This is a genomic window from Alloprevotella tannerae ATCC 51259, from assembly GCF_000159995.1.
GTDB lineage: Bacteria > Bacteroidota > Bacteroidia > Bacteroidales > Bacteroidaceae > Alloprevotella > Alloprevotella tannerae.
On the sequence record NZ_GG700643.1, the window covers coordinates 648338 to 706008 of the forward strand.

The window sequence follows — 57671 nt, forward strand, 5'->3', positions numbered from 1 at the left end:
CTTGACATAGCGTTCTGCGCCCTGTTCGCTGCTTATGCGGAGGATTTCGGACTTGTTCAACAATTTTATGATCTGAGAATAGAGCGGCTGTCCGCTAAAATGTGTACTTTTACCCATGGTTAAATGTTTTTTTGTCGAATACAAATTAACCATTAAGGGCTGACTTTACAAAACGAAATCAGCCCTTTACTTTTTGCCCTCTCCAAAAGAACGGCATATCAATCAAAAAACTTTTATCGGACAGCAATAATATCTTTAATGGAACTACCCAGCTTACAGGAAATATAACTACGCACATCTTCTTGCGTGACAATGCGATTTCTACTTAGCAATCCATAACGCAGACTATTAATTAAGTCCTGCTCATTCTTATGAATAGTACCTTGTTTGGTAGTTGTTTGGAAACAAAGCCCCGAATTCATAAACTTAATCTTAGATTCTTGGGTTAAAAGAGCCCTTGAATCCAAACCGTTAGCAAGAGCCCCATCTGTAACCCAATATTTCAGCTCAGCATTCTCCGCATCTTTCTCAGGATAGGTCAGTAGAAATACCTTTGGTTTATTTTCTTGTTTAATGGTATCGTGTGCACTCTTACCCATATCCTCTATCTTCTTATAGAGTTCACCTAATTGGTCGTCAAGAGCATCAGAGTCAAGAGAAAAGAAGGCATTCCCTTCTTCTCGTAACAACTGCATTAGTCTGATAATAAGACTCCGGGCATTATCTGAATCGAACTTTTCAAGATTGCCGAAGTACATGCTGAAAGCTCCTATGGGATATTCTTCAAAATGATTTCTTATATCCGTGTAATCTCTCCCTTTACTATCTTGTAAGCTTTCTATATGCAGAAAATGGGTATCATCATTACACGGAAGAGAAATGATAGACCCTTCTTTTGAAAAATCATGTTTTTGAGAAAACAACGCTCTGTTGACAACAGGAAAGGTATTCATTAGAAATCTTATTTCCTCAAAATTCACATCAAACTGTATACTCGGGAACTGAAGTTTGAACCAACAGAGATTATCTTGTTGTTTTTCTGTCTCATTATCTTTCCAAACTCTTGGGACTGCTGTACAGCATAAACTTTCTCTGTGAGGATGTTCTGCTAAGTCTATCGTTATGTAGTTGTCAGCGTAATAATCATTGATATCATCAAAATAATGATATTTTTCCTTATCAGACAAAGAGAAATGCGGAGTATGTGTATGTATAGAATGATTATCCGTGTCGTAAACTTTTGTATCTTTAATAAAGGGGTTCAACCGTTCATCCTCTGGTAAGATACACAGCATTAAAGCCTCTGTACTTAACAAGGTTTCTTCGGAAATGGCGATTCCTAACCAAATAACATGTTCATCCTCGTCATCTTTATCTTTAGAAAGGACTGACACCATTTTTCGCCCATCACCAAAATAGGTGTACATCTTATCGTCAAAGGTAATACATTTGACCTGTGCCTGTACCAATGGATAAGCAGCAAGCGGTGTGAAAGAAATCGGAACCAATCCCTTGCTGAAAATCATTCTGTTTGTTTGAAAACGATCTTCTATAGAAAGCGCGTGCACCTCACTTGAAGCAGGATTGACTGTCATCAAGGCATGGGCAGGAAAAGGCAAAGACCATTTATGAGGAACAAGTAGCCGAGCTAACCGATGCAGTATTGCAGAATCAGACGATTCCATGTCTTGGTATAATCGGTTACTGTTATAGGCAAACACGTCTAGCAGAAGATCTATGACAGGGTCCATCTGAGTCGGATCGGAAATGCCCCACATGTCCATTGCATAGCGTGAAATGCGCTCTTTTATATCTTGTTGCCGTTTGTCTATCATAACAGAATGTTTTTTATTATTGAGAAAGAGGGCTGATGTAAAGATAAGTGCTGAAATGAAAAGGTTTGTCATTCGAAATCAGCACCCCCTTCACACCAATTCTTACACGACGACGCGCATTGGGATATTTATTTCTGACCTCTTCCTCGACTTCCGTCAGTTCAACGTGCACTTCGATGTTTTTCAATCGATGTTCGTACTTAGCAATGGTCATTTCCAATGATTTCCTTACATTCTCCTCCCAATCCTGATTAAAAACAGTTTGATTGTATTCCAAATTCCATATCACAGACCCATAATCGTCTTTACTCTCTACTTCTCCATACCGCGAAACAACCAGCATCATAATGTGTTGAGCGATGGACTCTTCATAAGAACATCGCTCCATTTGTCCTCCCAACGCGGCAGGTAAGTCTAACGGTAATTTCAAATAATCCATAATTTTATCTGAACATTAACGAAAAAAATATAACTTTTTACCGAGATGCAAAAAGTTTTCACGATAAAATTGTAGTATTTGCCTTTTTTTACTCGTGGAAGAATAATGAATGTACATAAAAAACACTTTTCAATGTATTTGTAGATTCAGATTCCAAATTTTACGATGTCTTAATTTTTGAAGAAACAAAGGAAATGAAACGGTGAATGTTCATTACTTTTCCTCATTGTTCCCGCAAATTCTCCTACTCTCAATTCATTAATAATGTTACTATAACTTAGCTGCTTGATAACAGTATTCATCATTAAAATTATTAAGCAATGGAATCAAACAGCAATGACAATTACGTGCTGGTCTTGGAAGACCGCACGGAAGTGAAGAATGAGCAGGAAGCGGGCAAGCTGTCCGTCGTGTCTGGTGTTGACGACAAGGGAAACCTTAAAACAACTGAGGCTGTCGCTGCCAATCAAGCAGCGTTCTTGAAGTTCAACAACAAGGATGGACTTCTGAAGAACTTCATGACCAACTTCCTCAAACAGTTCAATGACCCGACTCACTTTGGACTGTACAAGGTATTGGCAGACAATGTGGAGCAGGGCGTGGACAACCTGCGTACCATGTTACAAAGCCGTGAAAAGCCCGAAAGCAAACAGCAACTGGCAGAGATTGGCATTCCCTTTGGGGACTATCTGCCCCAGCAGAAGAATGCTACCGCCATTAACCCCGAAAAGGTGGATTGGAAGATGCTCGACAGTCTTGGCCTTTCCCGTGAACGGTTGGAACAAGGCGGAGAATTAGAGAAAATGCTTAATTGGCAGAAGAGTAATCTCGTGACGATTGCCGTACCTATTGGAGACACTACTATCTACACTGAAGCACGTCTAGCGTTCCGTACGGACGATAGTGGCAATATTGGTTTGGCAATTCATCCTTTGAGAAAGGAACCGCAACTCGATTTTCCCTATATGGGCTACAAGTTCTCTCCCGAAGAAAAGGAGCAGCTCCTCACTACGGGTAATCTCGGCAAGACCATTGAGGTAACCCCCAAGAACGGGGAACCGTTTGCCGCCTACGTCTCCATCGACCGGCAGACCAACGAGATTGTAGCCCTGCGTGCCGACCGTGTGAACATCCCCAAGGAGATCAAGGGCGTAACGCTCTCTGATGCCCAGTACAAAGACCTTGTGGAAGGCAAAGCCGTGAAGGTGGAAGGCATGACCGCCAAGAGCGGCAAGTCCTTCGATGCTTTATTGCAAGTCAATGCAGAGAAGAAAGGCATTGAGTTCATCTTTGACAATAACCGTGGATTTAAGGAACGGCAGCAGCAGACACAGCAGCAAGGTATCCCACATAAGCTTTGCGGCTTGGAGTTATCAGAAAAACAGCGTGAAGCCTTGGATAGCGGTCGTACACTATATCTAAAGAATATGGTGGATAAACAGGGACAACCTTTCAACGCATACGTTCGCATGGACAAGGAACAGAACCGCCCACGTTTCTACAAGTGGAACCCCGACAAGAAGCAGGAAACCGGCAAAGAAAAGGTGGTTGCCGTAGCCGAAGAACACAAAACGCAGGTAGCCGTGAACAACCACGGCAAGACCAATGAAGCCACCAAGAATGTGAAAGAGCCCTTGAAGACGGGACAGACACAACCTACTTCCGAGCAGAAGCAAAAGCAGGACGAGAACAAACAGAAGAAGTCCCGTGGACGTAAGATGTAACTCTTAATTCTATTATCGACTATGACAACTTGTATTATTGCCGAGAAACCCTCGGTAGCCGGAGATATAGCCCGCATTGTTAGGGCAACGAGCAAGCAGGACGGATATTTAGAAGGAAGTGGGTATCTCGTCACTTGGGCAATGGGACACCTCATCGCCCTTGCCATGCCCGAAGCCTACGGTTTTTCCGCTTATAAGCGTGAGGACTTGCCCATCCGTCCCAATCCCTTTCAGTTAGTGGTACGACAAGTACGTAAGGACAAGGAGTATATATCCGATCCAGCAGCACTAAAACAGCTCAAGGTGATACGCTCATGTTTTGACAAGGCTGACCGTATCATCGTAGCCACCGATGCAGGCCGGGATTATCCAAAGTAAAAGATTATCCAAAGTAACAATAATTATGAGTTACTAATAAATTGATTATCAATATTACTTTTGATAATGTTGTTTGGATAATATAATGGTAATTTCGTCACGGGGTTGGAACAAACCACCCGTTAAAATTAAAAGACATGTCCAACAACAAGAAAAAAAACATCCATGTCCTGATGCAAGAATGCACGGAACATTTGCGGTTTCTTGGGTATTCGGAAGCCTGCATTACCTTACACCAAAAGAAATGGTCGGAATACCTGTTGCCTTATCTTCAAGAGAAAGGCATCGTGTTTTACTCCACTGAAGTCGGAGAATGCTACCTGAAATCAGTCCTTCCAGATTTAACTCCATTTCCCAAGCGGGTACTTACCCGTAGTGTACATATTCTTTCCTCTTATTTGGACACCGGTGTTATTCCCAAAAAGATTGTACAAGTAGAAGAACATCCCTTACCGGGAGAAATTGGAGAGGCTGCACGTCTTTTTTTTGAAAGAACAGATTAACAGACGGCGCTGTGAGACAACGGTCTTAAAACACCGTCGCAACCTAAGTTACTTTATTGCGTTCTTAGAAACCAGATCAAAATCAAAATTTTCTGATATTGGGGAGGATGATGTAGTATCTTTTCTGAGTACGAGCAGAAATGCCATTGACCGGTATTTTTCCCTACGGTTGTTCCTTCGCTTCCTATCAGTCCAAGAATATATTCAGACGGATTTTGAATATGTCCTTTCCCGCAACCGCTATCCTAAACGGGAAAAACTGCCTTCCATATATGGTGCCGAAGAAATCCAACAAATAGAATTGTCGGTTGAACAATCCGGTCCGGTAGGAAAACGCGACTATGCAATATTACTTCTTGCCACCCGGCTTGGTTTGCGTGCTTCGGATATTTGCAGATTGAAATTTGAGCATTTGGATTGGGATCACAATATCATTGCGTTTACCCAATACAAAACAAGAAAAGCGATAGAGTTGCCATTACTCACAGAAGTCGGTGAAGCTATTGTCAATTATTTGCGTTATAGCAGACCGATTTCCAGACATCCAGAAATATTCTTATCGGCACGTCCTCCTTATCGCCCCATGTTCCGTTGGGGAATAAACAATGCTATATCAAGAATCATGAGAGAATCGGGGATTGATATCTCCGGACGTAAGTTCGGGCCTCATGCCATGCGCCATTCCCTCGCCAGCCGATTGCTTGCCAACGGAGTTTCTCTGCCTGTCATCTCAGAATCGTTGGGTCATGATAGTTCCTTGAGTACAATGGAATATTTAAGAGTGGATTTGTCAAGCCTGATGGGATGTGCCCTCGATGTGCCGCTTGTCAATCCCGCTTTTTACGAACAGAAAGGAGGTCTCTTTTATGAACAAGTATAAATTCATAAGCGTGTTCGCCCCGTATATGCAAAGGTTTGTGGATGCCAAAGAAGCCGTGGGCTTTTCAAGGAAATATTTTGAAAGCAACTTGGGATTGCTTGACCGGTTCTTCATCGAAGAAAAGGTACAGACCCCTTTCATTACCAGCGCATTGATAGACAAATGGGGACAAACCCTGACAAATAACAGCTATAAGACGATTTGCAGCAAATATTCCATATTGGCACAGTTTACCAAGTACATGAACAACATTGGTTTTCCTTGTTATGTACCTCGGATTCCCAAGAACAAGGCTAACACATACGTACCGTACATTTTTACACACGAGCAAGTACGCTCCATTTTTACCGTATGCGATTCTCTTGTGGCCAGCGACCACGGGAATATGGACAGCCGCCTTTTCTCCATCCCGGCCATTCTCCGCCTACTGTATGGAACGGGGATGCGTGTAAGTGAGGCCACATCATTGTTGAATCAGGATATAAATCTTGAAAAAAGGGTAATCACGATAAGGAAAACCAAAAACCAGTGCCAACGCCTGATACCTGTCTGCTCGTCATTGTACCGGGTGTTGAGCCAATATGTGGAAGCGAGGGACAGGCTGCCTTTGCCCCATGCGGACAATATGGAGTCCCCGTTTTTTATTTCTCCGTCCGGATTGCCTTTAAGCCAAAGCAGGATTTATGCGTGGTTCAGGATTATATTAAGAAAGTGCGGTATTCCGCATTGCGCTAAAAAAGGTCCCAGAGTGCACGACCTAAGACATACTTTCGCCGTACATTCGTTGATGCACCAAGTTAAAAACGGTGCGGATGTATATTGCACGCTTCCTATTCTTGCCGTTTTTCTCGGACACAAGAAGTTGTCCGATACGGAAACCTATGTGCGGCTGACACAAGAAATGTACTCGGACATACTGAAACAGGAAATTTCCATTACAAGGTTTTTATATCCCTCTTTACCCAATAATCCCATAGCCTATGAAAAATGATTTTGCTAAACACCTGACACGCTTTTTTACAAGCTACCTGTCCGGAGAGTGTGGCCTAAGCCATAATACCATAAGGGCATATGGAAATACTTTCTTGTCATTCATTGATTTTATGGAGAAAACAAGACGTGTTAAGGCAGACAGGCTATCGTTGGAACATCTGACACGTGACAATGTATCGGATTTCTTGCGATGGACGGAAGAAAACAAAGGATGTGGCATATCAACACGTAACCAAAGGCTTGCCGCATTCCATACTTTCAGCAAGTATATGCTGTACGGTGATATCTTCCATTTGGAACAATGGCAATCCATATTGTCCATCAAATCGAAACGCTCTGAAAAACAGTCAGTGAGCTACCTGTCTGTTGATGGAATAAAGCTATTGCTGTCCTTAATACCCGTAAATACGAGAAACGGGCTTCGTGACCTTGCTTTAATAGCATTGCTATATGATAGCGGAGCCAGAGTTCAAGAACTTATAGACTTGACACCAATGGACTTGCATTTGGTCAAGCCGTATTATGTATCATTATTCGGCAAAGGTCGGAAGAGAAGGCTCGTTCCACTGCAAGAACAGCAAGTGGAATTGCTCAAGAAGTATATGGAAGCTGAAGGTTTATTAAAACAGTCGTTGAACCAACATCCTTTGTTTGCAAACAACAGAGGGGAAAAACTCACGAATGCGGGAGTAACTTTCATCTTGATGAGATACGTGAGGAATGCACATGTTGCAGATCCGGATCTCGTCCCGGCCAAAGTCAGCCCTCATAGCCTACGGCACAGCAAGGCCATGCATCTGCTGCAAGCCGGAGTGAATTTAGTTTATATCCGGGATATACTCGGACATGTATCTATACAAACTACAGAAATATATGCACGGGCTGATTCCAAACAGAAAAGAGAAGCCCTCGAAGCCGCCTATATTGATGTTATACCAACAATGGATAAAAAGATTGGATCTTGGGAAAAAGATTCAAAATTAAAGTATTGGCTAAAAGGACTTGGGAAATAGAAGCATTTACTATCCAAAGTAGTTTTCACAGGTATATAAATAATTTGTAATACAAGAAACTACTTTGGATAATCTAAAGCGATATAGTTAAACTAATTTTCAGTTATATTTTTATGATAAAATTTATTCCCTTCTGAGGTGTTTTTTAAGTTATATAGAAATGCTTTAGAATGGAATTGTATATCAGTTGGTAAAGAATATAATAATCTCTTAATTTAAAAAATAACTACTTTTTACAATATTTCTTTCTCCATTAGGAAAAATGAGAACAAAAGCATTGTAACTATTATTGAAAAAATGGTATGTAAATTGAGTTAAACCATTAGAGGTAAATAATGAAAATGTTCCATTTTTAATATGGTTTTGTCTTCGAATATAATCTTGTTGTAGTGTACTGAATAAGTTGACACTTTCTCAATCACAAAGGAGTAAAAATTTATGTCTCATTACAATGAATCAGAGAAAATACTGTTATTACATCAGTATGTAACAAGTGGCTTAACCTTGCATGAGTTCTCTTCTCGTCACGGTATCCCTTTAAGTACATTCCATCGTATTTATACCGAATATGGCTCACCCGACGTCTCGTCAGTAGCATATCTTATGAAAAAAGAAGATATCCCCGATACACTCGAAGCACTCCAAGCGCAGCTATTACGCGAGCGCAAGGCTCATGAAAAAGAGATCAAACGTCTTGAAAAAGAATTGGCCGTTGAAAAACTTTATGGTTTGGCCAACAAGACGATGATCGACCTTGCCGAGAAGAAATACAACATCCGTATACGAAAAAACTCCGCTGCCAAGTAATCAAGACCTTGTCGCAGGGAAAAGAAAGACAGGAGCCGGTAAGTCATCCTGTCAGTTTACTCTGCGGTTATCTTGGCATAAGCAGACAAGGATATTATCGCCATGTGGATCGCTCTTTGGAGTTAGACGTCCTGCGCAGCAGCATCGTGTTCTATGCGCAGGAGCTTCGCAGCTCTTTACCCAAGGCCGGCATACGCATCCTTTACGAGCTATGCCGTCGCAAATATGCAGATAAGTTTACCATCGGGCGCGACCAATGCTATGAGCTCTTCCGCTCTAATGGTCTGTGCCTTCGCCGTCGCAAACGCCCAAGGACGACCAACTCCAATCACCACTACCACATCTATGAAGACCTTCTCAACACAAGGCCCAAGCTACATCCCGCCCGCTTCGGTGAGCTGTGCGTTACGGATATCACCTACGTGGCAACCTCTTCAGGTTGGGCCTATCTCTCCTTGGTAACCGATGCCGCTTCACGTCTGATCGTGGGCTGGTGCCTACATCCGACTCTTGAGAGACAAGGTCCGATGAAAGCCCTCTCTATGGCCATCGATTTCTACAGAAAGTATAATGTCGAACTCTCGCAACTCATACACCACTCCGACCGCGGCGTACAATACTGCTGCAATGAGTACGTCGACAAACTCAAATCTCTTGGAATACAAATAAGTATGACGCAAAGCGGAGACCCATTGCACAACGCCCTGGCCGAGAGGATGAACAATACGCTCAAGAACGGATGGCTCTTCAGTACAGAAGACAAAAGTCTGCAGCAGGTCAGGCGCCTCACAAAGAAAGCCATCGACCTGTACAACACGTTCAGACCGCATCAGAGCCTGCAGATGAGAACGCCAATGGAAGAAGTCGGAAGGTTGACGGCATAACTTCCTTGGCACACATTATTAAGTCGAACAATAAAAGAAGGAGGCAGAAACAACCGCAACAAGAAAATAAAGATTAATTTTGCAATTGGAAGACAACTGTCAACTAATTATGTACTTAAGAAAAGACGGCGACAAGCGTATTTGAACTTAACAAATAAACTTGTCAAAGAAGAATGAAATTAAGAAACCAAAGTTGTCAACTAATTCTAGGACATTACACCTCGAAGCACCATCAAATAGTAAACGCCACTTATAAAGTCATCAATTCCAAAGCTTGGAATTTTATTTCCAAGGCTTGGAGTTTTTTTCTCAACGTATAGGAAAAAAAGTCCCAAGCTTAGAAAAAGACAGGAATAAGTCTACAATTTGAAGAATAAACGAATTTGAAGTACCGAGATTACTCATACTAAAATAAAAATTTAGTTCTTGCCTAACATAGAAGAAATAAAAATACTTGAGATTTCAGAACGTATTGCAGCAAAACAATACAAGGATGGTAATCACCCCCACATCGCCCATTCTCCCCCTTCTCTTACCACGCTTTGAGCTATTGGGAAAGGAAGTTGAAAGAGGGTTTTTATTCCATTCCAACGCATATTCTTTGCAGTAATCGTCTGAAATACAAAACATTTCTGTAACTTTGTTCTCGGTGATCATAGCAATTTTTGTTTGTATTTACTTGTATATCAACACCTTAATGTTACAATAAGTTTTGCTAATCACCAAATTTATAGACACTTATAATTCATCGAGCCCACGTTATAATTAAGCAATTAATTGATATAAGGATTATTATAAATGAGAGAAAAGCAGAAATACAAAATATAAATACATTCAGTATTCCAAAATGTTTCGTAATGATCGAATATTGCTTTATATCTGTCGAACAATGAACTGCAACTTATCATGTTCTTTTTGCATTGAGGCTGGGAATAAAAATAAATCCACAGGAAATATCATAAAAGAAAGTATATCACCGGAAAGGTTGTCTTCTTATTTTTTCAAGACCAATCATCTTGAAAATTCTGATTGTATTGACTGTCCCGTCTTACCGGTTTGTGGAGGAGCCTGTCCTCTTGATAGAGGAATTGGCCAAAGTGTCAATAAGGTTGCCTGCTCTTTTTATTAAACACATATTGACATGATTTTATCTCAAATGAAATTATGAAGAAAGAACTTTTCCTGATAATCCTAAGTTTATTATTGAACTTGCCTCTCAACGCACAGGAGATACGAGGACAAATATTTAATGAGCGTGGCGAGACGGTTGCTTATGCCAATGTTATCTTGCTGACAAAATCAGACAGTACTTTTATTTCAGGAACAGTAACAACTGATGATGGGCATTTTTTGCTGCCGAATCCGACAAAATTGTTTTTGGATGACTGTCTTATCAGGATAAGCAGTATTGGCTACAAAAACATATATTTGACTCCTCGTGTGGATATGGGAACCATTATGATCATTGAAGAGACACAAAAGCTGAATGAAGTGATCGTGTCCGGGAAACGTCCTGTCATTCAAATGAATCGAGGGAAAATGCAAGTCAATGTGCAGCACACCTTGTTGGCACGAACAGGCGATGCCATTCAGGTTCTGTCCATGATGCCTTTTGTCAGCCGTACGACGGAAGGTATCTCCGTCTTTGGCAGAGGAACACCTCTGATTTATATAGACAACATAAAGATTAACGATGTAAATGAGTTGCAAAAACTTTCCAGCGATGAGGTGAAAAATGTTGAAATCAATCTTCATCCAGGTACGAACTATGGAAACAACGTAAAAGCAGTCATCAACATAAAGACTATCCGGAAAGGTGAAGGCTTGAGCGTCAATCTTACAGCATGCGAAACTCTGGTAAAACATTTCAATCATTTAAAGTTTGGAAAGTTGAACTATCGTTTGAGAAAGTGGGATTTTTTCGGTGGTATGGAGTTCAGATATGATCGCAATGAAAGTTCGAGAAAAAATTTGATTGATTTTGACCATAACAGTAACGCCATCAATGTAGACCAATCGTTCAACAATAATATTAAAAACAAGTCATTCAATATAAACTCGGGGTTCAACTTTTCCAACAATGGGAAAAATGACTTTGGCATGAAATACAACTTTTCCCGGTCACCATCCAACAGAGATGAAATGAGCGGAACCAGCATATATTCAGTGGATAATGCCACAAAACATTCAGAAGATGTCTTGCTGCTGGGAAAAAATGAAAAAACAAATCATGCACTGAATGCATATTATATCACCTCCTGGGGGAAAGGTAATAGATTGACTATGAATGTTGATTATATGCAAGGGAAAGCACTTTCTCAATACGAAACCTCCTGGGCACAGAAAAAAGATGTGGATTCTAAAAATAAATCCGATTATCACCTATATACAGGCAAGACAGAAATCCTTAATCCATTGTGGGGTGGAGAGCTACATTATGGTTTGGAATTTTCTTTCACGAAAAACAAATATTCATATCATGCAAACAAAACGAGCAATACAGCTTTAAATGAAAGCGAAGATGAAAACTGCCAAAGATTGTGGGGGCTCTTTTCTTCACTGTCGAAGACTTTCGGGCATTTTTCCATAGAAGCGGGAGGGCGCATAGAAATTGCCAATTATCAATACTTTCATAATGAAAAGCTCAATGAGGAGGTTAGTAAAGACTATAAGAAAATTTTACCCTACTTGCAGATTGATTATGACAAGAATGCTGTCTCCATGTCATTTAGTTACACGAACTCCATTCATCGCCCCTCTTATGGGCAATTAAACAGCAGCACTGTATATGTGGACAAATATACCTATCAACGAGGCAACCCACTGCTGCTGTCGGCCTATGACTATATTCTGGATTACGTGTTTTCGTGGAAAGGTCTGATGATTGATATAACACATACTTGGTATAAGAACAGTCTCATGCGAACAACCAAGAAGTTAGAGAGTACTTCAGCGATGTTGTTTACGACAGAAAACATTCCACATTATCGGGAATGGAGCGCGACGGTGAGTTATTCATCAACGATAAAATTCTGGCGTCCTAAAATTGAAATGAGTGTATTCAAGCAAACTTTTACGTATCATGGCAGAAACTACAATAAACCCTATTTCAGTTATGAACTTGATAATCTCTTCCATCTCACGAAGCACGTCAATCTTTCGTTCGACATATGGGGAACAGCAGCAGGCAATCTCTATTTGTCTGATTTCAAACCCTCTTTCCGTACCGACATCGGTCTGAATGCCTCTTTGCTAAAAAACAAGTTGGCGGTGTGGATTAAGGTTTCAGATTTATTCAATACCGACAAGGAGCGATGGAGCAGCCACATCAATGATGTCTATTACTCAAAAAACAGAAAACTTGATACACGGGGTGTAATGCTACAGTTGCGCTATTCATTTAATCCACAACGCAGTAAATATAAAGGAAGAGCAACAAGTAGCGAAATCATACGATTATAAAAGTAACAAGTTATTATTGTATTCATCATTATGATATATATTAACGTGAGTTCGACGAATTCAGAACAAAGCAAGCTGTGTATCAATGGTCCTTTGTATATTGATGCACGGCTTCTTTGGAAACAGGCAATAGGCAGCAATAGCCCCTAATAAGTTGACGATGAAATTGTCAAAGCATCTATGTCTGGAGTGTTCCACTTGTGCAATGTTCTTAAGTTCATCATTCACCGTTTCTATAATGGCTCTTTTTCTGAGTAAAAGTCTGTCTGAAACACTCATTAAAAGCTCCTTTCATGTTACTTTTCAATTTGGTAATAAGTTGTATTCCGTCAACGAAAAGCCTTTGAAAGAGGTTCTTGCTGATGTACCCCTTGTCACCGACCAGCTTACCTTGTATGAACTCTATAAAAGCTTTGTATTCCAAAGGCTTACGGTCATCAACATCTCCCGGCGTTATCATAAAGTTGAGAAGTTCTCCTTTCTCATTGCAAATCAAATGCAATTTGAAACCGAAGAACCAACCCATAGAGCATTTTCCTCTTTGGGCTATGCCTTTGAAAACTTTGTGAATATGTATTCTCTGGTTTTTGCAGACACGCAATGGTGTACTGTCAACAAAGCTTATACTCGTGCATTTGCCCAAGAGGACCTTCTTGGTAAACAAGCTTAAGGGTACGGCTATCTCCCTTTCCAATTCTACTAAACGGTTATAAGAAACAACTTTTGGAAACAGATGGCGAAGATGCTTGCATACTTTTTCAAGATAGAAATGTTTAAAGCATTGATAACCGGAGTCGTGGAAAAGAATCATTATCAGCATGACTTCGGCCTTTGACATCGTGGAACTTCGATGATATTTTCTTTTTCCGGTAGGTTTTAGCGCATATTTTGCCGTCATAGCATCAAAAAACTTGCAGAAGTCGTCTGCCATACAAAATATTTCAGTAACTTTGTTCTCGGTGACCATAGCAATTTTTGTTTGTGTTTATTTGTATATCAACACCTTAATGTTACAATAAGTTTTGCTAATCACCAAATTTATAGACACTTATAATTCATCGAACCCACGTTATTATAAGAAAATATGATACAAAACATTGGGATTATCCTGACTTAAATTGTCCAAAGTACCTATGAAAAAGTATTTATACATTCTTTCGTTTTGTTTTTTGCAATATACACTCTCGGGCTTTGCACAGAACAAACAAACCTCAATGTCAGACACAATAAAACTTCCCGAAGCAACTGTATTGGCAGAAAGACCATTTGTCCAACGTAAGGCTGACAGAATTATAGTCAGTATAGAACATAGCAAATTATTAAAGGCACGTTCTCTTTCTAATATTTTGAGTTTGATTCCCGGTGTAAGTTATGATGGTGAAGGTAGTGTTACTATTATGGGGAATGGCATTAGGATATATGAAAATGGAAGAATGGTAAAACTAAGTGGTACGCAACTTAAAAGATATTTGTCTTCTTTACGCGGCAATGATATTAAGAGTTTAGAGATACTGCCTCAAGCAACAGCTGAGTATGATGCGGAAGGAGGAACGGGGATTCTTGTTATCAATCGGCAGAAGAAGCATGATTATGGACTTTCCGGTTATGGGGTAGCGAATACGAACGAAAAAGTAAAAATTCATTCTCAGAATTTACGGGATTAACTTATTCGTGGGGAAACTTTGCGCTTTATGCCAATATGATGTTAGGCCGGTCGGAAAGTCTAAGTAAAATAGCCGAAAGTGACTATGGACGAAATATAACAGTTAATAGTATATCTGAAAGTACAGATAAAAGTCTTTACTATATGCCTAAGTTGGGCTTTGACTTTTATATATCCCCAAAGCAATATTTAGGTATTGAATGGTCTGGTAATTACGCAAAAGATTATGCCAATGACTGTTGGGTTCATTCTACTATTACCGACAATAGTCCTTATCCAACAAGCATTAAGAGTTATGCTCCATATACCTTAAGGCCTAATACCAATGATGTTACATTAAATTATGAATGGAAGACAGATACACTGGGAAGTAAACTAAATATCATTGCTGATTATGCCCGCAAAAGAGAACATGATTTGTATGAATATGAAAATAAATATACTTTAGGCATAAGTTCGGATAGTATTATATCTAAATCGCAACCCTCATTTGAGCGCATAGATGTATATAGTGCACAAGTAGACTTTGAAAAATATTTCAACCATCATCAGTTTACTCTTGGTGCCAAGTATGTCTATGCCGGTATTGATTATATCAGTAAGTTATACCTCGGAAATACGACCTTAGGTGGAATATTATCAGAAGAGATTGACCAACGAGACGATTTCAATTATTTTGAGCAACGATATGCGATATATGGAATGTATAGGTACACATCACGATCTTGGGGTGTTCAAATGGGACTGCGTAACGAATATACGGAATGGAATACCCAACAAAGAGTAAAGACTCAATTACATAACAGTAGAAGCGACAATAACATCTTCCCATCATTCTTTGTGAAAAAAAACATGGGACAAGGAAATGCTTTGTCGCTTAGTTATACGCAATCGATAAATCGTCCGTCGTACCAAATGGTAAATCCATTTGTTTTTCATCTGTCTGAAACATCCTATAAGGAAGGTAATCCTTATTTAAAAGGTGAATTGCTATACAATGCAGCATTACAATTCGTTCTGAAATCAAGATATATTTTCTCGTTATCTGCGCTTTTTATCGATAGGAAAATTAATGAGGTATACGAACAGGTTGGAGAGAAACAAACACGCTACACATTAAAAAATGATGGAAATTCAAAGAGATTGGCTTTGTATATGGAAATACCCTTTACGTGGGGTATGTGGAATTGTAGAAATAATGCCGAACTAAGTCAGAGTTTATATCAGAATAGTGCTAAACGTATTCATGATTTTGGGGTTGTTCTATCGAGTTTTAATCGTTTTAGGTTGTCAAAACAACTTACTGCGATGGCAAATTTACGCTATATCAGGCATTATAAACAACTTTATCTTGTTCAAAAGACAGATTACTTTGGTGTAGATATTGAGGGGGATTATAGTTGTTTGAAGGACAAACTGAATATCAATTTTGGTGTAAAAGACTTGTTAAATAGCAGAGGAAAGAATCAACAAATATTCCGAAATAATAATTTTGAACACCATTCAGACTTTGATTTTGTTTCACGAAAGTTCTTTGTTAGTGTAACGTTTAATTTCTCGGCCGGGTTAAAACAAGCAAGCCAACATGATAAGACGCATTCTAATGGAGAAGAAAAAGAAAGAATGTAATGAGTAGCTTTCCTTCGATTAAGCAACATGATTGATACGCGAGTCTGGGTTAAGAAAGTCCTTTTAAAAGTTAGTAATCTCGTTAGTTTTTTATAACTTTTCAAAAGTTCGGCGGACGCTATATAATTTAAGTCTCATTTCGCGCGCTAATCAAGTCCTAAGCGCTCCATATCCTTGCCATAAAGGCGGTTGAACTCTCTTGACGACAACCCGTGGGCAAGATAAAGCTCTACGAAAGTCTTGTAGATATCTAGTTTTATAGTGTAAAAATCCTCCATTCCACCTAAAGAGTGAGGATAGGAAAGTACACGCTTAAAGAAGATCGGGACAGGATTATCCTTCGTTCCGTAGGTTGGGTCATTCCATTGCCGGCGGTTCACATAGGCTGAAAAACTATAGATGTTAGTGATAAAACTCCATCACTGAACTTCTAAGTCTTCATACCAAGTTTTTTCGCCACTGCCTCTTGGAACGACATTATAGCCGCCTTTAAAGGAAACAACACCTACATACTTCTTATATTCAGGTGCATAAAAGTAGATGAGGTTATAAACAGCCGTTCGCGTTTGTGCTACACCCATAAACCACCCGCTTGTGGTAAAGACATCATCATACCTGTCTAAATCACGATAGTCTTTGGGCACTTTTACGACGATCGTGTCGGAGTTCTTTATATATGTGTCTGCATAAGGAATAGCCGACTTATTCCCGCCAATGGTAAATCTGGTTATGATAAAGATAAGCAGCGGCGCACCTATGAACATCGCCAAAATCGTCCCCGACGTTGAAGCAATGTAGGGAAATACTTTACGAAAGAAATTCGCTATTATCTGCAATAAAATACTATAGTTTCGCAAGCCCGCTGCGCGGAGTCTCATCTACTTCTCGTGCGCAGCAGGCTGAATTTAGTCTTATTTTACCGTGATCAGATAGTAGTTTTTCTTGCCACGTTGTACGAGCAGATATTTGCCATCTAAGAGGTCCTCTTCCGTAATGGTTTTATCAAAGGCGGAGAGCTTCTCTTTGTTTAGACTAACGCCACCGCCCTGCACCAACTTACGCATCTCGCCCTTTGAGGCAAAGCATTGCGTTTTTTCGGCAAACAGGTCAACGGCTTTAGCGCCCACGGCCTCGGCGCGCGCCACCTCAAAATGAGGCACACCGCTAAAGACGGCGAGCAAGGTCTTCTCATCAAGCTTCAGCAAACTCTCTTTTGTTGCTTTGCCAAAGAGGATTTCCGTAGCAGCCAGAGCTTTTTCGTATTCCTCGCGGCCGTGAACCATCACCGTCACCTCCTCGCCAAGACGGCGCTGCAATTGGCGGCGGCCGGGGTCAAGGCTGTGCTCGGCGATCAGGGCTTCAACTTCTTCGCGCCCCAGCAAGGTAAAGATCTTAATGTAGCGCGCAGCTTCTTCGTCGGAGACGTTAAGCCAGAACTGATAGAACTCGTAGGGCGTTGTACGCTCTGCATCTAACCAAATATTACCGCTTTCTGTTTTGCCAAACTTTCGGCCATCGGCCTTCGTAATGAGGGGGCAAGTCAAAGCATACACCTCATTGTCGGGCCCTAACGTGCGGCGAATAAGTTCTGAGCCTGTCGTAATATTTCCCCACTGGTCGGAACCGCCCATCTGCAACTTACAATTCTTCGTCTTATACAGATAAAGGAAGTCGTAACCTTGCAGCAATTGGTAAGAAAACTCGGTAAACGAAAGGCCGTCGCGCGCTTCTCCGTTCAAGCGCTTCTGCACACTGTCTTTCGCCATCATATAATTGACCGTAATATGCTTACCAATGTCTCTCACAAACTCCAAGAAGGAATAATTCTTCATCCAATCGTAGTTGTTGACGAGCTCCGCAGCGTTGGGGGCATCTGAGTTGAAGTCGAGAAAGCGCTCTAATTGTTTCTTAATTCCATTGATATTGTGCGCAAGGGTTTCCTCATTCAAAAGGTTACGCTCCTGACTTTTTCCCGAGGGATCGCCGATCATACCGGTTGCCCCACCAATAAGCGCCAACGGCTTATGGCCACAATGCTGAAAAAGACGGAGCATCATCACACCGCACAAGTGGCCAATGTGCAAAGAGTCAGCTGTCGGATCAATGCCAACGTAAGCCGTGACTCTTTCTTTTTGAATCAATTCTTCTGTTCCCGGCATGAGCTGATGCAACATCCCACGCCATCTTAATTCTTCTACGAAATTCATCGAGCTGCTTGTTTTACAATTTGCCGACAAAGTTAGTACAAACCACGAAAAAGGCAAAACGAAGGCCCTCACTCTTGCTGCTGAAGATGCAGTCCCCACCAAGCAGTGCCCACGCTTCATTTTAAGTTGACTTGTCATTGTTTACAAAGGCATTGATCACGCTTTCATCGCTTTCCTTTCCGAATAAACGGCCACCCAGACGCACCTTTCATTTAGAAAGATAAGGCTGTGAAGACCCCGAGACGATGAAGTACGGACAAACGCCCCTTATAAATTGCGTCAGACTAAAAACATAAAACGCGAAAATCATACATGACACATAAAATACTGAACGGCAAGCGACTAAAAGCAGATAAAAAAAGAACGACAAACGACTGACAACTCATCAGTCCGCCATTTTATATGGCTCACCCGCCTTATGCCACCGGCTACGCTTGAGCAGCAAACGACGACACGCCTGTCCCGCACCTTTCCGACAAAGACTTTGGACACAAAATGCAAGAGGAACGGCAATAAAAGACGGTGATCCAAACGGCGCTCAACTGATTTGTTTTTCGTTTGGTGCCGCCAAACTATGGTTTGGTACGAGCAAACGATGGTTTGGCGCCGGCAAACGATAAAAAGGCGACATCCAAATAAGCAAACAAAAAGATGCGGCGACTCGATATCGTCGCATAAATAATTTGATTATCAATATCTTATCTACGAATCGACAGATAAAAACAGTCGGTATGGCGACGGCACAATTGCAGGGTTGGCTTTAGGGAGGTAAAACCGAGCTTAACTGTAAGTCTCCTCTTATTGCCGACTATCTTTTCCCATTCCACCAAACAGCAATTTTAAGATTTCAAGGCCATTATCTTACGATTAAACCGCCGATTTTTTATCTGTAAGAAAAAAAGACAGGCAGTAAAAACTGCCATTTCTCTACATCGTCTATCGTATCACCTGCATAGCCGCTGCATTTTCGCTGCTACGGCTCCGCAAATGCGACTAAAACAGGCCAAATCCATCCGGCTTGTCCAAAAAGTCTTTATGCGCCAAAAATCATCGATTTCAACGAAGTTTATAGCCCTTACTATGTCTTCTAAAAAGCTCGTTTTCTTGCGGTTTCATCGGAGCAAAGACTGTTGCACTGCAATAGCCCTGAAGGCTTCTAAATATAAGGCGTCCGACAGGTCGGAAGTAACAGACTGCTGCTTGAAGTCTGCAAGATTAGATACAGTCATTTAGAAAAAATTTGGTAACTTTGTTCGCTTTAATTGAAAGTAATGCTGTATGACTCCTGATTTCTCCTACGACGTTTTGGTTATTGGGGCCGGCCACGCCGGCTGCGAAGCGGCGTATGCTGCGGCAACGATGGGCGCAAACACGTGCCTCATCACGATTGATATGAATAAGATCGCGCAGATGAGTTGCAATCCGGCTATAGGTGGGATTGCCAAAGGACAAATCGTACGCGAGATCGATGCTCTCGGCGGATTGATGGGGGAAATCACAGACTTGGCAACGATACAGTTTCGTATTCTTAACCGCTCTAAGGGGCCGGCTATGTGGAGCCCGCGTGCACAGTGCGACCGAATGCAATATAGTTTGGCAATGCGCGAACGCTTGGAGCAAACGCCCAATCTTCACATTTGGCAAGATGAGGTGACGGAGCTTTTAGTGGAGCACGAACGAGTCGTAGGTGTACGCACGATTTGGGATATTGTATTTCAAGCAAAAGCAGTTATTATTACGGCCGGTACATTCCTCAACGGCCTGATGCACATTGGGCGCAAAATGGTTGAAGGCGGGCGCTGCGCTGAGCCGGCAGCGAAGTTTTTAACCGATTCCATCGCGAAAAACGGCATTTCCTACGCTCGGATGAAAACAGGAACACCCGTTCGCATCGACGCCCGCTCGGTTCATCTTGACGAAATGGAGATTGAGCCGGGCGAGATGGACTTTCATCGTTTCAGCTACATCGGTACTGAGCGAAAACTGAAGCAGATGGTCTGCTGGACTTGCTATACGAATCCGGAAGTCCACGCTGTTTTGGAAAAGGCACTCCCGGATTCTCCATTATATAATGGTCAAATCGACAGCATCGGTCCGCGTTACTGCCCAAGCATAGAAACAAAACTCGTAACCTTTCCGGATCGAGAGCAGCACCCGCTCTTCTTGGAACCGGAAGGAACTTCGACAAACGAACTCTACCTCAACGGCTTCTCTTCGAGCCTTCCGCTCCACGCGCAGTTGGAGGCGCTAAGAAAGATTCCGTGCTTCCGAGATGTGGCGTTGTTCCGGCCGGGCTACGCAATAGAATATGACTTCTTCGACCCAACGCAACTCAAGCATACGCTGGAATCGAAAGTTATCAATGGTCTCTTCCTCGCCGGACAAGTAAATGGCACGACCGGCTATGAAGAAGCGGCTGGCCAAGGCCTTGTTGCAGGCATCAATGCTGTGCTCCTCCTCAGCGGCCGTCCGGCATTCACGCTACGAAGAGACGAAGCCTATATTGGCGTGCTCATCGATGATTTAGTCACGAAAGGCGTGGACGAACCATATCGTATGTTTACGTCACGCGCGGAGTATCGCATTTTGCTCCGACAAGACAATGCGGACATTCGTCTCACACCCTATGCGATTCAATTTGGTTTAGCTTCTTCTGAACGGATTCACCGGTTTGAATCTAAGAAAGCACAACTCGAAAACATTATAACTACAGCGCAGTATACATCGATTAAACCGGACAATATCAATACTTACCTAGAAGAAATCGGAAGCACACTACTCCGCCGCGGATGCAAAGCTTACGATCTTGTAACTAGGCCGGAAATTACTTTGTCCGAACTCGCCAAACATACGCCGGCGCTTTCCAAAACATTAGACGCGGTTTCATCAGATCGCGAAGAAACAATCGAAGCAGCAGAAATAGAAATAAAATACAGCGGTTACATCGCCCGTGAGCGCCAATTGGCCGACAAAATACAACGCTTAGAAAATATAAAAATACGCGGAGTCTTCGATTATTCGACATTACACCAACTATCGACAGAAGCGCGCCAAAAACTTTCAAAGATCGACCCGGAAACATTAGCACAAGCGAGTCGCATTCCTGGCATTTCACCATCCGACATTAGTGTGCTATTACTTTTGAGCGGGCGCTAAATAACGCAAAAAGAAAGCATCGAAAACAAGATAAAATTACGATGGAATCGCACAAAACAAAGAAAGATAAAAACGAGTTTCACGTGAAACAAAGCAAAGAGAATACCACTAAATACAACGTTTTATGAACGAAAAACTGTTACTCGAAAATCTGAGGAACGTACCTGATTATCCCAAAAAAGGCATCCAGTTTCAAGATGTCTCCACGCTCTTCAAAAACTCCGCATGCCTCCAAGAGATGAAGCAAGAGCTACTCCGCCTCTATCAAGATAAAGGGATCACAAAAGTGATCGGCATAGAGTCGCGCGGTTTTGTGATGGGTTCCATCTTAGCCGCCGAATTGGGCGCAGGTTTTGTAATGGCGCGCAAGCCGGGAAAGTTACCAGCGCAGACACTGAAAGAAACTTACAAGAAAGAGTATGGGTACGATGAAATCGAAATCCACTCGGACGCAATCACATCCGATGACACCGTACTCATACACGACGATCTTTTAGCTACAGGCGGAAGTATGGAGGCTGTATATAAATTGTGTCAGCGCTTTAATCCGCGCCACATCTACGTAAACTTCCTCATCGAACTTGCGATGGAAGGACTGAACGGCCGCGAAGCGCTTGGAGCAAATAAAGATATCACGACGCTGATTACCGTCAGTCGTTAATTGAACGGCAGCTGTGTCGGACAGCGCAAAGATTTAATAGAATGACGAAAGAAGAAACGGCGGCGATAAAAGAATATCTAAAAGGCATTGTCAGTAATTTGCCCGAAAAGCCCGGCTGCTATCAATATTTGAACGCAGACGGGAAGATTATATATGTGGGCAAGGCAAAGAACCTTAAGCGCCGCGTTTCGTCCTATTTCACAAATCCGAAGCAAAGTTTTAAGACGCAACATCTCGTCCCGAAGATTCGCGACATTCGCTACGTTGTCGTCAACACGGAAGAGGACGCGCTGCTTTTGGAAAACAATCTGATCAAGCGCTACAAGCCCCACTACAACGTGTTGCTGAAGGACGACAAAACCTACCCGTCCATCGCCATCAGCAACGAGTATTTGCCGCGCGTTTTCAAAGTGAGAAAGCGCGCAGGCAAGGGCGCGACATTCTTTGGCCCGTATAGTCACGTCCCAACAATGTATGCGCTGCTCGAACTCTGCCACAAACTTTATCGGCCTCGGCCTTGCCGCACGCCGATGACAAAAGAAGGCGTTGAAAGCGGAAAATACGATCTATGCCTCGAATACCACATTGGCAATTGTGCAGCGCCGTGCGTCGGGAAGCAGACTTGGGACGACTACAACAAGAATATTGCTGCCTGCAAAGAGATTTTGCGCGGCAACACCGCAGAATTGGAGCGCAACATCAAGGCCCGAATGCTCGAAGAAGCCGAACATTTACGCTTTGAAGCCGCCGAAGCACTCAAACAACAATACTTGTTGCTCTCCAATTACCGCGCCAAAAGCGAAATTGTCTCCAGCGTAATCCATAACCTCGATGTTTTCAACATTGAGAGTGAGGAAAAAGTGGCCTACATCAACTATCTGCACGTCACGAACGGCAACATCACACAGGCCTTCACATTTGAATATAAGAAGCGTTTGGGCGAGAGCGACGAAGAACTGCTTTCACTCGGCATTGTCGAAATGCGCGCGCGCTACCACAGTCAATCAGCTGAGATTGTCGTGCCTTTCGCTTTAGACTTACCGGAAAGTTACGCCACGCAAACCATTCCTCAAAAAGGAGATAAGAAAAAACTCCTCGAACTGTCCAAACTCAACGTCAAGCAATACAAGTTTGACCGCCTCAAGCAAGCCGACAAACTCAATCCGGAGCAAAAATCCGTGCGCTTGATGCAAGAAATACAGCGCGAATTAGGCCTTTCGCAACTCCCCTACCGCATAGAATTGTTCGACAATTCAAATCTGCAAGGAAGCGATGCCGTAGCCGCCTGCGTAGTCTTCGAAAAATTGCGCCCGGCAAAGAAAGCATACCGCAAGTACAATATAAAAACCGTCAGCGGGCCCGACGATTACGCCTCGATGCAAGAAGTCGTCCGCAGGCGTTACACCCGCTTGATCGAAGAAGGACAACCACTGCCCAACCTCATCATAGCCGACGGCGGAAAAGGACAAATGGAAGTCATACGTCAAGTTGTGGAGGACGAACTCAAGCTCTCCATCCCCATTGCCGGTTTAGCGAAAGACGACCATCACCGCACGCGCGAACTCCTCTTTGGTTTCCCGCCTTTGAGCATAGGAATGAAAGCCGACAGTTATCTTTTTCGCCTCCTAACGAGCATGCAAGACGAAGTACATCGCTTCGCCATCACCTTCCATCGCCAGAAGCGCAGCAAGCGTCAGACCGCCTCGCGCTTAGATCAAATAGCCGGCGTAGGCGAGAAGACAAAATCCCTACTCCTGCAAAAATTTGGCAGTCTGAAGCGCATTGAAGAAGCCACTTGCCCCCAGCTGCAAGCCGTATTAGGCACAAAAAGAGGGGCCAAACTCTTCGAAAACCTCCACCAAATGGCCGCTAATCAGGAATAAAAGCTTACTTTTGTTCGACGTGAGCGCTCTCCCGCTCTATCAAAGCAACGATAGCAAGAATGAAGACAGTAATCCAGCGCGTCAAATACGCCTCCGTCACCATCGATGGTAAAGTTACGGCCCACATTGATCAAGGCCTGCTTATCCTCCTCGGCATCGCGACCGATGACGACCGCACCGCAGCCGATTGGCTCGCCCGCAAGGCCGCCGCACTCCGCATTTTCGATGACGAAAACGGCGTAATGAATAAGGACATACAAGAGATCAACGGCCAAATATTGGTCGTGAGCCAGTTTACCCTGCTCGCGAGTTACAAGAAAGGCAACCGCCCCTCTTATATCCACGCCGCCGGCCACGAAACGGCCATACCGCTTTACGAGCACTTCATCGCCCAACTCGCCGCCTTGACCGGCCAGCCCATTGTCACGGGCACATTTGGCGCAGATATGAAAATCGAACTCCTCAATGATGGCCCGGTCACCATCTGTATGGACACCAAGCATAAAGAGTAAACACGGCCACCCTAAAGTATCACCCTATGCAGGAAAAGCCTCTACCCGCCCCCAACGAGAGTCCGACGCTACACGAGGCGCAAGCCCTTGTGGACACGTGGATCAAGACCTACGGCGTTCGCTACTTTAGCGAACTCACCAATATGGCCTGCCTGACCGAGGAAGTCGGCGAATTGGCCCGCATCATCGCCCGCCGCTACGGCGACCAATCGTTTAAGGCCGGCGAAGTGCAAGATCCGGCCGACGAGATGGCCGATATTCTTTGGGTGCTTCTCTGTTTGGCCAACCAAACCGGCACAGACCTCAGCGAAGCCTTTCGCCGCAACCTTGAGAAAAAGACCAAGCGCGACGGCACACGCCATTTGAACAATCCAAAACTAAAAAACAATACACAACAATAACATGACACTACACGAACACCATCATGATCACGCGCACGAAAAAGGCGCAGACAAGTACGAACAAGCATTCAGCAAGTACAACCTCCATCTGCACGACGAAAACGTCGCAGAACGCGTAAAAAACCTATTAGCGAGCGCACGGGAGCAGTATAATACGCCCGAAGTATTGGAATTTCTCCTCAGCACCGTGGAATTGACGACGCTGAAGGTGACTGATAGCGACGAAAGCGTACTCCGAATGGTCGAGAAATACAACCGCGTGGCCGAGGACTATCCCACACTCCCCCACTTCGCCTCTATTTGCGTCTACCCGCGCTTTGCGCAGATCGTAGCGCAGTCGCTCGAGGTAGAAGGCACGGAAGTAGCCTCCGTTGTGGGCGCATTCCCCTCATCGCAGTCTTTTATCGAAATCAAAACAGCTGAAACGGCACTGGCCGTGCACGATGGTGCGACGGAGTGCGATATGGTTCTGAGCGTTGGCGCCTTTCTTTCCGGCGACTATGAAACGTGTGCCGACGAGATCAGCGAGATTAAGGCGGCTTGCGGCGAAGCGCAACTCAAAGTAATCTTGGAAACGGGGGCACTACAAACGGCTGAAAACATCAAACGGGCAAGCATTTTGGCGATGTATGCCGGTGCAGATTTCATCAAGACGTCTACAGGAAAAATCGAGCCTTGCGCTACGCCTGAGGCGGCTTACGTAATGTGCGAAGCGATCAAGGAATATCACGCTCAAACGGGGCGTATGGTCGGCTTCAAGGCAGCCGGCGGCGTCAGCACTCCGGAAGATGCGCTCAACTACTATACCATCGTCCGCGAACTCTTGGGCGAGGATTGGTTGAAGGCGAATTTGTTCCGCATCGGCACGAGTTCACTCGCTCCGCGCTTGATCAAAGCCGTCACGGGCGAGGATGTAGGCAAGTTTTAAGCCCGCTCGCCGCCTTACGGCGCACGCATAGAGCTACATACCCGATTAGGCGTTTCGACGCGTCTGATCGGGTATTTTTGTATACTAAAACGCAACCGGAATATCTTTTATGGTGGCGTAAACCTGCAATCCTATAATGCGGACGAAGCCGAACGCAGTAAACGTTTATGGGTAAATGGGCTACGCAAACTTGCTTTATACCTCCCGGAGTGTATTATTAGACGCCTAAGCGGCGTTTTGAATTGCCTGGCGCGGTATAGATGAGTTTGCGCTCACGATAAAAAAGGTGTACGCTCACGAGAGTAAGGGTGTACACTCGTGATAAAAAGGGTCTACACTCGTGAGCGTACACGCCATAAACAATTCGTCATCGCAGGTAAGTGGGTTATTGTGGGCGTAAAGCCTTATCATTATTAGTAGAGAGATTGTATTATCTAATTGATTATGTGACGTTTATCATTTCATACTTGGATTCGGACGTTTTGAAAGACCAACCCTAAGGGGTTGCTCAAATGCGACGCGTCGTAGACAGGGTTAAAGTGAAAAGCACTTTAACCCTGCCCTGCCAAGAGACTAACCCCAATGGGGTTATTTGTGGGTGGTAAATGCGGGGAACAAAATAGAGGCATAAGTAATTGGTAATTGAAGAATAAAAGAAAAAAACAGAGGAAAATAAGTGAGGCAGTAAGAGCAAGAAAAGGGGGTATAAAATCAAAAAAAATAAACCTAATAAAGTTATTTACAAGCGTCGAGCACAGGACATCCGAGCTGAATTCGATAAAGTAAAACAACAACCCCTTAGGGTTGGTCTTTTGGTAGGCCGGGGTTAAGTTGCGTAGCGGCTTAACCCTGGATAAGCAGGCACACATCGTGCTCAACCCCATAGGGTTGGTCTTTTATCGTGGCAGGGTTGAGGAGCGGAGCGGCAACCCAGCCACTAACGACGCATGTCGTTGATCTTGTCGATTGTTATTTGGAGGGTGTCCGTTGCGTTTGGACGAGTGGATGTTTTTGAAAGACCAACCCTAAGGAGTTGTCAACGTTGGGGCGCGTTAGGCAGGGTTAAGCCGCTTCGCACCTTAACCCTGCCCTGCCAAAAGACTAACCCCGATGGGGTTATTTGCGGCGAAGGGCGTGGGCGAGCGGAGTTGCGTATTAACAACCGAAGCTATGGTATTGTAATCGTGAGGTTTGATGGGAGGCTTTGTAGATAGAAGGATGTCGGCATTGTTTGAAATGATTAGTAGGTCAAATCTAATGTGCATTTATACAACAATGGGGCGTGCATAATTCGACCCCGATGCCACAAATTGCAACAACAACCCCTTAGGGTTGGTCTTTTGGCAGGCCAGGGTTAAGTGGCGAAGCTACTTAACCCTGGATAATTCGATGGAAAACAGTGCAACCCCATCAGGAGTTGGTCTTTTGCAGTGGCAGGGTTGAGGAGAGAAGCGGCAACCCGGCCACTAACGACGTGAGTCGTTGTTGAAGTGATGGGAGGGTAATGATTTATGCATTGCGTTTGGATTGCTGATGTTTTTTGAAAGACCAACCCTAAGGGGTTGCCAATGCTTGTGTGCGTTAGGCAGGGTTAAGCCGCTTCGCACTTAACCCTGCCCTACCTAAAGACTAACCCCGATGGGGTTATTTAAGACGGGGTTTGTGTGGGATAGGATGTGTGTGTATGTACGTTTGAAAGTTCGGCGAGTGATAGCAGAAAAAGCAAGCATTTGGAAAGGCTAAAAACAAAAAGAAATAGGCCTCATAGCCTCAAAAAAAAAGAACCTTAATGGGGTTAAAGTAGGAGAAAAGATACAGGTAAGAAGATGGTCGGATAAGAAATTGGTTCATAGTCGAGTAAAAGAAAAAGAGCGATCGATCGGAGAAGGTGGGAAGCATTAGAAAATGGGCCTTGTAGCCTCAAAAGATCAATTAAAATGAGGAGATAGGCGAACGGAGAGGGAAGGAAAATGGGACTTGTCCGACAAAAAGAGGCATTGCAATGGAGAGGTTAGGGGTGACGATGGCGCTAAGTAGCAAGGAGTGTGGGCAATCTACACGGGTGAGAACAAAAATAGGACTTTCTCGAATGAAAGTCCTACACTTAAATTTTTCAACAAGGTCCGAGCGGTTGAAAGCCCAATGGTTGTTTATAATTTGCGATCAATCGTATACTCCAAATAAGCAGCTAATGAACGCCTTACGGCTTCGTCTGGGAAGGCATTGAGCACTTGGGCGGCTTCTTTCCGAAGCTCCTCCATGCGCTGATGAGCATAGTCGATTCCGCCTGAACCTTTCGTGAAATCAACCAAACTTTTAATCTCTTCAGGCGTTGCCGTAGAATCTTTAACGTGCGCTACCCACGTTTGCACGTCGGTGCGGTTTGTATGGTTAAGCGCATAGATGGCCGGCAGGGTAAGTTTGCCCTCCATCAAGTCGTTGCCGGTAGGTTTACCAATGGTTTCGTCGTCGTAATAATCAAAAATATCGTCGCGTATCTGGAAGCAAAGTCCTATGATCTCGCCGAACGTGGCCGCCTGCTCTACCGTAGCCGGCGCGCAGTCGGCACTGATCGCTCCCAAGCGGGTACAAGCCGCAAAAAGGGCAGCCGTCTTGTGACGAATGACGTCGAAATACGCCTCTTCCGTGGCTACAGATTGGCGAATGTTGGCCAGTTGCTTCACCTCGCCTTCGGCTAATGTGCCGCCCAAACGCGCTACGATTTCTACGATACGCAGGTCGTCAGTGAGATAAGCTTGATGCAAGGATTTGGAAAGGAGATAATCGCCTACGAGCACGGCTACCTTATTGCCAAACAAGGCATTGACGCTGGCTTGTCCGCGTCGCTCGCCGCTGTCGTCGACTACATCGTCGTGGATCAAACTGGCCGTATGCAGGAGTTCGAGCGTGACGGCCGAGCGCAAGGTTTTCTCGCTAATGGGCGCGAAAGCCTTGGCCGCGAGGAGTACTAAGATGGGGCGCATCATCTTGCCGTTGCGCCGACGCATATGGCTGAGCGCCTGACCCAAAAAATCATCCTCGTGGGTAAGGGATTCGGCAAAAAGACGGGCGTACTCGTTAAGTTCTGCCTCGATGGGGCGACGTATTTCAGCAAGTTTGTCCACTTTCATTCGCTGGTTTAGGTGACAAAAGTACGAATAAAAAGCCAACAGACGGATTCTTTTCCGTAAATTTACCGATAATTTGACCACGAAACTGCCCTGCGCAGCACTGAATCATGAAGAGACTTTTCTTATTGGACGCTTATGCGCTCATTTATCGGGCTTATTATGCCCTCATACGTAGTCCGCGTATCAACTCGAAAGGAGAAAATACGTCGGCCATCTATGGTTTTGTAAATACACTGGAGGATATTCGACGCAAAGAGGCGCCCGATATGCTCGCCATCGCATTTGACCCTTCAGGACCGACATTTCGCCACGAGGCTTACCCTGATTATAAGGCGCAGCGGGAAGCGACGCCGGAGGATATTAAGCGCTCCGTGCCCATCATTAAAGACATTATCCGCGCGTACAACATTCCCATTATCGAGGTGAAGGGTTTCGAAGCTGACGACGTGATCGGAACGGTGGCTAAACGGGCTGCGGCAGAGGGCATTGAGGTTAGAATGGTCACGCCGGACAAAGATTATGCGCAATTGGTAGGACCGAACGTGCTGATGCAGCGACCGGGTCACGGCAATGCGCCTTGGGAGATTTTGGGTGTGGAAGAGGTTTGCCAAAAATATGGGCTGACGGATCCGAAACAGGTCATCGACTACTTGGCTTTGATGGGTGATGCGGCCGATAACATACCGGGGTGTCCGGGCGTGGGACCTAAAACGGCCACTACTTTGATTCAGCGCTTCGGAAGTATAGAAAACTTGCTCGAACATACGGACGAATTGAAAGGGGCGCAACGGCAAAAGGTGGAAGACAACGTGGACAAAATTCGTTTCTCGAAATTCTTGACGACAATCAAGACGGACGTGCCGCTCGACGTAAATTGGGAAACGTGGAAATTGACAGAGCCGGACTTCGACCAACTGCAACCGATTTTTGAAGCGCTCGAATTTCGCACGTTTTTGAGCCGCTGGCAGAAAAGTCAAAATTTGCAAAAAAATCAAGCCATCCAAGGCGATCTCTTTGCGATGCTTGCGGACGAAGATGCGGGCGACGCAAAAGAATCCAGTATTTCGACCTTAGAAAACACGGAGCACGAATATCATCTGCTTGATAACGAGGATGAAATACGAGATTTTTGTGCACAATTATTGACATTTGAAAAAGTTGCGTTAGATACGGAAACGACAGATAAGGAGGCGATCAAGGCAAAATTGGTTGGTATGAGTTTTTCTACGGCTCCGGGGCGCGCATGGTACATTCCGGTTTCACGTGAAACGGATACGGTCAAAGCGCGCTTGGAACTCCTTCGCCCATTTTGGGAAAAGGCGGACGTTTTGATTGTTGGGCAGAATCTGAAATACGATCTCACGGTGCTGGCTTCTTATGGTGTGAAACCTAAGGGCCGACTTTTCGACACGATGTTGTCCCATTATGTTGTGCAACCGGAACTGGCGCACAACATGGACTACTTGGCGAGCGTCTATCTCAACTATCGTCCGATTCCGATCGAACAGTTGATCGGGCCGAAGGGACGTGGGCAACGCAATATGGGAGATTTGGACCCGAAAGACGTATTTGAGTATGCCTGCGAAGACGCTGACGTCACGCTGCGGCTGATGGCGCCGCTCGAAAAGGCGATGCGCGAGAACGGGGTCGAACAAATCTTCTATGATATTGAGATGCCTTTGATGCCGGTCTTGGCGCGGATGGAGCGCAACGGCGTTTGCCTCGACACCAATGCCCTGCAAGAGATCAGCAGCGAGTTTACGGCGCGTATGGTCAAGCTGGAAGCGGAAATATATCAGTTGGCGGGCCACCCGTTTATGATTACCTCGCCGAAACAAGTGGGCGAGGTGCTTTTCGGCGAACTTAAAATCGACGAGAAGGCGAAAAAGACGAAGAGCGGCCAATACTCGACCTCGGAAGAAGTGCTCGTGCGCCTCTCTCACAAGCATGAAATTGTCGGGAAGATACTGGCGCATCGCGGACTCAAGAAGCTGTTGAGCACGTATGTGGAAGCCTTGCCCAAACTTGTGAATCCGCAGACGGGACACTTGCACACGACGTTTAATCAAGCGGTTACGTCGACGGGGCGCTTATCTTCGAGCAACCCGAACTTGCAAAATATTCCGGTGCGTGGGGAAGACGGACGCGAGATTCGGAAAGCGTTTATTCCGGAAGCGGGCGACGTATTTTTCAGTGCGGACTACTCGCAGATAGAGTTGAGAATAATGGCCCATCTCAGTAAAGACCCGCACTTAATCGAGGCTTTCAAAAAGGGGGAGGACATTCACGCCGCCACGGCCGCACGCATTTTCAAGAAGGACTTGTCGGAGGTGAGCCGCGACGAGCGCCGGAAGGCGAAAACCGCGAACTTCGGCATCATTTACGGGATCTCGGCCTTCGGGCTCGCAGAGCGGATGGATGTAAGTCGGACGGAGGCGCGCGAACTCATAGATAATTATTTCTCTACCTACCCTAAAGTAAAGGAATATATGGATAGCAGCATCGAAAAAGCGCGTCGGCGCGGCTATATCGAAACTGCCTTTGGCCGGCGTCAATATTTGGCCGACATCAATTCGCACAACGCCGTCGTGCGTGGCTATGCGGAGCGCGTAGCTGTGAATGCGCCTATCCAAGGGACGGCGGCCGACATTATCAAGCTGGCTATGATTCGCATAGATCAAAGGTTGCGCGCAGAGGGGTTGAAAACCAAGATGATCCTGCAAGTACACGACGAATTAAACTTCAGCATTCCGCCCGCAGAATTGGAATGCGCGAAAGCCATCATCGTTTCTGAAATGGAAAGCGCTTATCAAATGAGCGTCCCCTTAGAAGCCGACTGCGGCACGGGCAAGAACTGGCTCGAGGCGCACTGATTTTACGCGCCCTACCCTACGCGCTGCATCAACAATAGATAGAAATCGCACACTGAAAATTAACGTCAGTGTGCGATTCCATTATTATGAAAAAACACTACTCAACTTATGAAAACTCATAAGTAAGAACAGTCCAATTATTACGCGGGATTCTTCACCGCCTCTCCGAGTTGGCGGCCCAATTCACGCGCTTTTTCGAGCACTTCAGCCTTAGCGCCTTGTTTCCATTCAAGGCCTGTGCCCACTTCCTCCATTTTCATGGTCTCATTGTAAGCGCGCAGGATCTTTACAGCTTGTCCTGCCCACGAGAAACCGCCAAAAATAGCCAACTTGTGGTGACTTACTTCGCGTTCGGCCAAATGTTTTACAAACTCATCCACACAAGAAAAGAGTCCGGTGTTGTACGTAGGTCCGCCAATCGCCACGCCGCGATATCTAAACACATCGCGCAAGACGCCGGACGGCTGCGAAACGCTCAAGTTGTGAACAATAATATTGCGGATACCGGCTTCAGCCACGCCCTCTGCGATAGCCTCCGCCACGAGTTGCGTATTGCCATACATCGACCCATAGCAGATCACTACACCCTCGCTCGTTTCGCCCGCACTCAAGCGGTGATACGTCTCGATGATGCGCGGAATATTCTCCGTCCAAACCGGGCCGTGCGTCGAGCAGATCATATTCATCTCCAACCCGCCCAATTTCTTCAACGCCGCCTGTACGGGTTTCGCGTATTTGCCAAGAATCGCCGCGTAATAGCGCTCCATCTCCGGAATATAGCGTTCGATGTCCATCGTCGTATCGAGCACGTGGCCGTTCAAAGCGCCGAAACAGCCGAACGCATCGCCCGAGAAGAGCACCTTTTGCTCCACGCAGTACGTCACCATCGTCTCCGGCCAATGCAGCATCGGGACGAGATGGAAGCGCAGCGTCGTGTTGCCAAGCGAAAGTTCTGAGCCCTCTTTAACCTCTACATCATCTTCTGTGGTCAATCCATAGAAGCCACCAATCATATCAAACGTCTTCTTGTTGCCCACAAGCTTCACTTCAGGGTAGTATTTGCGGATATAAGCTATACTACTGGAGTGATCAGGCTCCATATGGTTCACGACGAGGTAATCTATGGGCCGCTCGCCCAAGATTTCGCGAATTTTATCCAAGAAAATTGGGAAGAAATCAGCCTCTACCGTGTCGATAAGCGCCACTTTTTCGTCAACAACAAGGTAAGAGTTGTAAGAGACGCCGTGAGGCAAGAGCCAGAGTCCTTCAAAACGATGCTTCACGCGGTCGTTTACACCGACGTAATGGATATTGTTTGTTAGTTTCATATTATTATACGATTGTCATTGCGCAAAGATAAGTCAAAAACACACAACATGCACGGATTCAGCGAGGCAAAATCTCGCCAAATGCAAAAAAACGCGCAAACCGACAAGCCGCTGCCGCCTGCCGGTTTGTATTTTCAGTTATCGCCCCCTTAACCCCGCCGGCGTTCAGCGCAGCATCGAGCATCCAAGGCGCTTTTCACCGATCCGGCTCCGCCTTCAAGTCCCCCATCTGCCGCCGCTGCACTTCGTTTGCTCCCACCAAACGATCGTATGCTGCCGCCAAACCATAGTTTGCTCCCACCAAACGATGGTTTGCTGCCGGCAAACAACAAAAAGGCTTGATGACGGTAAGCGAAAGCGGGGCGGCAGCGCGCCCGATACAGTCTGTCGCGCAGCCAACTTTACGCTACTTTTCCGCAAGGCCATCAAAGGCACAAAGCGGCGAGAACTTAACGCAAGGCAAAGGAGCGAGAAGCATCCTAAAGGGCACGATAAGACAAATGGTTTTTATACTTTATGCTGCTCTAACGCAATATTTTAAGGCCAAGACGGGGCCACCTCGAAAAATTGTAAGACCTTTGCAAAAACGGGCCGACGAAAGATCGCGCCGGCCACTTCTTTGTATCCTCAAAAATCAACAACGATGAAACGAATCAGACCATTTCGCCTCGCCGTGTGCCTCCTGATGGGCGCCGGCGCCATCCTGAGCAGTTGTACGAGCGACGAGCCCACCCCCCTACCCAAGCCAAACTTGCCGGGGCGGCAGGGCGTTGTCATCATCAACCAAGGCAATGCTTACACGAACCTTCCGGGAAGTTTGGATTACGTAGATTTTCAGCACGACACCAAACAGCAGGGCGTCTTTGCGCAAGCCAACGGCGGCAATAGCTTGGGCATGTCGCCGCAAAACGGCATTGCCTATGGCTCAAATATATACCTCGCCGTCTATGGCGACAACCTTGTGCGCGTGATTGACCGCACGACGTTTCGCCAGAAAGCCACGATCAGCATCAGTCAGCCCGAAGCCGTCTACGCCGGCGCCGGAAGCGTTTACGTGGCCGACAATACGGGCTACGTAACGCGCTTTGATACGCTCTCATGGAGCAAGCAGGCTTCCGTAGCGGTAGGGCCGAATCCGGCAGCTTTGGCGGGGGCTAACGGCTTACTATATGTGAGCATTTCCGACGGATATAATTCGTCGGGGGGCTATGCCAACGGCTTCCGCGTGGTGCGTTTAGATCCGCGGACCTTGCAGAAGCGCGACGAAATCAAGGTGGGTATGAATCCCGGCGAACTCTGCGCCGACGCCAATGGGACGGTCTACGTCGTCTGTCGAGGCGACTATGGCGCAACGCCGTCGCGCATCTGGTGGATTAGGAGTGACGGCGCCGCACGCGACTACTGCGATGGCACACACATAGCCACACACGGCTACGACCTTGTCGTTGTCAACTCCGTGACCGACTGGACGACGTATCAGACAAAGATCAATTCGGCGCTGTACCACAACCGAATGATGATCTCCGCTCAGCCGGCGCGCAAAGATTATTTTTCGGCTTATCCGGGAAGCGTGACGCGGGTGCAAATCAATCCGGCTTCGGGTGAAATCTTTATGTGTGGCGATACAAGTGCGACGGGCTATACGCAAAACGGCTACGTCTTTCGCTATGATTGGATCGGCCGCGTGAAGGAGCAGATCAATACGGGCATTCATCCGTTCGGCCTCATTTTTATTTGAGCATCGGCCGACAAACGGCAGCCTTTTCCGCCTCTTTTTTCAATGCGCATCAAGCCCATTCGGCAGGCGGGTGCACGAGATGGAGACGCTCGCCACACCGCACAAACGCTTCTCCCCCATCGCCGGCTTTGACGATTGGCATGTTCAGTCCTGATCCGCGCGAAGTCATAAGAAAGCGGAAATAGAGACGCGCAAATGGGCGCATCTCCCGAAAAAAGCGTAAATTTGCCCTACATCAGGCGGCGGCCGCGCTTCCTTCGCAAGGCAGCGTGGGGCGTCGGCCACCATTATTATAAGCATATTCTCCCCCAACCCATCTTTCCGGACCGCCCACGCGGCCTGACGCCGGCGCGGGGAAACTTCAAAGATAAGAGATAAGATTCATGAGTTTACAATGCGGCATCGTAGGCCTGCCCAATGTGGGCAAATCCACACTATTCAATTGTTTGAGCAACGCTAAGGCGCAGTCGGCAAATTTTCCCTTTTGCACGATCGAACCAAATGTAGGCGTCATCACCGTCCCCGACGAGCGTCTGAATCGCTTGGCCGAACTTGTTCACCCGGGGCGCATCGTGCCGACCACGGTTGAGATCGTCGACATCGCCGGTTTGGTGAAAGGCGCCTCGAAAGGTGAAGGATTGGGCAATCAATTCTTAGGCAATATTCGCGAGACGGATGCCATTATTCACGTCCTGCGCTGCTTTGACGACGATAACGTAGTTCACGTAGACGGTAGTGTGGACCCGATTCGCGATAAAACGATTATCGACACCGAACTCCAACTCAAAGACTTGGAAAGCATTGAGAGCCGACTGCCGAAGGTGGAGAAAATTGCGCAAATGGGCAATAATAAGGACGCCAAGGTAGAGTATGAAGTGCTGAAGGCGTATAAAGAAGCGCTGGATCAAGGCAAGAGTGCGCGCACGGTGAGTTTTGAGACCAAGGAAGCGCAAAAAGCGGCCCACGATCTCTTCCTGCTGACGGCAAAACCCGTGCTTTATGTCTGCAATGTCGATGAGGCGAGTGCGGCAACGGGCAATGCTTACGTAGAACAGGTGCGCGAGGCGGTGAAAGACGAAGGGGCAGAGATCTTAGTCGTAGCTGCGCAAACGGAAGCCGACATCGCCGAACTGGAAACCTACGAGGAGCGCCGCGAATTTCTGAACGACGTGGGACTGGATGAGAGCGGCGTCAACCGTCTTATAAAGGCGGCTTACAAGATGTTGCAACTCGAAACGTTTATCACGGCCGGCGAAATGGAAGTGAAGGCCTGGACGTACCGCAAAGGCTGGAAAGCGCCGCAATGTGCGGGCGTGATCCACACCGACTTTGAGCGCGGCTTTATTCGTGCAGAAGTTATCAAGTATGATGACTATCTGAAATACGGCAGTGAAACCGCCGTGAGAGAAGCCGGCTTGCTCCACATCGAGGGCAAAGAATACGTCGTGCAAGATGGCGACATTATGCACTTCCGCTTCAACGTTTAAACGCACAAACTATGGTTTGGGATCCTGATATATACGCCTTTCACATCTTCGGATACGGTGTGCGCTGGTACGGCCTTTGGTGGGTGATCGGACTAATGATCGCTTATCTCGTCGTACAAAGACTCTATAAGCGCCAAGGGCTTGGCGATGAGAAGTTCGATAGCCTTTTTATCTACGCCTTCGTAGGTATTATCCTCGGCGCACGATTGGGTCACTGCCTGCTCTATGATCCGGCTTATTTTCTCACACATCCGCTCGAAATCTTCTTGCCTGCTGTGAAGGTCGACGGACATTGGCAGTTTACGGGCTTTACGGGTTTGGCCAGTCACGGCGGTACGCTCGGCCTAATGATAGCTTTGTGGCTCTACGTCAGAAAGACGAAGGTCAACTTGATGCGTGTGCTCGACAATATCGCAATTGCTACGCCGATAGCGGCGGCCTGCATACGTATGGGCAACTTCTGGAACTCAGAAATCGTAGGCAAGCCGACGACGTCGGCGCTTGGGGTGATTTTTGTGCAAAACCACGAAAATTTTGCCCGCTATCCGGGACAGCTGTTTGAGGCAGCGTTCTATTTTATATTGTTCCCCATCGGCCTTTTATTGTATCGCCAATACAAAGATAAGATCGCGACGGGCTGGTTCTTTGGTTGGGTGCTCACGTGCATCTTCTCTTTCCGCTTTTTCATTGAGTTTCTCAAAGAAGTGCAAGAGCCGTGGGAGCGCACGATGGTCTCTTACATCGGGATTAACCAAGGTCAGCTGTTGAGTTTGCCGTTTATTATTTTGGGCGTCTACTGTTGGACCGGCGGAAAGCGTTGCCGGCGCCTCGGCGAAAAGCCCCAATCGACTCAAAAGGCTTAAGCAGCGGGCCGACATCAAACATTTGCAATCAAACTTCTTTATTAGAATATCACTATGCGAAACAAATTATCCTTTCCCTTAGTCTTAGCTGCGACGCTTACGCTCACAGCCTGTAGCAAACTGGGCAATCTTACGGCAGATCGCTTTACTGTGACGCCGCAACCGCTCGAAGCGACCAACGGAAAAGTACCGGCAACGATTGCAGCGCGCTTTCCGGCAAAATATATGAAGAAGAAAGCCGTCATAACCATAACGCCGGTATTGCGTTATGCGAACGGCGAAACCACAGGTATGGCTGCGACGTTCAGAGGCGAGAATGTCTTGACCAATGATCAAATGGTGAGCTACGCAAATGGCGGCAATTATATGATGAAAACAAGTTTCGCTTATCGGCCGGAAATGGCTTCGAGCGAGCTGTTCCTGACTTTTGACGCGCATTTGGGTAAAAAAAGAGTGCGAATACCGGAAGTAAAAGTCGGATATGGCGTTTTGGCTACGGCAACCTTGCTGGAGCGCACCGCCGCTGAGACGCAGATGGCCCTTGGTGAGGATGCGTTCCAATATACTAAGGAACAGAAGCAAGAAGCGCAAATCCGCTATCTTATCCAACAAGCCAAAATTCGCAATTCGGAACTTAAAACGACGTCGATCCAAGACTTTATCCGCACGCTGAAAGACATTAAAGCCGACGGAAAAAGCTTAGAACTGAGCAACATTGAAGTTTCGGCCTACGCATCACCGGATGGCGGCATGAAACTCAATACTGACTTGGCTAAAAACCGCGAATCGTCGTCGTCAAACTACGTGAAGCAAGAGCTGAAGCGGCTCAAAATGGCCGGCAATGTTGAGGCAAAATATACGGCAGAAGACTGGGAGGGCTTCCAGCAACTCGTTTCGCAGAGCAATATCCAAGATAAGGACATCATTCTCCGCGTTCTGAGTCTTTATCCCGACCCTGAAGAGCGCGAAAGGCAGATTCGCAATCTCTCAGCAGGCTTCCGCGAGTTGGCAGATGAGATTTTGCCGGAACTACGCCGCGCCCGCTTGACGATAAATTACTTGCTAATCGGTCGCAGCGACGATGAAATACAAGCGCAATACGCTGCCGATCCCGCCAAACTTTCTATCGAAGAACTCCTTTACTATGCTACGCTGACGGAGTCAAAGGCGGAGCAGGAAAATATCTACCGCACGGCGACGCGTCTCTATCCTAACGACTACAGAGCCTACAATAATTTGGCCATTGCCGCTTATGAGCGCGCCGATTTCAATGCTGCCGAAGATTGGCTCCGACAAGCAGCGATGCGAAAAGGCAATGCGGCAGAAGTTAACGCCAACTGCGCCCTCCTTTCCTTGGCTAAAGGCGACATCGAAGGTGCTGAAAATTATTTAGGAAGCGCTGCCACAGCTAAAAATTATAACGCCGTGGCCGGCAATCTTAATATTGCACGCGGCAATTACGCGCAGGCAACAGCCGATTTGAAGGGCGTCAGATCCAACTCGGCCGCCTTGGCGCAAATCCTCAATAAGGATTACGTCGCAGCGCAAGAGACGCTCGACAAAGTAGTCCGCCCGACGGCAACGACCGACTATCTCAAAGCCATTCTCGCGATGCGGATGCGCCAATCTTCGACGGCGCTCACGCATCTCCGGAAAGCGATCGACAAAGATCCAGCTTTGCGCAGTCGCGCTGCCAACGATTTAGAATTTTCCGCCTTGTTTAACGACCCACAGTTTAAGCAAGCTGTAAAATAAACAAATGCAGCCTCTCGCCATCCGCGGTTTAGTTGATTCGGGTGTGTAGAGAGGCTGCATTTTTCCCATTGTGCACTTATGCGGATCAGCTTTTCATTACTCTTCATCTTGGTTCTCTTCACCGCCTGCGGGCCGGGGAAGGGCCGCATCCGAATTGAGGGAAAATTAAAACACCTCGACAAGGCCGAATGCTATCTTTACGCCGAAGGAGGCGACTTTTCAAAGCCCGATACCATTACGATCAGCGGCGGAAAGTTTAAGTTGGAGAAAGAATTGCCTGAAGCCTGCCTGCTAACAATCCTCTACCCTAACGCTACGACCACGACCTTCATCGGCGAACCCGGCGCCACGATCAAAATCGACGGAGATGCAGGACGCTTAGACGAAGTTGACATCAGTGGAAGCGAACTCAACGAGCGCCTGACCAAGTTTCGGCAGCGGCAAGTCAAGAAAACGAAAAGCGACCAACTGATGGCCGCCACGCAATATATTAGAGATCACGCCAAAAGTTTGGACGGACTCGCACTCTACTACAAATATTACGTAGACAACGACGCGACCGACGCCACCGTGGCCCTCGAATTGCTCAACTTATTGCGTAAAGGCCTCCCACAAAGTAAAGCTTTGGTCACGCTGGATGCCGCCTTACGCCCACTCAAGTCCTACGCCGTGGGGCGTACATTCCCTGATTTTTCTGTGCAGACGCTCGCCGGAAAAACTCTCTCGCGTGCCTCGCTCACCGGAAAGCCCACCTTGCTTTTCTGGTGCGGCTTATGGAGCAGCGAGAGTTCGACCGCGCTCAGCGAAGCGCAACGCTTGCAGGCGACATACGCCAATCGGCTAAACATCGTCGCCATCAGTCTTGATCCGGATCCTGAAAACACGCGCAAATATGTTGCATCTTTAGGCTATACCGGCCCATTCGTCTGCGACGGCAAGGTCTTTCAAACGCCGTTGGCCCGACTGCTGGGCGTGCGCAGCGTGCCTTCGGGCTTCATCATCAATACAGACGGCCGCATCGTCGCACGCGACCTCCCCGTCAGTCAATGGGACGCTCGATTGCAGTCTGTCGTCCACTAAAACCCACGCATTTTTTCAGCCTGAAATCTTAAGAAAAACCTCATGTTTGCCAAAATCAACAGTGCTGCGCTCAACGGACTAAAAGCCATCTCCGTAACGCTCGAAGTGAATGCCTTTTTGACGAAAGGCGGCGACGGAACGGAATCAACCTTCTTTATGGTCGGACTCCCCGACAACGCTGTGCGCGAAAGCAAGCAGCGCGTACTGAGCGCACTGGCCAATTCGGCTTTCCGACTGCCGCGGATGAACGTGACGGTCAACTTAGCACCGGCCGACATACGCAAGGAGGGAAGCGGCTTCGACTTGCCGCTGGCTGTGGGCCTCTTGAAGACGACCGACATTGTCAAGGCCGACCGCCTCGATGAGGTGGCTTTTGTCGGCGAACTCGGGCTCGACGGCACGATCCGCTCCGTTCGCGGCGCCCTGCCCATAGCCATCGAGGCGCGCAAGCAGGGTTTTAAGGCGCTCTTCGTGCCTAAGGCCAACGAGCGTGAAGCCGGCGTCGTCAATCACTTGAAAGTTTACGGCGTGAAGACGCTTAAAGAAGTGGTCGACGCGCTCAACGGCAACCTGAGTTTAACGCCCGTAGCGGTCAATACGCGCGCCGATTTCTATGCCGCACAAACGGCCTATCCGCTCGACTTTGCCGACGTCAAGGGCCAAGTTGCAGCCAAGCGGGCCTTTGAAGTGGCCGCCGCAGGTGGACATAATCTGATGATCGTAGGCTCGCCCGGATGCGGCAAGAGCATGATGGCAAAACGCCTCCCCTCTATCCTACCCCAACTGACTTTGGCGGAGAGCTTGGAGACTACGCAGATTTACTCCATTGCGGGCGAACTGCCGGCAGAGACGTCGCTCATAGCGCGCCGGCCTTTTCGCAGTCCGCACCACACCATATCCGACGTCGCACTGATTGGCGGCGGTATGACGCTGCGCCCCGGCGAGATTTCGCTGGCCCACAACGGCGTTCTTTTCCTTGACGAACTCCCCGAGTTTAGCCGGTCGGCGCTCGAGACGCTCCGCCAACCGCTCGAGGATCGTGAGATTACGATACGCCGCACGCGCTATGCCGCCACGCTACCTTGCTCTTTTATGCTCGTAGCAGCCATGAATCCCTGCCCTTGTGGCTACTACAACGACCCGGCCCACCAATGCACGTGCCCGCCCGGCAAGATTCAGCATTATATGGACAAGATTTCGGGGCCGCTATTAGACCGTATCGACCTACAACTTGAGGTTACGCCCGTCGGGCTTGAAGAATTGCAGCGCGCACCTTCGGGCGAACGAAGCGAAAGTATCCGCGCCCGCGTCATCAAGGCGCGCGACGTGCAGACGGAGCGCTACAAAGACATTCCGGGACTCCACTGCAATGCGCAACTCTCTGCGGCGCAGATTCAGCAGTTTGCACAACCCGACGCGGCCGGTGCAAACGCATTGGCGGGAGCTATGAAAAAACTCAACCTTTCGGCCCGCGCCTATGAGCGCATCTTGAAAATGGCGCGCACAATCGCCGATTTGGCCGGCAGGGATCAGATCGGTTTCGACGACGTTGCGGAAGCCGTCAGCTATCGCAACCTTGACCGCGCCGATTGGGGCGAAAGTTTTTAAGCCTGTCGCCATCGCCCACCCTTCACCTGCATTTTCCATCGCCCATATTCGACCTCAGCGGGCCGCATCGCGTGTTTTTGCATCCCGCCCCTTCGTTGCCAAAAGGCGAAGTAGCCTCCATAGCGCTGCAGCGTCCGTAAGCACACCCCACCCCTTCGTTACCCATTGTCAAAATTGGAATAAGGTTCTTTATTCCTCCCGTTATCCCACACATTTTCACCCGATATTCCACGCTCATTTCCCACCTCCGACGTTTTTTATCGTGAGGTGAAGCTCTTTTTATCACGAGCGCAAACCTTTGTTCTCGTGAGCGCAAACCTTTATCATCGTGAGCGCAAACGCCCCGCGCTGAATGTGGAGCGTTTATTCCCCAATATTTCAGCGCTAAAAACCCCATTTGCGGATGTTTTTGAAAGACCAACCCTAAGGGGTTGTCAATGCGGCGGTGCGTTAGGCAGGGTTAAGCCGCTTTGCACCTTAACCCTGCCCTGCCAAAAGACTAACCCCGATGGGGTTATTTGCAGGCGTGTGGTTGTGGAGGTGGATTGGCGGGGTTAACGTTTGGGCGTAAGCGTGCGTAGGGGTGGATTTTGAGGGGTTATTTGTAATTGTGTGGTGGCGAAAATGGGTTGGCAGGATTAACGTTTGGGCGTAAGCGTGGGCAAGGTTGGATTTTGCGGGGTTATTTGTAATTGTGTGATCGTGGAAATAGGGCGGCAGGGTTAGTTTTAAGTTGCATGCGAAGAGTATGTTGGCTTCGATAGATCGTTTGCGGCAAGGCCGCGTTAAAAAATGGATTGGAATGACTCATAAGCTTAGTTTGGGCGAGTCTGTTTTGTAAAGAATTGCGCACGAGATCCGACATCGATTCAATAAAGAGCGACAACAACCCCGTTAGAATGGTCGTCGGTAAGTTCTCTCTTAGACGATAATGTTTGTTATCAACAATAAAGGGTGGCCAATAGCGATAACAACCCCTTAGGGTTGGTCTTTTGGCAGGCCGGGGTTAAGGCACGATGTGGCTTAACCCCGGATAAAGCGATGGAAACGAGTGCAACCCCATCAGGGGTTGGTCTTTCACCGTGGCAGGGTTGAGGAGCGGAGCGGCAACCCGGGCACTAACGACGTGAGTCGTTGCTCATGCGAATTATAATTGGGTTTGTTTCCGTTGCGATTCGACTTGCGGATGTTTTTGAAAGACCAACCCTAAGGGGTTGCCAATGCAGGTGCGTGATAGGCAGGGTTAAAACGCTGCACATTTTAACCCTGCCCTGCCAAATGACTAACCCCGATGGGGTTATTTAAGACGGAGGGCGCGAGAGCAGGGGAGGGGATACAAAAAAGCCTGCCCCAAAAGGCAGGCTTATGGATTAGCATGAGGCGAAGCGTTAACGCGTGATCGATATTTTCTGCGTTAATTCTTCATCACCGCTCTTTATCTTCACAACATAAACACCCGGTTGGAGCGTCTTGCGATCCAGCGTGCGGAATGTGCCGTATGACATAGTGCGAACGAGTTTACCGTCAAGACTGGTCAACACGACTTGTGCGTCGTCGGCCACTTCTACGACGCGAACACCTACGGTACTGCAATTCTTCAACAGGAAGTGCGTGACATACATTTCGCCGGTGTAGCGATCTTGCTTGATGCGCTTCGTTTTGCCGTCGGCGCCTACTTCATCTAAGCGGAAGTAGCCGGCTGATATGCCGTCTTTGCCTTTATCGTAGAACTCCAAAGAGTAGCAGTCGTCGCGCTCGAGCTTCAACATTGTCCTGTAATTTTTCTGCTTTTCCGTCATCGGCTCACTTTCTTGAACAAGGTCGCCGGAAGAGTTGAAGAGCTTCCAAGAAGATTCCTCGGGCTTGTTGTCAGTCACGAAATTGAGGCGCACAGCATTGTTGGCCGTGGGTGCAGACTTGAAAATGAGTTCATATTTAGGCGTTACTTCCGATGAACCATTGAGATCGCTAAGCCAAATCGCCACCTTGTTTTCGTAAGTCTTTTCGTTGAGTTCGAAATCAGTGAAGGCGGGCGTTGTAATGGTCGTCTGCTGCGAAACATCTAAGTCGCCCGTCCACGGTGTCTGTTGCGTCTTACCGTTAACACTAACATTGATGGTAGCCGATTTGAGGTGGCTCTTGCCTTGGTTGCAGAAGCTGACCGTAGCCGTGAGGTTGGGCGTACAGATGTCGTCGGGAAGGCCTTTTACTTCGAGGATGCGAGCTGCATCTGCCTCGTTGTGGGGGTAGGGGAAGTATGTACAACCCACAACTTTTTTATTGGTGTCGTCTTGTACAAATACTACGACGCCCAACTGCTGCTCATTGGCGTAATTTTTGATGGCCCAGTCGACCTCATACGTGTAAGGCTGGCCCTTAAAGAGCTTTCCGGAGAGGGAAGCGCCTTGTCCGTCGGGGAGAATCTTACGTGCGCAGAAATAGAATTCCTTCTCGCCGTTGCGGGCGGGCGTCGTCCAGTTGACTTCTTCTTCGATGGGCACGACGAAGAGGTGCATCTTTTCGTCGTTGATCTCTTCGAGGGCCGTAAGGTTGACACTGACGGTGAGTTTGTGGTCTTTGATGTTGATTAAACCATCGATCTTGACGGGCCTGTTTTCTTTGTAGCCGTAGTTGATGTAACTCGTGAGCTTAGCTTCGTCCCGTTCCGCGTTGCGCTTGACGCCGTTGACGTACCAGCTGGGCACGCCGTTGACGTTGTAGTAGAAACGGCGAGCATTGAAGTTTTGCGGGTCGCAACGATAAAACTTATCGGCGGGATCGGGGAAACTTACGTGGTATTTAATGGCCACGCATTTGCCGACAGTCTTACGAAGGGCGGCATCTAAGTAAGGCGCGAAACCGGCACAAGGACCACAACTCGTGTTGGTGAACTCTTCGACGAGCGCGAGCTGCTTTTGTTCTTGAGCAAACAGACTGCTCAGGCCCATAAATAGGGCGAAAATAAGAAGTAAACTTTTCCTACTCATAAAAATTTAGGTTAAGGTAAACCAATGTTATCTACTAAGAACGGGCAATTGGCTTATGATCGCTGCGACGGCAATGTTTTCCGGACAACAATGCGAAGTCGACATGCCTTTTCTGTACGCAAATATACAAACTTGAAGAAGATTCTCACAATTTTTAGCAACTAAAATGTGAGCTGTGGAATAGTTTGGGCGAGAAGCAGAACTCATTCCATGCGAAAAAGGACTTGCGCCGCTGTAAAGCAACAGCAGAATAGCACCAAATAAAAGGGAAACGCTCCAAAAGAAGAGGCTAAAACGCATCTTTCAAAGCGCACACGATGGCGTAAAGCTGTCGTAGGCGCGCCTTTTTTATTCGTTAGCGCTTGCTCTGTTGAAAAAAGACCGTATATTTGCATGCTATTTGCAACATTTCGGAAAACCAAAGCAAAAATCAAATCAATAAATAAAATCGACAAATGCAAAACAAAGGATTTGTTAAAGCAATTGCTATTCTGCTAACGTTGATTTGCCTCTTCTATTTCTCTTTTTCCTTCGTAACCAATCATTACGAGAGAAAAGCTGAAGCTATGGGCCCTGTGGCCGGCAAGGCTTACCTCGACTCGATGATGAACGAGAAGGTTTATTTGAACTGGAAGACGCTGAAAGAATGTCAGTCGTTGCAGATCGGATTGGGCTTGGACCTTAAAGGAGGTATGAACGTCATCCTCGAGGTTTCGGTGCCTGATGTAGTGAAGAACTTGGCCGGCGACAACGCCAAAGCACCTGCTTTCCAAAAAGCAGTGGACCAAGCACGCGAAGGTTATAAAAAAGGCGACGGAGATTTTGTTGAGCTCTTCGTAAAGGATTACGCCGAAGCCAACGGTGCGGGCAAACTTGGCGCGCTCTTCGCCGCACGACTCAAGGAAAAGAACATTACGTTCAACTCCTCGGACGCGCAAGTGCAAAAGGCGCTCGAAGAAGAAGTAGACGCAGCCGTGGCCAACTCAAACGAAGTCGTTCGTTCTCGTATCGACCGCTTCGGTGTTGCGCAGCCTAACATCCAAATCCTTCGCGGTAAAGGTCAGATCGGTCAGATTATGGTCGAAATGCCCGGTATCAAGGAACCGGAACGTGTGCGCAAGTTGCTGCAAGGTAGTGCCAACCTCGAATTTTGGGAGACTTATACACTGGATAAGATCAACGCCGCACTACAAAGCATCAACGAAATCGGAACTGCGTCCGACTCTACACAGCAACAAAAGCAGAGCGGCAAGCCTCTCTTCCAGATGCTCAGCCAACAAAACACCAACCCGCAAGGTTGCATCGTAGGCTACGCAGCTCCCAAAGACACGGCAGCTATAGATAATATTATATATAGCGAAGCTGCGAAGAGCAAATTGCCGGCCGACCTTGTACTCCACTGGAGCGTAAAGCCGGAGATGGGGCAAGCATTTGCGCTCTACGCGCTCCGCTCTAACGGCGGACAACCTGCGCTTCAAGGCGACGTAATCGCTGATGCAAAGGACGACTTCGACCAATATCACCGTCCGATTGTCTCTATGACAATGACCAATGATGGATCGCGCGAATGGGCAAACATAACTAAGAAGAACCTGCACCAGCCGGTAGCCATCGTGCTTGACGGTTACGTTTACAGTGCACCGGTTATTCAGAACGAGATTAACGGCGGCACGTCGCAAATCTCAGGCCACTTCACGACCGACGACACGCGCGACTTGGCCAACGTGCTCAAGAGCGGTAAAATGCCTGCACCGACCAACATCGTCCAAGAAGAAACCGTCGGTCCCTCATTAGGTTCAGCCTCCATTCAAGCCGGACTCTACTCTTGTATTGTAGCGTTCATCTTGTTGATGATTTTCATGTGCTGCTACTACGGTATCATCCCCGGTATGGTGGCCAACATCGCTTTGGTCCTCAACTTCTTCTTCACGTTCGGCGTCTTGGTTTCCTTCCAAGCAGCTTTGACGATGAGCGGTATAGCCGGTCTCGTCCTCTCCTTAGGTATGGCCGTCGACGCCAACGTATTGATCTACGAGCGTACGAAAGAAGAGTTGCGCAACGGTAAAAACATCAAGTCAGCCCTTGCTGCCGGTTACGGAAACGCTTTCTCGGCCATCTTCGACTCCAACCTCACCTCAATCATCACCGCGATTATCCTCTACAATTTCGGTACAGGTCCTATCCGCGGTTTCGCTTTGACGCTCGGTATCGGTATCTGCGCCAGCTTCTTCACAGCCGTGTGGATCTCACGTATGATTTACGAACGTCAGATGAACCACGAGCGCTGGTTAGGCCTCACTTTCTCAACCCCCTTGACGCGCAATTTCCTCACCAACGCCCATTTCCGTTTGATGAAGAACGCGCCCAAGGCCATGATCGTCTTCGGTTTGATCGTTCTCGTCTGCATCGGCTCGCTTGCTACGCGCGGCCTGTCGAAGGGTATCGACTTTACGGGCGGTCGCAACTTCGTCATCGAGTTTGAAGACAGAGCCATCACGCCTGAGAAAGTAGATGCAGCCGTAGAGCGTGTGATTAAAGCCAAAGACCCCAACGCTACGATTAGCGCCATCGAGGTCGTAACGGCTCAGAAACGCGCTGTGCGCCTCACGACCAACTACATGATCGACAGCGACGCAGCAGACGCCGACGAAGTAGTAGAGAAAACCGTCTACGAAGCATTAAAGCAAGGCAAACTCATCACTGCCGACTACAAGACATTTAAAGATCGCGAAAACCGCACCGGCGGATCGATCGTAAGTGCCCAGAAAGTAGGCCCCGCAGTAGCAGCCGATATGGCCAAGGGTGCGATTATCTCCGTCATCCTCTCGCTGATCGCCATCTTCGTCTACATCCTCGCCCGCTTCCGCAATGTAGCCTTCTCCATAGGCTCAGTATTGGCCCTCACAGTCGACACTTTGATCATCGTAGGTATGTATTCTATCTGCTGGGGATGGATGCCGTTCTCCCTCGAAGTGGATCAGACGTTCATCGGAGCGGTCTTGACAGCCATCGGTTACTCTATCAACGACAAAGTGGTTGTATTCGACCGCATTCGTGAAAACTTAGGACTCTATCCGAAGCGAGAAACGGAGCGCCTCTTCAACGATTCGCTCAACGAGACTTTGGCCCGCACGATTATGACCTCAGCTACGACGTTGCTCGTCCTCCTTTGCATCTTCTTCTTAGGTGGCGACAGCATCCGCAGCTTTGCTTTCGCAATGATTCTGGGTGTAATCTTCGGCACACTGTCTTCCATCTTCCTCGCAGCGCCCATCGCTTTCCGCACATTAGGCAAGAAGCGCGTTGTTGAGGCCGCAGTAGCCAAGGCGTAAGTCCCCCTTTTCGCTCCCGCTGTTCGAGGTGCGATAAAGAAACAACCAACATATCATTCGCCTGCTCTTCATTGAGCAGGCGAATTTCTTTTATCCCCAAGCGAAAGTCTCTCTCGGTCGGGCATCGTGTCCCAAGCCCTCCTCGCAACGTGCGGCCTTGAATGTTTTTGTTTCAAACGATTCGTCTCTGATCATTGATAATACCTCATCAAATTCAATCCGATTTTCACATAATCCGCGCCGCCCACGCCTCCCGCCGCAAATAACCCCATTGGAGTTAGTCTTTTGGCAGGGCAGGGTTAAAATGTGCAGCGTTTTAACCCTGCCTAACGCGTCCCCGCATTGACAACCCCTTAGGGTTGGTCTTTCAAAAATATCCAATGATTGACATGCAACGCAAACAAACCCAATTATAATTCGCATGAGCAACGACTTATGTCGTTAGTGGCCGGGTTGCCGCTTCGCTCCTCAACCCTGCCACGGTGAAAGACCAACCCTAAGGGGTTGCACACTATGTATGCTTGCTTATCCAGGGTTAAGCCACGCTGTGCCTTAACCCCGGCCTGCCAAAAGACCAACCCTAAGGGGTTGTTGTCGCTATCTGTGGCATCGGGGTCGAATTATGCCTGCCCTGTCATTGTGTGTATGCACCTTTTATTTGACCTACTAATCAATCATATTGAATGCCTACGTCTTCCGCCTCAAATAACCCCATCGGGGTTAGTCTTTTGGCAGGGCAGGGTTAAAGCGCTCGCGTTTTAACCCTGACTAACGCGTCTCCGCATTGACAACCCCTTAGGGTTGGTCTTTCAAAAACGTCCGCGAATCGGTACGCAATGGATACCCTCCAAATAATAATGGACGAGATCAACGACTTGCGTCGTTAGTGGCCGGGTTGCCGCTACGCTCCTCAACCCTGCCACAATGAAAGAGCAACCCCTGATGGGGTTGCTCTCGTTTCTCTCGCTTCATCCGGGGTTAAGCCACGTTGTGCCTTAACCCCGGCCTGCCAAAAGACCAACCCCGATGGGGTTGTTGTCGCCATTTAACGCTTTGAGGTCGAATTATGGGCTCGCCATCATTGTAATGCTTGCGCACTCGATTTAGCCTACTAATCATTCCAATCAAAACTCACATCCTTCTACCTATAAAGCATCCCATCTAATCTCATATCTAACCATACTAAAGGTTCAAAAACCAACACGCACCTCCTATTCTCCATCAATTCCGCCTCAAATAACCCCATCGGGGTTAGTCTTTTGGCAGGGCAGGGTTAAAGCGACAACGCTTTAACCCTGCCTAACGCGTCCCCGCATTGACAACCCCTTAGGGTTGGTCTTTCAAAAAACATCCGATGGTCGAAACGCAACGAAAAATGACAAACTAACGATGCTCAAAATCCCCTTTCTAACCATAAAAAATACGCGAACAAACCGATGACGGCTTATTCGCGCTGTTTGCGCTCACGATAAAAAGAGCTTACCCTCGTGATAAAAAAGGTTTGCGCTCACGAGAAAAAAAGTCTACCCTCACGAGCGTAAACCAAATTGGAGAGGCGTGCGATGCTTAGAATGGGCATAAAGGCGCGCAATATCAAGGCGAAATAAGTTTCCGGCAAAACTTCGAGGACAACATTTTCCGACAAACAGCGCCGCCACTCGGAGAGCGGGTAGGGGAGTAGAGCCGGTCTCGTTGCAACTTGCGGCGTGGGGCGAGTGTGGAGAGAAAAGAGGCGCGCCGCAAAACGTTTTGCATCAACCTGCCAATACGTAAAAAGGCCAAAACAACGGCTCGTTGCCCGCATTCAAGTCTTTCGTCTTCAGCAGCGCATACGAAGGAGCTGTATGAGCATTTTAGGGGAGACGCCACAAAGACTTTCCGGCTTATGGGTGAGAGGGAAGCATGCCGCGGCGGGGAAAAGGGCCTGTTGCAGCAAACTATAAGCGTGTGGCGGCAGGGAAGAAGAGAAGCACGGCGGGAGAGAGGAGTAACGCAACGGACAAAAGGAATAGCGCAACGAGAGGGAAAAATGCCACGGCGGGAAAGGGGGATGCGATAGAAAAAGGAAGGGATGCCGCAGCGGGAGAGCGGCGCGTCACGGCAGGAAAGAAGCGTACAGCGGTGGGCGAGAGCAACGCATTTACCAACGTTTTATTTCATTTTTTAGAGAAAATGGGAGTAGGGCGGGGCACTTTTTCTTTGTTTTATTTACCTTTGCGCGCAAACACCGGACACTCGGCGCTTCGAAAACGGAAACAGGGGCAAACAATCCCTTATATCCTATCTAAAAATCGACATAAAACCGCATAATCTTATGAAACGCACACACACTTTTCAACTGAAGGCACTCACTTTTCTACTCCTCTCGTTCTGCTTCCTGACGGCGCAGGCGCAACGAAAGGTTCACTTCGGCGCAGGCGTAAACTACACGCTGCCCATCGAACGTTATACCGCCGGCGAAACACGTTTTGGCGTTTACTTAAATGGAACTTACCGACTGGCAGATAGAATTGACGTGGGCCTAACGGCGAGCTTGGACGAGCCATCTTACGTAGTCCACGAACCGGATGGGACTTCGCTCTGCTACGATGCGCACGCCTTGTCGTTTGTGGCAAACGCGAATTATACATTTCCGCTCAAGACGCCCAAAGTGTTGCCTTTTGTCGGAATGGGATTGGGCCTTTCCTTTGACAATATCAAAGACGGCGTATTTTCTGACGGACATAAGCTCCACCCCGTCGCAGTGCCGATGGCCGGCGTTCGATTCTTCAAACATTTAGATCTGACGGCGCGCTATTATATCACGGATAAGAAATTTGACCGCCTGACGCTCTCGCTTGGTTATACGTTTTAAGTGCGACTAAAGCAGGGCCACGACATCTCCATAAGCCACATAAGCAATGAAAAGAAACATCATTTTCCTCCTGTTTACGCTCTGCGTGTTGTCCTCACAAGCTCAACGCAAATTTCGCTTTGGCTTAGGCCTAAATTATCCCATTCCTATCGAAAAGGGATGCAACGATTTGAGCTATCCCGGCATTTATCTTAATGCGAGTTACCGATTGACGGATCGTATTAACGTAGATTTAGGCTTGCATGGCGAAAAGTGTGCTTCAAATCTCGACACATCCATTGAAGAAACCTCCACATTGGCCATCGTACCCGGAGTAAACTACCTGTTTCCTTTGAAGACGAAAAAAGTACTCCCTTACGTGGGCCTTGGTACCGGTATTTCTTTTGATAATTTTGGGAAGGGTGTCTTTGGCCATGGGATGCACCTCCATCCGGTCTTGGTGCCGAAAGTCGGCATCCAATTTTTCAAGCACTTGGATGTGACTTTCCGCTATTATATTACACATCCCGACTTCGACCGCTTGATGGTGGGCATTGGCTATACCTTTTAAGTGCGGCTATTTGCGGAGCAAACTTTGGGCAAAAGCAGAAAAATGCCTACTTTTGCGTGATTATTTCACGAGTCGTCGCGACTTGTGCGGGCCGATCTTTGTCGGCCTTGTGCACAAACAGGCCCACATCGTTGCGCCTTCAACCCTTGGGGTTGCTTTCTTGCGCGCGTCTCTACCCATTTTAGAATAAAACCTGCAGTATGTCAGCACGAGAAGTACGCGTACGCTTTGCTCCCAGTCCCACAGGGCCGCTTCATATCGGCGGAGTGCGCACGGCGCTCTACAATTTCCTATTTGCTCGCCAGCATGGCGGGAAACTCGTTTTTCGTATCGAAGACACGGACTCCAATCGCTTTGTTCCGGGGGCCGAAGACTATATCTTGGAGAGCTTCAAATGGCTCGGCATCAACTTTGATGAAGGGGTAAGTTTCGGCGGTCAATATGGACCGTACCGCCAAAGCGAACGACGCGAAATCTATCGCCGCTACGTCGATCAATTGCTCGAGGAAGGCAAGGCTTATTACGCCTTTGATACGCCCGAAGAGCTGGAAGCGAAGCGCGGGGAGATACGGAATTTTCAGTATGACGCTTCTACGCGTATGCAAATGCGCAATTCGCTCTCGCTTCCTGCGGACGAAACGGCGCGCCTCTTGCAGGAGGGCGTTAATTATGTAGTGCGCTTCAAGATTGAACCGGGCGAAGATGTTCACGTCAACGACATTATCCGTGGCGATGTGGTCATCAATTCTTCGATTCTGGACGATAAGGTGCTCTATAAAAACGCTGACGGCTTGCCTACTTATCATTTGGCCAATATTGTCGATGATCATCTGATGGAAATCAGTCACGTGATCCGCGGCGAAGAGTGGTTGCCCTCCGCGCCCTTGCACGTCTTGCTTTATCGTGCGCTCGGCTGGGAGGAAACGATGCCGCGCTTCGCGCATCTCCCGCTGCTCTTAAAGCCGGATGGGAAAGGGAAACTTTCGAAAAGGGACGGCGACCGTCTGGGCTTCCCCGTCTTCCCGCTGGAATGGACAGACCCAAAAACGGGCGAGACCTCGTCGGGCTATCGCGAGAGCGGCTACTTGCCGGAGGCGGTGGTGAATTTCTTGGCCTTGCTCGGCTGGAATCCGGGCAACGACGAGGAGCTGCTGAGTATGGACGACCTTGTTCGACTTTTCGACTTGACGAAATGTTCTAAAGCCGGCGCGAAGTTTGATTACGTCAAAGGGCAATGGTTTAACCACGAATATATCCTAAACAGCGACGACGAAAAACTGGCGCCGACCTTCGCCGACATCTTGCGCGACAACGGCATCGAGGCGCCAATGGAAAGCGTCGTCCGCGTGGTCGGGCTGATGAAAGGACGCGTCAATTTCGTCAAAGAATTGTGGCCGCTGTGTAGTTTCTTTTTCGTCGCGCCCACAACTTACGACGAAAAGACCGCCAAAAAGCGTTGGAAGGACTTCAGTGCACGACAAATGAGCGAACTTGCCGCGTTGTTGGAGGCGCTTTCCGACTTCTCGATGGCTGCACAAGAAGAGGCCGTCAACGCTTGGCTGGCCGAAAACGACTATAAAATGGGAGACGTGATGAATGCGTGGCGACTAACGCTCGTCGGCGAGGGAAAAGGTCCTCACATGTATGAGATTTCGTCCTTCCTCGGACAAGCTGAGACGCTCAAACGTATGCGCCGCGCCATCGAAATACTGGGTTAAAGCCCGCCGCCGGCGCTCTAAAGATCGCTGCCAGCGTCCTGCGGCTTTCTTTCGCGACCGCAGCGGGCGCCGGATGCGCCGGAAACCTCAAAATTGTCAGCCGACAAATAAAATGTACTCACTCGCCATCTATTTTTATATGCTTTGCGTCAATATTGCCGCGCTTTGCGGCAATAAAAAGGCGCAGCAGATGATGCGTGGCCATCGCAACACCTGGCGTATCTTGCGCGAGCAGATAAATGGCGCGCACTACGTTTGGTTTCACGCCGCCTCGCTCGGCGAATTTGAGCAGGGGCGTCCGCTAATGGAGCGCCTGCGTCGAGAACAGCCCAACAGGAAGATTCTTCTCACCTTCTTTTCCCCATCCGGCTACGAGGTAAGAAAGGATTACGCCGGCGCTGATGTGATTTGTTACCTTCCGTTCGACACGCCGTTCAACGCCCGCAAGTTTATACGCCTCGCCCGTCCGGAAAGCGCCTTCTTCATCAAGTATGAATTTTGGCGCAACTATATTGACGCCCTCTCTCGGCGTAATATTCCGGTCTTTAGTGTTTCAAGTATTTTTCGCCCGAAGCAGATTTTTTTCCGCGGCTATGGATTTAGCTACCGAAGAGTGCTGAAACGCTTTACCCACCTTTTTGTACAAGACTCCAAGTCTGAGCAACTGCTGAAGACGATTGGCGTTCATCGCGTCAGCGTTGTCGGCGACACGCGTTTTGCCCGCGTTGTCGACATTATGCACGAAGCCAAATCGCTTCCGATTGCTGAAGCCTTTGCCCGCGGTCGGAAAGTAATTGTCGCCGGCAGTACGTGGGCTCCCGATGAAGCGTTGCTGATCAACTATTTCAACGCGCACCCCGACACGTTCTTGATTTTAGCGCCCCATGTCGTGAATGAGGCCCATTTGCAAGAGATTGAAGCCCGCCTTCAGCGCCCCTCCCTGCGCTACACACAAACTACGGCCGAAGCCGCTCCCACGGCCGACTGCCTGATTATTGATTGCTATCGCCTGCTGGCTTCCATTTATCGCTATGCCGCCGTAGCTTACGTTGGCGGGGGCTTTGGTGTGGGGATTCACAACGTACCGGAGGCCGCCGTGTATGGACTTCCCGTCCTCATTGGGCCGAATAATGGAAAATTCAGAGAGGCGCGCGAACTCCTTGCTGCGGGCGGTTGTCGCGAAGTGCGCACGCAGACCGACGTAGATCGCACGCTCGACGAACTCCTGCACGACGACAAGGCGCGGCGTAAGGCCGGCGAGATCTCCGGCGCCTATATTCGCGAAAACGCCGGCGCTGCCGACAAAGTATATCAAGCAGCACTCTTGCCCGAGTCGCATTAAGTTCCGCCCGATACCGATTTCAGTTGCCCGAGTCGCATCGGCGCACGATTATATATTGTATCCCATGACCCCAATTCTTATTCTCGTGGCCTTTCTGGCCCTTGCCGCCGGCTATTTCGCCGGTCGCTTCACCGCCCGCGCCGCTACCGATGCCCGCAGTGCGGAATTGCAGCGCGCACTGCAAGACATGCAGACGCAAAAGGCCGTGGCCGAAGCCCGTTTGCAAGCCGAGCGCGTGCAGGCCGCCGAAACAGCACGCCGCCAAGCCGAAGAATTGAAGAAGGAGTTTCACGCCATCGCCTCCGACCTCGCCCGCACGGAGAGCGAATCCCTGCAACACCGCCACACGGAGGCCCTGCGCGCCCTCTTACATCCCTTTGATGCCGACCTTAAGCGCTTTTATGATCGCTTTACTGAGGGCAACGTGGCGATGCGCACCAATATTGAGCAACTCATTCGCCAAACGCAGACCGTAGGCAAGCAAGCGGAAGAACTCACGCGCGCACTCCGCGGCAATACGAAGGTGCAAGGCAACTGGGGCGAGGGGATTCTGGCCGACTTACTCGAGGCTTCGGGCCTGCGCATCGGGCAGGAATACGACACGCAGGTAAACGTGAAAGACGAGCAACGCGACAATTATCGCCCCGACGTCGTTGTGCACCTCCCCGACAAGCGCGAATTGATCATCGACGCGAAAGTGTCGCTCTCCGCCTATGTCAACTACGTCAATGCGGAGGATGAGGTCGAGCAGGCGCGCTTTATGAAGGAGCACCTCCAATCTGTGCGCAAGCACATCGCCGAACTCTCGGCAAAGCGCTATGATAAACTCGTGCCGGGTGCGATCGGCTATGTCCTGCTGTTTATTCCCAACGAAGCAGCTTACGTTGCTGCCGTCAGCAGTGCCCCCGATTTGTCAATGGAAGCTTATCGCAAACAAATTATCCTCATAAATCCGACCAATCTCTTAATGGCTTTGCAACTGACGTACAACCTTTGGCAAAGCGAAAAGCAATCGGCCAACGTGCGAGATATTTATGCCTCGGCCGAAAAACTCTACAACAAGTTCACGCTCTTTGCGGAAAGTTTCGCAAAGTTGGGCGACAATCTTCAAACCCTCACTTCCTCTTACGAAGAAGCGCAAAAGCGCCTCACAACGGGCCGCGGCAATATCATCAGTCGGCTCGAAAGTTGGCGCGAGAAAGGCCTGACGCCCGCGCGCTCAATGCCCGATGCCCTGCTCGACGCAACGGCGGACGACGACGAGGCCTAAGCCGATGCTTAGTTCCAAATCCTATGCCGACAAGCATCGGACGACAACTTATGGGCATTCATTTTTCATCACTGATTTATTGTACTGAATTTAGCAGAATACATATTTCACCCCCTAAAAAGCCGGACAATTTATAATTTTGTTAGGAAATAGTTTGCGACCTATTGTTTTTCACACTAAGTTTGCAGCGAATTTACAAACAAACACAGAAATGAAGAAGATTTTAGCAATTTGCATTATGGCAATGTTTGGCTTATCAGCTTTTAGCCAAAGTGCAACGAAAGTAGACAACTTAAAACAACAACAGCAAGTCTTAAACTTGACGGCTAAGTTGAACAAATTAGAGATTAAATACGCAAAAGAACAAGCCAATTACGCGGAATTAAGCGCCAAAGCCTCTACTGTCAACGCTTCGGCCAATGTTATGACGACCGACTTCAACACTACTGATGCTGCAAGCACCGTAAAAGAAGCAAAGAAGGTTGCTAAAAAGCTCAAAGAGACCAAAGCGATCAATAAGAAGCTCGCGAAGAGTCAAAAAAAATTGACCAAAATGCAGGCTAAGATTGCGAAACTAAAGGCTAAACTTGAAACTTTAGACAAGAAAGTCGAAATTGTAGAGCAATAAACCTTCCTTGAAGGGCTGCGATTCCCAACAATTTTATGTACGCTCGTGAGCGCAGACCTTTTTTATCGTGAGCGCAAGCTCTTTTTCTCACGAGGGTAAGCTCTTTTTATCGTGAGCACAAACAGCGCGAATAAGCCGTCATCGGTTTGTTCGCGCTGTTTTTTATGGTTAGAAAGGGGATAAATAGTAGCGTTTCTCATCCCATTTACGCCACATTTCAATCATCATACGTTTTTGAAAGACCAACCCTAAGGGGTTGCCAATGTCGGTGTACATTAGGCAGGGTTAAAGCGCTTGCGCTTTAACCCTGCCCTGCCAAAAGACTAACCCCGATGGGGTTATTTGAAGTGAGAATTTGCGGGGAATAGGGCGGCGATGATTATGTAAGTTACTGTGTATTTGAATTTTGGCTTAGATAGATTAATTACTGAGTTGCCGCGTCAAAAAATTGAATGGAATGATTCATAAGTTTAGTTTGGGCGAGTCTATTGTGTAAAGGATTGCGCACGAGGCTGGACATAGAATCGATTAATAGCGTCAACAACCCCTTAGGGTTGGTCTTTTGGCAGGCCGGGGTTAAGTTGCGTAGCGATTTAACCCCGGATAAACAGATGGCAGTTAGTGCAACCCCATCAGGGGTTGGTCTTTCACCGTGGCAGGGTTGAGGAGCGAAGCGGCAACCCGGACACTAACGACATAAGTCGTTGCTCATGCGAATTATAATTGGGTTTGTTTACGTTGCATGTCAATCATTGGATATTTTTGAAAGACCAACCCTAAGGGGTTGTTAATGCTGATGCGCGTTAGGCAGGGTTAAAGCGTTACCGCTTTAACCCTGCCCTGCCAAAAGACTAACCCCGATGGGGTTATTTAAGGCGGAATTGGTAGGAGATAGGATGGAGGGGATGAGATTTAAGCCATTGAGATTGTAAGTGTGGGACGCGATGAGATTATTTGCAAACGTGCGGATGCAGGAATAAGATGGTGTGCATAGGGTTTGGAAATTGAACGCGTATAATTGTAATGTAATGGGGTTATTTGCGGGGGTTGCGGGCGCTGGAATAGGGTGGCGGGGTTGGTTTTTAAACCTTTGATATTGTAAGTGCGGGGCGCGGTGGAGTTATTTGGAGCGGGAAGCGTGCGGCGGTTCGATTTATGCCGAGTATGGG

At 47.7% G+C, this 57671-nt stretch carries 41 protein-coding genes and 3 pseudogenes; 34 read left to right on the forward strand and 10 right to left on the reverse strand.

Going from position 1 to position 57671, the window contains the following annotated elements; genetic code table 11:
* Positions 1-233: 233 nt before the first annotated feature.
* Positions 234-1835 (reverse strand): type VI secretion system baseplate subunit TssF, encoded by a 1602-nt coding sequence (locus tag GCWU000325_RS08760; protein WP_006256093.1) that lies wholly within the window; start codon positions 1833-1835, stop codon positions 234-236.
* Positions 1836-1851: 16 nt separating this feature from the next.
* Positions 1852-2274 carry a GPW/gp25 family protein gene (locus GCWU000325_RS08765; RefSeq protein ID WP_006256094.1) on the reverse strand — a complete coding sequence of 141 codons (423 nt, stop codon included), beginning with the start codon at positions 2272-2274 and terminating at the stop codon, positions 1852-1854.
* Positions 2275-2594: 320 nt separating this feature from the next.
* Here GCWU000325_RS08765 and GCWU000325_RS08770 point away from each other — a divergent pair, with 320 nt between their 5' ends.
* The 10 genes and pseudogenes from GCWU000325_RS08770 to GCWU000325_RS08805 all read left to right on the forward strand — a co-directional run bounded on the left by GCWU000325_RS08770 (position 2595) and on the right by GCWU000325_RS08805 (position 12918).
* Positions 2595-3998, forward strand: coding sequence for a DUF4099 domain-containing protein (locus GCWU000325_RS08770; protein ID WP_006256096.1), 1404 nt, complete (start codon positions 2595-2597; stop codon positions 3996-3998).
* Positions 3999-4019: 21 nt separating this feature from the next.
* A pseudogene (locus GCWU000325_RS08775) lies at positions 4020-4364 on the forward strand (toprim domain-containing protein); the annotation flags it as partial.
* Between the two features lie 149 nt (positions 4365-4513).
* The gene (locus GCWU000325_RS12430; protein WP_006256098.1) at positions 4514-4879 is read left to right on the forward strand and encodes a hypothetical protein; all 366 of its coding nucleotides are present in this window, start codon (positions 4514-4516) and stop codon (positions 4877-4879) included.
* Positions 4863-5759 (forward strand): site-specific integrase, encoded by an 897-nt coding sequence (locus GCWU000325_RS08780; RefSeq protein WP_006256099.1) that lies wholly within the window; start codon positions 4863-4865, stop codon positions 5757-5759. Before GCWU000325_RS12430 ends, GCWU000325_RS08780 begins: the two co-directional genes overlap by 17 nt.
* Complete coding sequence (locus tag GCWU000325_RS08785) at positions 5746-6750, forward strand: tyrosine-type recombinase/integrase (protein ID WP_006256100.1); 1005 nt, start codon at positions 5746-5748, stop codon at positions 6748-6750. Before GCWU000325_RS08780 ends, GCWU000325_RS08785 begins: the two co-directional genes overlap by 14 nt.
* On the forward strand, positions 6740-7765 hold the full coding sequence (locus tag GCWU000325_RS08790) for a tyrosine-type recombinase/integrase (protein WP_006256101.1): 1026 nt from the start codon (positions 6740-6742) through the stop codon (positions 7763-7765). Before GCWU000325_RS08785 ends, GCWU000325_RS08790 begins: the two co-directional genes overlap by 11 nt.
* A 438-nt stretch (positions 7766-8203) precedes the next feature.
* Positions 8204-8572 carry a transposase gene (locus GCWU000325_RS11640; protein WP_083787946.1) on the forward strand — a complete coding sequence of 123 codons (369 nt, stop codon included), beginning with the start codon at positions 8204-8206 and terminating at the stop codon, positions 8570-8572.
* Between the two features lie 8 nt (positions 8573-8580).
* Positions 8581-9456, forward strand: a complete 876-nt coding sequence (locus tag GCWU000325_RS08800) for an IS3 family transposase (RefSeq protein WP_040599580.1) — start codon at positions 8581-8583, stop codon at positions 9454-9456.
* 889 nt (positions 9457-10345) lie between these two features.
* Positions 10346-10585, forward strand: coding sequence for an SPASM domain-containing protein (locus GCWU000325_RS11650; RefSeq protein ID WP_244832890.1), 240 nt, complete (start codon positions 10346-10348; stop codon positions 10583-10585).
* 35 nt (positions 10586-10620) lie between these two features.
* The gene (locus GCWU000325_RS08805) at positions 10621-12918 is read left to right on the forward strand and encodes an outer membrane beta-barrel family protein (protein ID WP_006256105.1); all 2298 of its coding nucleotides are present in this window, start codon (positions 10621-10623) and stop codon (positions 12916-12918) included.
* Between the two features lie 60 nt (positions 12919-12978).
* Here the strand turns inward: GCWU000325_RS08805 and GCWU000325_RS08810 are convergent.
* Positions 12979-13885 (reverse strand): annotated as a pseudogene (locus GCWU000325_RS08810) (IS982 family transposase).
* Between the two features lie 166 nt (positions 13886-14051).
* Here GCWU000325_RS08810 and GCWU000325_RS12435 point away from each other — a divergent pair.
* Together GCWU000325_RS12435 and GCWU000325_RS08815 are read left to right on the forward strand one after the other, a co-directional pair.
* Positions 14052-14582, forward strand: coding sequence for a TonB-dependent receptor (locus tag GCWU000325_RS12435; RefSeq protein WP_006256108.1), 531 nt, complete (start codon positions 14052-14054; stop codon positions 14580-14582).
* Positions 14583-14725: 143 nt separating this feature from the next.
* Complete coding sequence (locus GCWU000325_RS08815) at positions 14726-16210, forward strand: outer membrane beta-barrel family protein (RefSeq protein ID WP_244832891.1); 1485 nt, start codon at positions 14726-14728, stop codon at positions 16208-16210.
* Between the two features lie 146 nt (positions 16211-16356).
* Here GCWU000325_RS08815 and GCWU000325_RS12060 read toward each other — a convergent pair.
* Positions 16357-17037, reverse strand: a pseudogene (locus GCWU000325_RS12060) (hypothetical protein).
* 84 nt (positions 17038-17121) lie between these two features.
* Positions 17122-18417, reverse strand: coding sequence for a tyrosine--tRNA ligase (tyrS, locus tag GCWU000325_RS08825; protein WP_006256112.1), 1296 nt, complete (start codon positions 18415-18417; stop codon positions 17122-17124).
* Positions 18418-19695: 1278 nt separating this feature from the next.
* On the opposite strand from tyrS, the gene mnmG reads away from it, so the two are divergent.
* From mnmG to deoC, 6 genes are all read left to right on the forward strand, one after another.
* A complete protein-coding gene (mnmG, locus tag GCWU000325_RS08830) occupies positions 19696-21573 on the forward strand; it encodes a tRNA uridine-5-carboxymethylaminomethyl(34) synthesis enzyme MnmG (RefSeq protein WP_006256114.1) in 1878 nt (625 codons plus the stop codon).
* Between the two features lie 124 nt (positions 21574-21697).
* Positions 21698-22234 carry an adenine phosphoribosyltransferase gene (locus GCWU000325_RS08835; protein WP_006256116.1) on the forward strand — a complete coding sequence of 179 codons (537 nt, stop codon included), beginning with the start codon at positions 21698-21700 and terminating at the stop codon, positions 22232-22234.
* Positions 22235-22275: 41 nt separating this feature from the next.
* Positions 22276-24117 carry an excinuclease ABC subunit UvrC gene (gene uvrC / locus GCWU000325_RS08840; protein ID WP_006256118.1) on the forward strand — a complete coding sequence of 614 codons (1842 nt, stop codon included), beginning with the start codon at positions 22276-22278 and terminating at the stop codon, positions 24115-24117.
* A gap of 59 nt (positions 24118-24176) precedes the next feature.
* On the forward strand, positions 24177-24629 hold the full coding sequence (dtd, locus tag GCWU000325_RS08845; RefSeq protein WP_006256119.1) for a D-aminoacyl-tRNA deacylase: 453 nt from the start codon (positions 24177-24179) through the stop codon (positions 24627-24629).
* Positions 24630-24655: 26 nt separating this feature from the next.
* Positions 24656-25030, forward strand: a complete 375-nt coding sequence (locus GCWU000325_RS08850; RefSeq protein WP_006256120.1) for a nucleotide pyrophosphohydrolase — start codon at positions 24656-24658, stop codon at positions 25028-25030.
* A 1-nt stretch (position 25031) separates the two neighbouring features.
* Positions 25032-25958, forward strand: a complete 927-nt coding sequence (deoC, locus tag GCWU000325_RS08855; RefSeq protein WP_006256121.1) for a deoxyribose-phosphate aldolase — start codon at positions 25032-25034, stop codon at positions 25956-25958.
* A gap of 1079 nt (positions 25959-27037) precedes the next feature.
* Here the strand turns inward: deoC and GCWU000325_RS12065 are convergent.
* Positions 27038-27223 carry a hypothetical protein gene (locus tag GCWU000325_RS12065; RefSeq protein ID WP_154646632.1) on the reverse strand — a complete coding sequence of 62 codons (186 nt, stop codon included), beginning with the start codon at positions 27221-27223 and terminating at the stop codon, positions 27038-27040.
* A gap of 885 nt (positions 27224-28108) precedes the next feature.
* Complete coding sequence (locus GCWU000325_RS08860) at positions 28109-29083, reverse strand: polyprenyl synthetase family protein (protein ID WP_040599769.1); 975 nt, start codon at positions 29081-29083, stop codon at positions 28109-28111.
* A gap of 113 nt (positions 29084-29196) precedes the next feature.
* Between GCWU000325_RS08860 and polA the strand changes: the two genes are divergently transcribed.
* A complete protein-coding gene (polA, locus tag GCWU000325_RS08865; RefSeq protein ID WP_006256126.1) occupies positions 29197-31962 on the forward strand; it encodes a DNA polymerase I in 2766 nt (921 codons plus the stop codon).
* Positions 31963-32102: 140 nt separating this feature from the next.
* On the opposite strand, the gene GCWU000325_RS08870 is transcribed toward polA, so the two are convergent.
* Entirely contained in the window at positions 32103-33290 is a 1188-nt protein-coding gene (locus GCWU000325_RS08870) for an FprA family A-type flavoprotein (protein WP_006256127.1), read from the reverse strand.
* A gap of 196 nt (positions 33291-33486) precedes the next feature.
* A complete protein-coding gene (locus tag GCWU000325_RS12520; protein WP_262480465.1) occupies positions 33487-33615 on the reverse strand; it encodes a hypothetical protein in 129 nt (42 codons plus the stop codon).
* Positions 33616-33933: 318 nt separating this feature from the next.
* Between GCWU000325_RS12520 and GCWU000325_RS08880 the strand changes: the two genes are divergently transcribed.
* The 7 genes from GCWU000325_RS08880 to GCWU000325_RS08910 all read left to right on the forward strand — a co-directional run bounded on the left by GCWU000325_RS08880 (position 33934) and on the right by GCWU000325_RS08910 (position 41821).
* Positions 33934-35028 carry a YncE family protein gene (locus GCWU000325_RS08880; protein ID WP_006256130.1) on the forward strand — a complete coding sequence of 365 codons (1095 nt, stop codon included), beginning with the start codon at positions 33934-33936 and terminating at the stop codon, positions 35026-35028.
* Positions 35029-35223: 195 nt separating this feature from the next.
* Positions 35224-35406: a hypothetical protein gene (locus GCWU000325_RS08885; RefSeq protein ID WP_006256132.1), complete on the forward strand. Its 183-nt coding sequence runs from the start codon at positions 35224-35226 to the stop codon at positions 35404-35406.
* Between the two features lie 5 nt (positions 35407-35411).
* Entirely contained in the window at positions 35412-36515 is a 1104-nt protein-coding gene (gene ychF / locus GCWU000325_RS08890; RefSeq protein ID WP_006256133.1) for a redox-regulated ATPase YchF, read from the forward strand.
* Between the two features lie 11 nt (positions 36516-36526).
* Positions 36527-37378, forward strand: coding sequence for a prolipoprotein diacylglyceryl transferase (gene lgt, locus GCWU000325_RS08895; RefSeq protein ID WP_006256134.1), 852 nt, complete (start codon positions 36527-36529; stop codon positions 37376-37378).
* A gap of 54 nt (positions 37379-37432) precedes the next feature.
* Complete coding sequence (locus GCWU000325_RS08900) at positions 37433-39133, forward strand: TPR end-of-group domain-containing protein (protein ID WP_006256135.1); 1701 nt, start codon at positions 37433-37435, stop codon at positions 39131-39133.
* A gap of 78 nt (positions 39134-39211) precedes the next feature.
* Positions 39212-40213, forward strand: a complete 1002-nt coding sequence (locus GCWU000325_RS08905; protein WP_006256136.1) for a TlpA disulfide reductase family protein — start codon at positions 39212-39214, stop codon at positions 40211-40213.
* 42 nt (positions 40214-40255) lie between these two features.
* A complete protein-coding gene (locus GCWU000325_RS08910; RefSeq protein ID WP_006256137.1) occupies positions 40256-41821 on the forward strand; it encodes a YifB family Mg chelatase-like AAA ATPase in 1566 nt (521 codons plus the stop codon).
* A 1388-nt stretch (positions 41822-43209) separates the two neighbouring features.
* Here GCWU000325_RS08910 and GCWU000325_RS08915 read toward each other — a convergent pair.
* Positions 43210-44808, reverse strand: a complete 1599-nt coding sequence (locus tag GCWU000325_RS08915) for a T9SS type A sorting domain-containing protein (protein WP_006256139.1) — start codon at positions 44806-44808, stop codon at positions 43210-43212.
* Positions 44809-45263: 455 nt separating this feature from the next.
* Here GCWU000325_RS08915 and secD point away from each other — a divergent pair, with 455 nt between their 5' ends.
* The 8 genes from secD to GCWU000325_RS08965 all read left to right on the forward strand — a co-directional run bounded on the left by secD (position 45264) and on the right by GCWU000325_RS08965 (position 56502).
* Positions 45264-48140 carry a protein translocase subunit SecD gene (secD, locus tag GCWU000325_RS08925; RefSeq protein ID WP_006256144.1) on the forward strand — a complete coding sequence of 959 codons (2877 nt, stop codon included), beginning with the start codon at positions 45264-45266 and terminating at the stop codon, positions 48138-48140.
* A gap of 1947 nt (positions 48141-50087) precedes the next feature.
* Positions 50088-50450, forward strand: coding sequence for a hypothetical protein (locus GCWU000325_RS08935; RefSeq protein WP_154646633.1), 363 nt, complete (start codon positions 50088-50090; stop codon positions 50448-50450).
* Positions 50451-50454: 4 nt separating this feature from the next.
* On the forward strand, positions 50455-50994 hold the full coding sequence (locus GCWU000325_RS08940; protein WP_006256147.1) for an outer membrane beta-barrel protein: 540 nt from the start codon (positions 50455-50457) through the stop codon (positions 50992-50994).
* 46 nt (positions 50995-51040) lie between these two features.
* Positions 51041-51544, forward strand: coding sequence for an outer membrane beta-barrel protein (locus tag GCWU000325_RS08945; RefSeq protein ID WP_006256148.1), 504 nt, complete (start codon positions 51041-51043; stop codon positions 51542-51544).
* 200 nt (positions 51545-51744) lie between these two features.
* Positions 51745-53262, forward strand: coding sequence for a glutamate--tRNA ligase (gene gltX / locus GCWU000325_RS08950; protein ID WP_006256150.1), 1518 nt, complete (start codon positions 51745-51747; stop codon positions 53260-53262).
* 112 nt (positions 53263-53374) lie between these two features.
* A complete protein-coding gene (locus GCWU000325_RS08955) occupies positions 53375-54604 on the forward strand; it encodes a 3-deoxy-D-manno-octulosonic acid transferase (RefSeq protein WP_006256151.1) in 1230 nt (409 codons plus the stop codon).
* 64 nt (positions 54605-54668) lie between these two features.
* On the forward strand, positions 54669-55874 hold the full coding sequence (locus tag GCWU000325_RS08960) for a DNA recombination protein RmuC (protein WP_006256152.1): 1206 nt from the start codon (positions 54669-54671) through the stop codon (positions 55872-55874).
* 211 nt (positions 55875-56085) lie between these two features.
* The gene (locus GCWU000325_RS08965; RefSeq protein ID WP_006256153.1) at positions 56086-56502 is read left to right on the forward strand and encodes a hypothetical protein; all 417 of its coding nucleotides are present in this window, start codon (positions 56086-56088) and stop codon (positions 56500-56502) included.
* The last annotated feature ends 1169 nt before the right edge of the window (positions 56503-57671 follow it).

Bases quoted from the DNA above. Each gene is read 5' to 3' on its own strand.
- GCWU000325_RS08955 (WP_006256151.1), top strand. From the start codon at position 53,375: ATGTACTCACTCGCCATCTATTTTTATATGCTTTGCGTCAATATTGCC.
- GCWU000325_RS12065 (WP_154646632.1), bottom strand. From the start codon at position 27,223: ATGCACATTAGATTTGACCTACTAATCATTTCAAACAATGCCGACATC.
- GCWU000325_RS08815 (WP_244832891.1), top strand. From the start codon at position 14,726: ATGCCTAAGTTGGGCTTTGACTTTTATATATCCCCAAAGCAATATTTA.
- GCWU000325_RS08965 (WP_006256153.1), top strand. From the start codon at position 56,086: ATGAAGAAGATTTTAGCAATTTGCATTATGGCAATGTTTGGCTTATCA.
- GCWU000325_RS08760 (WP_006256093.1), bottom strand. From the start codon at position 1,835: ATGATAGACAAACGGCAACAAGATATAAAAGAGCGCATTTCACGCTAT.
- GCWU000325_RS08905 (WP_006256136.1), top strand. From the start codon at position 39,212: ATGCGGATCAGCTTTTCATTACTCTTCATCTTGGTTCTCTTCACCGCC.
- uvrC (WP_006256118.1), top strand. From the start codon at position 22,276: ATGACGAAAGAAGAAACGGCGGCGATAAAAGAATATCTAAAAGGCATT.
- GCWU000325_RS08910 (WP_006256137.1), top strand. From the start codon at position 40,256: ATGTTTGCCAAAATCAACAGTGCTGCGCTCAACGGACTAAAAGCCATC.
- polA (WP_006256126.1), top strand. From the start codon at position 29,197: ATGAAGAGACTTTTCTTATTGGACGCTTATGCGCTCATTTATCGGGCT.
- gltX (WP_006256150.1), top strand. From the start codon at position 51,745: ATGTCAGCACGAGAAGTACGCGTACGCTTTGCTCCCAGTCCCACAGGG.
- GCWU000325_RS08915 (WP_006256139.1), bottom strand. From the start codon at position 44,808: ATGAGTAGGAAAAGTTTACTTCTTATTTTCGCCCTATTTATGGGCCTG.
- GCWU000325_RS08945 (WP_006256148.1), top strand. From the start codon at position 51,041: ATGAAAAGAAACATCATTTTCCTCCTGTTTACGCTCTGCGTGTTGTCC.
- GCWU000325_RS08790 (WP_006256101.1), top strand. From the start codon at position 6,740: ATGAAAAATGATTTTGCTAAACACCTGACACGCTTTTTTACAAGCTAC.
- GCWU000325_RS12435 (WP_006256108.1), top strand. From the start codon at position 14,052: ATGAAAAAGTATTTATACATTCTTTCGTTTTGTTTTTTGCAATATACA.
- mnmG (WP_006256114.1), top strand. From the start codon at position 19,696: ATGACTCCTGATTTCTCCTACGACGTTTTGGTTATTGGGGCCGGCCAC.
- GCWU000325_RS08805 (WP_006256105.1), top strand. From the start codon at position 10,621: ATGAAGAAAGAACTTTTCCTGATAATCCTAAGTTTATTATTGAACTTG.
- GCWU000325_RS08870 (WP_006256127.1), bottom strand. From the start codon at position 33,290: ATGAAACTAACAAACAATATCCATTACGTCGGTGTAAACGACCGCGTG.
- GCWU000325_RS08850 (WP_006256120.1), top strand. From the start codon at position 24,656: ATGCAGGAAAAGCCTCTACCCGCCCCCAACGAGAGTCCGACGCTACAC.
- secD (WP_006256144.1), top strand. From the start codon at position 45,264: ATGCAAAACAAAGGATTTGTTAAAGCAATTGCTATTCTGCTAACGTTG.
- GCWU000325_RS08900 (WP_006256135.1), top strand. From the start codon at position 37,433: ATGCGAAACAAATTATCCTTTCCCTTAGTCTTAGCTGCGACGCTTACG.
- ychF (WP_006256133.1), top strand. From the start codon at position 35,412: ATGAGTTTACAATGCGGCATCGTAGGCCTGCCCAATGTGGGCAAATCC.
- dtd (WP_006256119.1), top strand. From the start codon at position 24,177: ATGAAGACAGTAATCCAGCGCGTCAAATACGCCTCCGTCACCATCGAT.
- GCWU000325_RS12430 (WP_006256098.1), top strand. From the start codon at position 4,514: ATGTCCAACAACAAGAAAAAAAACATCCATGTCCTGATGCAAGAATGC.
- GCWU000325_RS08940 (WP_006256147.1), top strand. From the start codon at position 50,455: ATGAAACGCACACACACTTTTCAACTGAAGGCACTCACTTTTCTACTC.
- GCWU000325_RS08880 (WP_006256130.1), top strand. From the start codon at position 33,934: ATGAAACGAATCAGACCATTTCGCCTCGCCGTGTGCCTCCTGATGGGC.
- deoC (WP_006256121.1), top strand. From the start codon at position 25,032: ATGACACTACACGAACACCATCATGATCACGCGCACGAAAAAGGCGCA.
- GCWU000325_RS11640 (WP_083787946.1), top strand. From the start codon at position 8,204: ATGTCTCATTACAATGAATCAGAGAAAATACTGTTATTACATCAGTAT.
- GCWU000325_RS08770 (WP_006256096.1), top strand. From the start codon at position 2,595: ATGGAATCAAACAGCAATGACAATTACGTGCTGGTCTTGGAAGACCGC.
- GCWU000325_RS08885 (WP_006256132.1), top strand. From the start codon at position 35,224: ATGGGCGCATCTCCCGAAAAAAGCGTAAATTTGCCCTACATCAGGCGG.
- lgt (WP_006256134.1), top strand. From the start codon at position 36,527: ATGGTTTGGGATCCTGATATATACGCCTTTCACATCTTCGGATACGGT.
- tyrS (WP_006256112.1), bottom strand. From the start codon at position 18,417: ATGAATTTCGTAGAAGAATTAAGATGGCGTGGGATGTTGCATCAGCTC.
- GCWU000325_RS11650 (WP_244832890.1), top strand. From the start codon at position 10,346: ATGAACTGCAACTTATCATGTTCTTTTTGCATTGAGGCTGGGAATAAA.
- GCWU000325_RS08785 (WP_006256100.1), top strand. From the start codon at position 5,746: ATGAACAAGTATAAATTCATAAGCGTGTTCGCCCCGTATATGCAAAGG.
- GCWU000325_RS08765 (WP_006256094.1), bottom strand. From the start codon at position 2,274: ATGGATTATTTGAAATTACCGTTAGACTTACCTGCCGCGTTGGGAGGA.
- GCWU000325_RS08835 (WP_006256116.1), top strand. From the start codon at position 21,698: ATGAACGAAAAACTGTTACTCGAAAATCTGAGGAACGTACCTGATTAT.
- GCWU000325_RS08960 (WP_006256152.1), top strand. From the start codon at position 54,669: ATGACCCCAATTCTTATTCTCGTGGCCTTTCTGGCCCTTGCCGCCGGC.